Origin of the sequence: Halovivax limisalsi, from assembly GCF_023093535.1 — an archaeon.
GTDB lineage: Archaea > Halobacteriota > Halobacteria > Halobacteriales > Natrialbaceae > Halovivax > Halovivax limisalsi.
This window is the reverse complement of sequence record NZ_CP095757.1, coordinates 400,217-457,074: the sequence shown is the minus strand read 5'-3', so window position 1 is coordinate 457,074 and position 56,858 is coordinate 400,217. Positions and strand designations below refer to the sequence as shown.

55 protein-coding genes (2 of these 55 running past the window's edge) are annotated in these 56,858 nt (G+C 65.5%); 19 read left to right on the top strand and 36 right to left on the bottom strand.

The genetic code is table 11. The features are described 5' to 3' along the window. The 4 genes in view from MXA07_RS02030 to MXA07_RS02015 are tightly spaced (at most 59 nt apart) and all read right to left on the bottom strand, a layout consistent with a single transcriptional unit that may run on beyond the window. On the bottom strand, window positions 1–178 hold the start of the coding sequence (locus tag MXA07_RS02030; RefSeq protein ID WP_247730389.1) for an ABC transporter substrate-binding protein. It extends 1,052 nt beyond the left edge of the window; the window shows 178 of its 1,230 coding nt (coding positions 1–178); the start codon lies at window positions 176–178; the stop codon falls past the left edge of the window. Between the two features lies 1 nt (window position 179). Then, window positions 180–1,421, bottom strand: a complete 1,242-nt coding sequence (locus tag MXA07_RS02025) for an ABC transporter substrate-binding protein (protein ID WP_247730388.1) — start codon at window positions 1,419–1,421, stop codon at window positions 180–182. Window position 1,422: 1 nt separating this feature from the next. Then, window positions 1,423–2,685, bottom strand: a complete 1,263-nt coding sequence (locus MXA07_RS02020; protein WP_247730387.1) for an ABC transporter substrate-binding protein — start codon at window positions 2,683–2,685, stop codon at window positions 1,423–1,425. A gap of 59 nt (window positions 2,686–2,744) precedes the next feature. Next, window positions 2,745–3,749 (bottom strand): HEAT repeat domain-containing protein, encoded by a 1,005-nt coding sequence (locus MXA07_RS02015; RefSeq protein WP_247730386.1) that lies wholly within the window; start codon window positions 3,747–3,749, stop codon window positions 2,745–2,747. A 678-nt stretch (window positions 3,750–4,427) separates the two neighbouring features. Here MXA07_RS02015 and MXA07_RS02010 point away from each other — a divergent pair. Next, window positions 4,428–5,042, top strand: a complete 615-nt coding sequence (locus tag MXA07_RS02010; protein ID WP_247730385.1) for a hypothetical protein — start codon at window positions 4,428–4,430, stop codon at window positions 5,040–5,042. 33 nt (window positions 5,043–5,075) lie between these two features. Here MXA07_RS02010 and MXA07_RS02005 read toward each other — a convergent pair whose 3' ends face one another. The 5 genes from MXA07_RS02005 to MXA07_RS01985 all read right to left on the bottom strand — a co-directional run bounded on the left by MXA07_RS02005 (window position 5,076) and on the right by MXA07_RS01985 (window position 8,520). Next, on the bottom strand, window positions 5,076–5,543 hold the full coding sequence (locus tag MXA07_RS02005; protein ID WP_247730384.1) for a type II toxin-antitoxin system VapC family toxin: 468 nt from the start codon (window positions 5,541–5,543) through the stop codon (window positions 5,076–5,078). After that, window positions 5,536–5,820, bottom strand: a complete 285-nt coding sequence (locus MXA07_RS02000; protein WP_247730383.1) for an AbrB/MazE/SpoVT family DNA-binding domain-containing protein — start codon at window positions 5,818–5,820, stop codon at window positions 5,536–5,538. Before MXA07_RS02000 ends, MXA07_RS02005 begins: the two co-directional genes overlap by 8 nt. A gap of 86 nt (window positions 5,821–5,906) precedes the next feature. Then, window positions 5,907–6,995, bottom strand: coding sequence for a DUF2891 domain-containing protein (locus MXA07_RS01995; protein WP_247730382.1), 1,089 nt, complete (start codon window positions 6,993–6,995; stop codon window positions 5,907–5,909). 115 nt (window positions 6,996–7,110) lie between these two features. Continuing rightward, window positions 7,111–7,782 (bottom strand): uracil-DNA glycosylase, encoded by a 672-nt coding sequence (locus tag MXA07_RS01990; protein ID WP_247730381.1) that lies wholly within the window; start codon window positions 7,780–7,782, stop codon window positions 7,111–7,113. A 111-nt stretch (window positions 7,783–7,893) separates the two neighbouring features. Next, complete coding sequence (locus MXA07_RS01985; RefSeq protein ID WP_247730380.1) at window positions 7,894–8,520, bottom strand: DUF7437 domain-containing protein; 627 nt, start codon at window positions 8,518–8,520, stop codon at window positions 7,894–7,896. A gap of 863 nt (window positions 8,521–9,383) precedes the next feature. Here MXA07_RS01985 and MXA07_RS01980 point away from each other — a divergent pair. From MXA07_RS01980 to MXA07_RS01955, 6 genes are all read left to right on the top strand, one after another. After that, on the top strand, window positions 9,384–9,629 hold the full coding sequence (locus tag MXA07_RS01980) for a DUF8151 family protein (RefSeq protein WP_247730379.1): 246 nt from the start codon (window positions 9,384–9,386) through the stop codon (window positions 9,627–9,629). Between the two features lie 119 nt (window positions 9,630–9,748). Further along, window positions 9,749–10,231, top strand: coding sequence for a DUF5518 domain-containing protein (locus tag MXA07_RS01975; protein ID WP_247730378.1), 483 nt, complete (start codon window positions 9,749–9,751; stop codon window positions 10,229–10,231). A gap of 377 nt (window positions 10,232–10,608) precedes the next feature. Then, window positions 10,609–10,857, top strand: coding sequence for an AbrB/MazE/SpoVT family DNA-binding domain-containing protein (locus tag MXA07_RS01970; RefSeq protein ID WP_247730377.1), 249 nt, complete (start codon window positions 10,609–10,611; stop codon window positions 10,855–10,857). Next, a complete protein-coding gene (locus MXA07_RS01965) occupies window positions 10,838–11,224 on the top strand; it encodes a PIN domain-containing protein (RefSeq protein WP_247730376.1) in 387 nt (128 codons plus the stop codon). Before MXA07_RS01970 ends, MXA07_RS01965 begins: the two co-directional genes overlap by 20 nt. 77 nt (window positions 11,225–11,301) lie before the next feature. Then, window positions 11,302–14,571: an isoleucine--tRNA ligase gene (gene ileS / locus MXA07_RS01960; RefSeq protein WP_247730375.1), complete on the top strand. Its 3,270-nt coding sequence runs from the start codon at window positions 11,302–11,304 to the stop codon at window positions 14,569–14,571. Window positions 14,572–14,938: 367 nt separating this feature from the next. Continuing rightward, complete coding sequence (locus MXA07_RS01955; protein WP_247730374.1) at window positions 14,939–15,430, top strand: helix-turn-helix domain-containing protein; 492 nt, start codon at window positions 14,939–14,941, stop codon at window positions 15,428–15,430. Window positions 15,431–15,688: 258 nt separating this feature from the next. Here the strand turns inward: MXA07_RS01955 and MXA07_RS01950 are convergent, their stop codons facing one another. Together MXA07_RS01950 and MXA07_RS01945 are read right to left on the bottom strand one after the other, a co-directional pair. Continuing rightward, window positions 15,689–16,132: an FAS1-like dehydratase domain-containing protein gene (locus tag MXA07_RS01950; protein WP_247730373.1), complete on the bottom strand. Its 444-nt coding sequence runs from the start codon at window positions 16,130–16,132 to the stop codon at window positions 15,689–15,691. Between the two features lie 63 nt (window positions 16,133–16,195). Beyond that, a complete protein-coding gene (locus MXA07_RS01945; protein ID WP_247730372.1) occupies window positions 16,196–17,194 on the bottom strand; it encodes an LLM class flavin-dependent oxidoreductase in 999 nt (332 codons plus the stop codon). A gap of 229 nt (window positions 17,195–17,423) precedes the next feature. On the opposite strand from MXA07_RS01945, the gene MXA07_RS01940 reads away from it, so the two are divergent. Continuing rightward, window positions 17,424–17,957, top strand: coding sequence for a VOC family protein (locus tag MXA07_RS01940; protein ID WP_247730371.1), 534 nt, complete (start codon window positions 17,424–17,426; stop codon window positions 17,955–17,957). 218 nt (window positions 17,958–18,175) lie between these two features. Here the strand turns inward: MXA07_RS01940 and MXA07_RS01935 are convergent, their stop codons facing one another. The 7 genes from MXA07_RS01935 to MXA07_RS01905 form a co-directional block, all read right to left on the bottom strand. Continuing rightward, on the bottom strand, window positions 18,176–18,628 hold the full coding sequence (locus MXA07_RS01935; RefSeq protein WP_247730370.1) for a Zn-ribbon domain-containing OB-fold protein: 453 nt from the start codon (window positions 18,626–18,628) through the stop codon (window positions 18,176–18,178). Further along, window positions 18,628–19,809, bottom strand: coding sequence for a thiolase domain-containing protein (locus tag MXA07_RS01930; protein ID WP_247730369.1), 1,182 nt, complete (start codon window positions 19,807–19,809; stop codon window positions 18,628–18,630). The genes MXA07_RS01935 and MXA07_RS01930 overlap by 1 nt, the downstream gene beginning before the upstream one ends. Before the next feature lie 9 nt (window positions 19,810–19,818). Then, window positions 19,819–20,292 (bottom strand): MaoC family dehydratase, encoded by a 474-nt coding sequence (locus MXA07_RS01925; RefSeq protein WP_247730368.1) that lies wholly within the window; start codon window positions 20,290–20,292, stop codon window positions 19,819–19,821. Between the two features lie 144 nt (window positions 20,293–20,436). Beyond that, a complete protein-coding gene (locus MXA07_RS01920; RefSeq protein WP_247730367.1) occupies window positions 20,437–22,266 on the bottom strand; it encodes an archaea-specific SMC-related protein in 1,830 nt (609 codons plus the stop codon). Beyond that, window positions 22,263–22,988 carry a rod-determining factor RdfA gene (rdfA, locus tag MXA07_RS01915; RefSeq protein WP_247730366.1) on the bottom strand — a complete coding sequence of 242 codons (726 nt, stop codon included), beginning with the start codon at window positions 22,986–22,988 and terminating at the stop codon, window positions 22,263–22,265. The genes MXA07_RS01920 and rdfA overlap by 4 nt, the downstream gene beginning before the upstream one ends. Window positions 22,989–23,433: 445 nt before the next feature. Beyond that, the gene (locus MXA07_RS01910) at window positions 23,434–24,867 is read right to left on the bottom strand and encodes an FAD-dependent oxidoreductase (RefSeq protein ID WP_247730365.1); all 1,434 of its coding nucleotides are present in this window, start codon (window positions 24,865–24,867) and stop codon (window positions 23,434–23,436) included. A gap of 226 nt (window positions 24,868–25,093) precedes the next feature. Then, a complete protein-coding gene (locus MXA07_RS01905) occupies window positions 25,094–26,635 on the bottom strand; it encodes a class I adenylate-forming enzyme family protein (protein WP_247730364.1) in 1,542 nt (513 codons plus the stop codon). A gap of 411 nt (window positions 26,636–27,046) precedes the next feature. Here MXA07_RS01905 and MXA07_RS01900 point away from each other — a divergent pair, with 411 nt between their 5' ends. Beyond that, a complete protein-coding gene (locus MXA07_RS01900) occupies window positions 27,047–27,838 on the top strand; it encodes an acetoacetate decarboxylase family protein (RefSeq protein ID WP_247730363.1) in 792 nt (263 codons plus the stop codon). After that, the gene (locus tag MXA07_RS01895; protein WP_247730362.1) at window positions 27,831–28,565 is read left to right on the top strand and encodes an acetoacetate decarboxylase family protein; all 735 of its coding nucleotides are present in this window, start codon (window positions 27,831–27,833) and stop codon (window positions 28,563–28,565) included. Before MXA07_RS01900 ends, MXA07_RS01895 begins: the two co-directional genes overlap by 8 nt. Before the next feature lie 255 nt (window positions 28,566–28,820). Here the strand turns inward: MXA07_RS01895 and MXA07_RS01890 are convergent, their stop codons facing one another. The 8 genes from MXA07_RS01890 to MXA07_RS01855 all read right to left on the bottom strand — a co-directional run bounded on the left by MXA07_RS01890 (window position 28,821) and on the right by MXA07_RS01855 (window position 36,450). Beyond that, a complete protein-coding gene (locus tag MXA07_RS01890) occupies window positions 28,821–29,096 on the bottom strand; it encodes an Lrp/AsnC ligand binding domain-containing protein (protein WP_247730361.1) in 276 nt (91 codons plus the stop codon). Window positions 29,097–29,221: 125 nt separating this feature from the next. Continuing rightward, on the bottom strand, window positions 29,222–29,731 hold the full coding sequence (locus MXA07_RS01885; RefSeq protein WP_247730360.1) for a 3-isopropylmalate dehydratase small subunit: 510 nt from the start codon (window positions 29,729–29,731) through the stop codon (window positions 29,222–29,224). Beyond that, complete coding sequence (locus MXA07_RS01880; protein WP_247730359.1) at window positions 29,728–31,047, bottom strand: 3-isopropylmalate dehydratase large subunit; 1,320 nt, start codon at window positions 31,045–31,047, stop codon at window positions 29,728–29,730. The genes MXA07_RS01885 and MXA07_RS01880 overlap by 4 nt, the downstream gene beginning before the upstream one ends. Window positions 31,048–31,087: 40 nt before the next feature. Continuing rightward, complete coding sequence (locus tag MXA07_RS01875; protein ID WP_247730358.1) at window positions 31,088–32,038, bottom strand: hydroxymethylglutaryl-CoA lyase; 951 nt, start codon at window positions 32,036–32,038, stop codon at window positions 31,088–31,090. Further along, window positions 32,038–33,243: a CaiB/BaiF CoA transferase family protein gene (locus MXA07_RS01870; protein ID WP_247730357.1), complete on the bottom strand. Its 1,206-nt coding sequence runs from the start codon at window positions 33,241–33,243 to the stop codon at window positions 32,038–32,040. The genes MXA07_RS01875 and MXA07_RS01870 overlap by 1 nt, the downstream gene beginning before the upstream one ends. Window positions 33,244–33,287: 44 nt before the next feature. Next, window positions 33,288–34,679, bottom strand: coding sequence for a dihydroorotase (locus MXA07_RS01865; protein WP_247730356.1), 1,392 nt, complete (start codon window positions 34,677–34,679; stop codon window positions 33,288–33,290). Further along, window positions 34,676–35,347, bottom strand: a complete 672-nt coding sequence (locus MXA07_RS01860) for an isochorismatase family protein (RefSeq protein WP_247730355.1) — start codon at window positions 35,345–35,347, stop codon at window positions 34,676–34,678. Before MXA07_RS01860 ends, MXA07_RS01865 begins: the two co-directional genes overlap by 4 nt. Window positions 35,348–35,619: 272 nt before the next feature. Beyond that, on the bottom strand, window positions 35,620–36,450 hold the full coding sequence (locus MXA07_RS01855; protein WP_247730354.1) for a DUF4437 domain-containing protein: 831 nt from the start codon (window positions 36,448–36,450) through the stop codon (window positions 35,620–35,622). A 371-nt stretch (window positions 36,451–36,821) separates the two neighbouring features. Here MXA07_RS01855 and MXA07_RS01850 point away from each other — a divergent pair, with 371 nt between their 5' ends. The 7 genes from MXA07_RS01850 (at window position 36,822) to MXA07_RS01820 (ending at window position 44,073) form a co-directional block, all read left to right on the top strand. After that, window positions 36,822–37,292, top strand: a complete 471-nt coding sequence (locus MXA07_RS01850) for a redoxin domain-containing protein (RefSeq protein ID WP_247730353.1) — start codon at window positions 36,822–36,824, stop codon at window positions 37,290–37,292. Between the two features lie 293 nt (window positions 37,293–37,585). Continuing rightward, the gene (locus MXA07_RS01845) at window positions 37,586–38,971 is read left to right on the top strand and encodes an ABC transporter substrate-binding protein (RefSeq protein WP_247730352.1); all 1,386 of its coding nucleotides are present in this window, start codon (window positions 37,586–37,588) and stop codon (window positions 38,969–38,971) included. 190 nt (window positions 38,972–39,161) lie between these two features. Beyond that, window positions 39,162–40,100 carry a carbohydrate ABC transporter permease gene (locus MXA07_RS01840; RefSeq protein ID WP_247730351.1) on the top strand — a complete coding sequence of 313 codons (939 nt, stop codon included), beginning with the start codon at window positions 39,162–39,164 and terminating at the stop codon, window positions 40,098–40,100. After that, window positions 40,097–40,957, top strand: coding sequence for a carbohydrate ABC transporter permease (locus MXA07_RS01835; protein ID WP_247730350.1), 861 nt, complete (start codon window positions 40,097–40,099; stop codon window positions 40,955–40,957). Before MXA07_RS01840 ends, MXA07_RS01835 begins: the two co-directional genes overlap by 4 nt. A 107-nt stretch (window positions 40,958–41,064) precedes the next feature. Beyond that, entirely contained in the window at window positions 41,065–42,153 is a 1,089-nt protein-coding gene (locus MXA07_RS01830; protein ID WP_247730349.1) for an ABC transporter ATP-binding protein, read from the top strand. Between the two features lie 190 nt (window positions 42,154–42,343). Continuing rightward, complete coding sequence (locus MXA07_RS01825) at window positions 42,344–43,156, top strand: alpha/beta fold hydrolase (protein ID WP_247730348.1); 813 nt, start codon at window positions 42,344–42,346, stop codon at window positions 43,154–43,156. 200 nt (window positions 43,157–43,356) lie between these two features. Continuing rightward, complete coding sequence (locus MXA07_RS01820; RefSeq protein WP_247730347.1) at window positions 43,357–44,073, top strand: DUF4437 domain-containing protein; 717 nt, start codon at window positions 43,357–43,359, stop codon at window positions 44,071–44,073. Window positions 44,074–44,157: 84 nt separating this feature from the next. On the opposite strand, the gene MXA07_RS01815 is transcribed toward MXA07_RS01820, so the two are convergent. The 9 genes from MXA07_RS01815 to MXA07_RS01775 form a co-directional block, all read right to left on the bottom strand. Continuing rightward, entirely contained in the window at window positions 44,158–44,643 is a 486-nt protein-coding gene (locus tag MXA07_RS01815) for an Lrp/AsnC family transcriptional regulator (RefSeq protein ID WP_247730346.1), read from the bottom strand. Window positions 44,644–45,073: 430 nt separating this feature from the next. Further along, entirely contained in the window at window positions 45,074–45,301 is a 228-nt protein-coding gene (locus MXA07_RS01810; protein ID WP_247730345.1) for a hypothetical protein, read from the bottom strand. Between the two features lie 2 nt (window positions 45,302–45,303). After that, window positions 45,304–45,981: a hypothetical protein gene (locus MXA07_RS01805; RefSeq protein WP_247730344.1), complete on the bottom strand. Its 678-nt coding sequence runs from the start codon at window positions 45,979–45,981 to the stop codon at window positions 45,304–45,306. Window positions 45,982–46,165: 184 nt separating this feature from the next. Continuing rightward, window positions 46,166–47,260 carry a nitrilase-related carbon-nitrogen hydrolase gene (locus MXA07_RS01800; RefSeq protein WP_247730343.1) on the bottom strand — a complete coding sequence of 365 codons (1,095 nt, stop codon included), beginning with the start codon at window positions 47,258–47,260 and terminating at the stop codon, window positions 46,166–46,168. 133 nt (window positions 47,261–47,393) lie between these two features. Further along, entirely contained in the window at window positions 47,394–48,113 is a 720-nt protein-coding gene (locus MXA07_RS01795; RefSeq protein WP_247730342.1) for a maleate cis-trans isomerase family protein, read from the bottom strand. Window positions 48,114–48,168: 55 nt separating this feature from the next. Continuing rightward, window positions 48,169–49,290: an ABC transporter ATP-binding protein gene (locus tag MXA07_RS01790; protein ID WP_247730341.1), complete on the bottom strand. Its 1,122-nt coding sequence runs from the start codon at window positions 49,288–49,290 to the stop codon at window positions 48,169–48,171. 243 nt (window positions 49,291–49,533) lie between these two features. After that, window positions 49,534–50,973, bottom strand: a complete 1,440-nt coding sequence (locus MXA07_RS01785) for an aldehyde dehydrogenase family protein (RefSeq protein WP_247730340.1) — start codon at window positions 50,971–50,973, stop codon at window positions 49,534–49,536. Beyond that, the gene (locus MXA07_RS01780) at window positions 50,970–52,010 is read right to left on the bottom strand and encodes a nitrilase-related carbon-nitrogen hydrolase (protein WP_247730339.1); all 1,041 of its coding nucleotides are present in this window, start codon (window positions 52,008–52,010) and stop codon (window positions 50,970–50,972) included. The genes MXA07_RS01785 and MXA07_RS01780 overlap by 4 nt, the downstream gene beginning before the upstream one ends. Window positions 52,011–52,290: 280 nt before the next feature. Then, window positions 52,291–52,758, bottom strand: coding sequence for a DUF3598 family protein (locus MXA07_RS01775; protein ID WP_247730338.1), 468 nt, complete (start codon window positions 52,756–52,758; stop codon window positions 52,291–52,293). 701 nt (window positions 52,759–53,459) lie between these two features. Here MXA07_RS01775 and MXA07_RS01770 point away from each other — a divergent pair. Both MXA07_RS01770 and MXA07_RS01765 read left to right on the top strand, forming a co-directional pair. Further along, window positions 53,460–54,404 (top strand): ABC transporter substrate-binding protein, encoded by a 945-nt coding sequence (locus MXA07_RS01770; RefSeq protein WP_247730337.1) that lies wholly within the window; start codon window positions 53,460–53,462, stop codon window positions 54,402–54,404. Between the two features lie 6 nt (window positions 54,405–54,410). Beyond that, a complete protein-coding gene (locus MXA07_RS01765) occupies window positions 54,411–56,135 on the top strand; it encodes an ABC transporter permease (RefSeq protein ID WP_247730336.1) in 1,725 nt (574 codons plus the stop codon). A 169-nt stretch (window positions 56,136–56,304) separates the two neighbouring features. Here MXA07_RS01765 and MXA07_RS01760 read toward each other — a convergent pair whose 3' ends face one another. Next, window positions 56,305–56,858, bottom strand: partial view of a thiamine pyrophosphate-dependent enzyme gene (locus MXA07_RS01760; protein ID WP_247730335.1) — the 3' portion only. Its footprint extends 1,213 nt past the window's final position; 554 of the gene's 1,767 nt are visible here — the last part of the coding sequence; its start codon lies off the right edge, out of view; its stop codon occupies window positions 56,305–56,307.

Below are 56,858 nucleotides of genomic sequence, written 5' to 3'. Positions count from 1 at the left end.
CCGGTTCGTCCGAACGCTCGGTGTCGGCGCCTTCCGATGTCGGTTCCGGCTCCGACCCCACGCTTTCGTCTCCGAGACAGCCGGCGAGGAGTCCGGTCACGGCGACCGTCCCGCCGTAGGCGATGGCGTCCCTGCGCGTCGGTGCGACGTATCGTCCTGCGTCGTTCCGTTCGCTCATTTCAGATGTCCCCGCGAATGCCGTCCGCGATCCGATTTCGGTCGACGAGTTGTTCGTCCGTGGGGATTTCCGGGTAGGCGTCTTCGCTCCCGTCGGCGGGCCACTCCCCGAAGGCGTCCGGGTAGAGCTGCTTCGCCGTCATTTCGAGCTGGAAGCAATTCATCAAGGGACCCTGGAACGGCGTCCCGGAACTGTACACGCGGTCGTTCTGGACGGCCGCGAGTTCGCCCCCGACCGGGTGATCCTCCAGCGTTTCCCGGATCGCCGCCACGTCGAAGAAGCCGCCGACCCCCTGACTGTGGAGGATCACGTCCGGATCGACCGACAGCATCCCCTCGTAGTCGAGGCGTCCGTCCTGATTTTCGTCGTAGGTCTGGTCGCTCGCCGCGAAGGCGTCTTTCGCCCCGAGCGGTCGGAGGTGCGCCTTGGCGAATCCCGGGTTGTTCAGCTCGTACGGCCGGAACGTCCCGTCCCTGATGGTCACGAGTCCGACGGTCGGGCGCTCGGCTTCGGGCGGGAGGTTCGTCCGGATCTCCGCTTCGAGGCGCTCGTACATCGTCCGGAACGCCTCGAACCGCTTCTCCTCGCGGAAGACGGCGGCGACTTTCTCCGAGAGTTCCCAGAGCGTGTAATATCGATACCCGTCCCGACACCCCGCCGGCGGGTCCGTGTGCTCGCGGCTGTACCGGTTGCCGAACCAGGGACCGATCTGCTGTCGCACCTCGTCGACGTCCTCGCGGGTCCAGTTGTCCGCGAACTGGCGCAACCAACACGGGTCCTGGAAGTGGACGTCCGCGCCGATGTCGTAGAAGACCTCTTTATCGACGCCGTCGTTCCACACCGCCGTGAGGTCCCCGGCGTCGACGGATGCGCCTTCGACGGTTTCGTAGTAGTAATTCATCGATGTCGTGTACGCGTCCGGCGCCCCGAGCGATGCGATCGCATCCCCGTGACCGAACGCGACGGCCATGTCGGCGTAGTGCGGACTGTACGCGTAGGCCGTCTTCGGGACCTCGTCGAAGGTGACGTCGCCCATCGGGGCCATCGATACCGAGTAGCTGGTATCTTCGGCCGGCTCGTCCGCCGTCGATGGTTCCGGCTCCGTCGAATTCGGCGCAGAGCCGTCGTCCGCAGCGTCGAGACAGCCCGCGAGCAGTCCGCCCACGGTGACCGCCCCGCCGTACGCGAGCGCGTCCCTGCGCGTGGGTGCCGCGTGCCGTCCAGCGTGGTTTTGTTCGCTCATTTCAGCCGTCTCCGTTGATGCTGTCCGCAACTCGCGTTCGATCGAAGACCGTGAGGTCGTCCTCGCGAAGCGTCTCGATCCCGTTCCACTCGCCGAACGCGTCGGGATAGAACTGTCGCGCCGCCGCCTCCGTCTGGAAGAGATTGACGATCGGTCCCTGGTAGGAGCCCCCGCCACGGTAGAGCCGATCGGTCTGGACCGCCTGCAACTGACTGCCGATCGGATCGTCGCGCATGGCATCGAGGCGGGCCTCGAACGCCTCGGCCGAGACGTGGGTGAAGCCGTACTGGAACACGATCGCGTCGGGGTCGACTTCGAGTAATTGCTCGTAGTCCCACTCCGCGTAGCTCCCCTCGATGTGGTCGTCGAAGGCGCCGCGCATCCCGAGGTCGCGGTACTGTTTGTGGTTGTTCCCCGCCTGGACGGGATAGGCGAAGAACGAGCCCGCCTCGAAGTCGGAGTTGACCGACAGCAGTCCGACCGTCGGCCGGTCCGCGGTCGGCGGCAGCGTCTCCTCGATCGTCGCCAGCATCTCGTCGTGGATCGCGGCGAACGCCTCGTAGCGCTCGGTCTCGTCGAACGCCGCCGCGACGATCTCGAAGGCCTCGTACAGCGTGTAGTAGCGGTAGTCGTGCCAGTCGTCGCCGCGTCGTCGAATGTAGTTGCCGAGGAACGGTCCGACTCCGGCGGCGATCTCCGCGGCGTCGTCCCCGCTCCAGTCGTCGGCCAGGACGCCGAGCCAGTTGGGATCGAGCAGGTGGACGTCGCAGTCGAGTTCGTAGAAGATCTCCTTGTCGAACTCGCCGCCGTTCGCGATCGGCGTGACGTCGTCGAACGAGACGTCAACGCCCGGCAGGGCGTCGTAGAACGCCGTCGGCATCGTCTCGGGATCCCAGAGTCCTCTGAGCCCGTCGGCCTTGCCCAGGGCGATCCCCATGTCGCCGTACGTGCTGAGAAACGCGAGCCAGGTGTCCGGCGGCTCCTCGAACGCGACGGTCCCCATCGGCTCCATCGAGACCGAGTACCCGGATCCTGCCCGATCGGTCGAGTCGTCTCCGGTTTCCGCATCCGTCCCGGTCGTCTCTTCATCCGCCCCGGCCGCCTCCTCGCCCGCCGCGGGGTCGTCGGCGTCCGCTGCGGGATCGTCGGCGTCTGCTCCGCCGCCGAGACAGCCGGCGCCTAGCCCCCCGACGGCAACGACCCCGCCGTATTTGATCGTCTCTCTTCGCGTCGGTGTCGCCCGCTCGTTGGCTTCGTTCGCCATACGGTTTAGGCTCGCCTAAACGGATAAAACACTTCCTACTTTTAGGCGGCCCGAAACCGTCAGCGAGGCACGCCACAGCGCGGGCACATCGGTGGGCCCCCGTGCTGTACGTTCAGCCCGCAGTTCGGACACTCCTCCCCGTCGGGTGCGGTCAGTTCCGCGACGACGTCGTCCGTTCCTGCTCGAACCGACGCTACCGTCCCGACGTCCGACGGAGCCGACCCGGACTGGCCTGCGCCCACCCGTCGCCGGTAGAACCGCACGCGGTCGGTGAGGAACGCCGGCGGGTCCTCGGCGGTGACATCGTCCGGACCCGAGTTCGTCTCCACCGCGTCCGTCGACTCGGCGAGCAGGCCGAGGGCCTCCGCGGCTCGTCCCCGAACGTACGGATTCTCGTCGTCCAGCCGCTCGCGGAGCGCCGCCGCTGCGTCGGCCAGTTCCGCCGGCTGTTCGCACCCGACGACGACCAGCGCCGTACAGAGGTGATACCGAACGTACGGGTTCTCGTCGTCCAGGTGTTCGGCCAGCGAGCCGACGTGATGGCGGAGTCGACTCGGATCACCGAGCGCGACGTGGGAAAGCGCCTTCGCCAGTTTTTCTCTGACCTCGGGTTCGTCGAACGCGAGCCCGACGCGAAGCTCCGCGAGCGTTTCCGGGTCGGCGACCGCCTCGGGCGCCTCGGCCGCGACGTACCCCAGCGCTTCGGCACACCGCGCCCTGACGTAGTAGAACGCTTCGTCGTCGGCCAACCGGTCCGCGAGGGCGTCGACGACGGGCCGGACGTGCTCCGGCTGCGACCGGGCCAGCGTGACGAATACCTTCGCGGTCGTCAGTCTGACGGCTCGATCGTCGTCGGAAAGGAACGCTTCGAGCGCGCCGACTCGCCCCTCGAAGACGGCCGGACGGTCCTCGGCCACGTTTCGAACTGCACGTAGCGTCCGCTTGCGCCGATCGGCGTCGGCGCTTCCGAGCCGTTCGAGACAGGCTATCACGGCCCCATCATCTCCGTCGACGAGGAGCTCGGGCAGGCGAGCGGGCGGTGGTGGCTGACCTGGGTCGCACATAGTGACACCTGATATGTGGCGACCGTCTACGACCACGCGCTTCAACCCGGCGGTTTTACGGATCGATCGCTCCGGTGGCGCCGCCCGGTCCGATCTCGCTACGTTGCTCCATCACGCTCACGTCGGACCACTCGCAGACGAAACACGGCCGGCACAGACGACGGCCACCGCTCCCGTGCGGCGCGTCGGGAAATCGGTGCCGGACCGGATCCGATTTCGAAGCGTCCCCGTCGGTGGTCGACCCTACAGCGCGGCCCACGAACCATCTAAACGACTGCGAGCAGATGGCTCGTCAGGTGTTCGTTCCACTTCTTCGCGGCGAATCACAACGATTGCTCGAGAACTGCGATAGTAGCGTCTTTTCCGGGGAATTTGGCCGATTGCTGACCCTCATGTTGGTTCTACAGTCGCGCCCATTGCCCGAATTTCGTATATCACTGCACCGTTTACGCCCCCTTTAGTGTATCCGCTATGACTGGAATGCCGGTGAGTCCCGTTCGGCGATGGGCGTCGGATCACGGCACTCGAGAGTGTGCGTGCCAGATCCGCGGGGTGCGACCGAGTTCGAACACCGCGATCGGCGGCTCGCGATCGACTTACCGAATAAAATAAATACTTCAAACAGAAATTCAATAGAATAGATATCTTTTTACGCCGGTGTTCGCCTGTCACAGACGCATGTCACAGCAGCGCACGACAGGGGACGGGACCGAGGCGGACGAATCGCCGGTCGGGAGCCGAGCGGACGAGCAGATCGCGGCGACGAGCGACTCGTTGCTCTCGAGCGATCGCGGGAAAGCCCACCTGAAGTCGGTCGTCGGCATCTACGCGGCCGCCGGGGTGGCGATCGGCCTGCTGGTGATCGTCGTCTCGGCGACCGGCAACCCGATCCAACCGCCCGAAAGTAGCGGCCCGGGGACGGGGACCAACGCGGTCTGGGAACCGATGACCGCGACGATCCTCTCGACCTGGACGATGCTCGCGACGCCGTTTCTCGCCAGCGTGATCGGCGTCGCCGTCGGGCTGAACCTCTCGCGAACCGTCGACGACGAGACGGGCGAGGTCGCCAAACTCGCCGGCGCGGGCACGGCCGTCGGGACGGTCGCGCTCGTCGTCCTCGGCGTCGTCCTGGCGGAGACGGAGTTCGGCGCCGACACCATGGGGGCGCTCATGACCGAACTCAGCCTCGACTTCGCCACCCTGCTGACCGGCGCCGTCGCGGCGGCCGTCGTCGTGGGACTCCTCTCGGCCGTCACCGTCTACGCCGACCGGGAGCTCACCCCCGCCACGTAGCCCGATCAAAGACACCACGATCCGACGGCCGATTCAGTTTTCGAGAAACTGATCCAACTGGCGAAACTCGTCGGGTGAGAGAACGACCTCGGTATCGAACGCGTCGAACCGCTCGAAGTCGTCGTCGATCGTCAGGACGGTCTCGACTCCTTCGTCGATCGCCACCTGCGCGTAGTATCCGTCCCAGCCGTCGACGTTCGCGTCACTCGATCGCGACAAGCCACCTCGAACGACGTCGTCGGGCATCCCGTCGTACCAGCGGACGCGTTTCGCCTCCATGAAATTCTCGAGTAGCCGGGATGCATCCGTAATCGATAGTCCGTAGTACGTTGTCAGGACGGAATGCGCGCCGAAAAGCGTCGGATACGGCACGACGGCATCGATATCACCGGCGATGGCATCTCGCACGTACGGGAGCGCAGCGCCGCGAACCGGCGTGTCCGCGTGTGCGAGTGCGATAACTCCAACGTCGAACAGGTACGGACCGCCCGCGTCACTCATCGTCGTCGTTCGCCGCCCCCCGTCGGATCGCGGCGCGGTGCTTCTGCGCGACCGGATCGGCGGTCTCGTCGATTTGGGCCGGTTCGGAGCGGTTAGCAGTCGCTTCCGAAACCAGCTGGTCCATGCGATCGATGATCGCTTCCGGGTCGTCTTCCGGTTCGACGACCGCTTTTCCGCCTTCCTCGTGGATAGCCACCTCCGTTCCGGGCGTCATCCCGAGGCGCTCTCGGACTTCCTGCGGGAGAACGACCCGTCCCTTCGAATCTACTTTCGCCACGTTCCCACTAACAGTGGGAACGCCCATAACCGTTTTGGAGAGCGTAAAGATACCATCCGGCGCTCTGACTGTGGGCCCACTTGTTCTTACGGCGGTGCGATGGCGCCGTCGCGCCTGGTCACGAGGTAGAGCGCGAACGACGCGAGCCAGTGCGAGCCGGCGTAGGTGTCGGTAAACGCCACCGAGAGGCCCGCGTCGGCGTGCTCGCGGGCGGATCGCTCCATCGCCGCCGCGGCGGGGCGGTCGCCCAGCGTCTCCGCGATCCCGGCCAGACACCACGCTCGCGAGAGGTCCAGCCCGGCCAGGTGCAGCGTCATGCCGTCGTCGACGTCGGGATCGACGGCGATGGGGTCCGGGAGGGCCTCGGCCGGCGACCGTGCCACGTCGGGCAGGAACTCGTCGAACCAGTCGGCGAACGACGCGAAGTCGAGGACCCGGCGCACCAGGTCGGCCTCGACGAGCGCCGGCGAGAGGAAGTCCCATCCCAGCGGCTCGTACTCGATGGGGTAGTCGCGGTCGTCGCCGTAGAGTCGGGCCGTCGCGTCGACGACCGCCCGCTCCAGGTCGCTCTCGCCTCGCACCCGGGCGTAGTCCAGCACGCACGAGAGCGCGAACGCGGTGTTGCCGTGCGTTCCCACCCGCTGGGGACGCTCCGAGGGCAGAAGCCGAGATTCGACGAGCTCGACGACGGTTTCCTCCAGCGGGCGCAGCGTTTCCAGCCAGGCGTCCGGGCGCTCGTCGGGGCCCGACTCCACCCACAGGTGAAGCTCCGCGGCGAGCCGGAGGAACCAGCCCCAGCCGTAGGGCTCCTCGAACGTCGGGTTGTCTTCCAGGTACGCACGCTCGCGCTCGACGTTCTCGGGCGTGAGACGCGCGTCCAGCGACTCAACGATCTCGGCGTCGCGGGGGTGGTCGTCGAACAGCCTGAGCCCGCGGACGAGCGCCCAGTGGCCGTGGACCGCCGAGTGCCAGTCGTAGCAGCCGTAGAAGACCGGGTGGTCCTCGGCGGGCCGCGGGACGTCGTCGGGCCCGTCGATCGCCCCGACGTGGTGTGGATACTCGCGCTCGACGCCGGAAAGCGGCGCCTCGGCGAAGCGGTCCGCCAGCTCCGATCTGACCCAGTCGCTCCGCCCCTCGACGACGATCGCGGTGTCGACCCCCTCGAACGGATGCATTGGGGGAACGATACGACGGTCGGACCGTGATTCTTCCGGCTCGAACCGTGTGCAATTCTGTCGGGTTCTGGGCGTCCCGGGACCGGTGGCGTACTTCGATGAGCAACGTCGCTACTCAGTCGACCAGTTCGTCCAGCCGCTTCCGGACCGTTTGCAGGTACTCGGCGCGCTCGTACCCCAGCCGGGCGATCCAGACGTCCTGGTAGGAGGGGTGCAGAACCGGCAGGAGCCACGTCCCGAGTGCGTCACAGCGCGCCGGGTCCAGCACGCTGTCGAGAAAGCCCGTCCCGTCCAGGTCCGCGAGCGAGCGCCCGTCCGCTTCGAGGATGCTGACGGTCGCGTGCTTGCCCGTCGCGAGGACGACGTCGGGGTCGACCGTTTCGAGTTCCGCCACGAGGTGGTCGCGACAGGCCGCCCGCTCCGCGTCGGTGGGTTCGCGATTCGTGGACGGGTCGTCGAAATCGGCAGGAAAGCACTTCACGGCGTTGGTGTAGAAGGTTTCGCCAGCGTACCCGACGTCGTCGATCAATCGGCGAATTCGTCGGCCGGAATGCTGGGCGGTGTATGCCATCCCCGTCCAGTTGCCGCCGCGCCAGCGATCGGCGTCGGGGTTGCCCGCGCCCGGCGCCTCGCCGACGACGAAGACCGCGGCGTCGAGCGGACCCGTCCCCCACGAAATCTCCTCGCGACAGTCGACGAGCTGGGGGCAGCGCTCGCAGTCGGCTTCGACGACGTGGCGTGACTCGGGGAAGGCGGGGTCGTCGGTCGGTGACGATGGCCGGGACACGAACGGAGGCAGGTGGTGGCGGTCGAAGGGTGTGTCGGTTTCGAATCAGGTGCGGCTGTCCGAAGCGTATATTCTGGTCTCGCAGACCGGGTGAACGGCGACGGATGCGGTTCACCCATCGGCTCGCTGGTAGGGGCCCTGCTCGATCGCACGCTCGTGCACCTCGACTTCGAATGCGGCGCTCTGCAGTGTCGGGTCGTCGTTCGCCAGGACCGCGAGTATTCGCTCGACCGCCTGCGTCACTGCGATCCCCTCGACGGCCGGGACGCCGAGGTCGTTCGCCACCCCGCGGCGCGTCGTTTCCCCTTCGAGATACCGGACCGTGGCCGTAATCGCGGGGGCGAGCGCGGCTTTTCCGTGCCGGTCCACGAACAGTTCGAGGTCGTCGACGCTCGTCGCCCCGTAGACGGCGATGATGGCCGGGCCGAATTCGAGCGTCGTTTCGTCCGTCCAGTCGCCGCTGACGGCGTCGCCTCGCCAGCGTGACGAGCCATTCTCGTACTCGTCGAGTTCGGTGGCGACGCCCAGCTCTGCCAGCCGATTGGCGTACTTGTACGCGGTACTTTTCGAGAACCCCTGGCGCTCCCGGACGGCGGTGACCGTCGTCGGCGAATTGATCAACAGATCCGTGTAGAATCGGGCGAGCTCGGGCGAACCCAGCAATTCCTGCACGACGAAGAACTGCCGGGCGGCCCGTCCAGCGTCCGGCGGGTCGGAGGCGGGCGGCGCCTTCGACATAGTCCATAGTACGCGAACTATGAACTTAATCGTTCGGGATCACCGTTAGCCGAGGCCACTCGAACATGACGAACACGAGTGCACGTACTCGATCAGCCTGGAAATTGGGTCGGGTTGCGACGGTCGGCAAAATGGGGATAGCCTCGCGGTCGGTTCCACCACGACGAAGTGCGAACGAGCGGAACCGAAGCTTCCTCCGCACACTCATTTCAGAATATTGTCTTTGTTCCGGCCGGTGCGTTCCCATTCGAGAGCGAACCCGGACGGCCTTCTCAAAACGTTAATTACGAGAATATCCAGTAGCTATATTACGGAACGTGTCGTATCGGTGACCGGAAGCCCACGTTTCCATTCGGTACGGGGGCACACGGAGAATGCCCCGGGTGCGAGCACACCCGAGACGTGGCTTCCGAAAACCAGCCGCGGTTTTCAGCAGCCATGTTACAGTACAAATCCACGAGACAAAAAGGTCTCGCACGCCTGTGGTACGATCAGCGACTGCTCCGGTCCGGAACGAGTTCGGATTCGAAACCGATCGAGAACGCGATTGCGACCGATCCGGAGGACCGGTGATGCCCCGGTACGCAACCGATGGGCCGACCGCCGAACCGGCCTGCGATCGGTGCGGCGCACAACTCTCGTCGGATCACTGGGCTCGGCTTTCGGCGAGGCACTGCGGATCACTGGCGAGTCGATACGAGAACGCCGACAGGCGCGTCTGTGCCGACTGCGTGGCCGCGCTCGGGCTGCTGAAATTCGCGTGAGCCCGAGCGGCGAGGGCTAGACGGCTATCGAAACGCCCTCTTCCTCCCTCGCCGCCCGAAGCGTCAACGATAAGCCGGGTGAGTTCCTGGGAGTCTCCAATGACGTCTGCCGTGCCCGAAGTACTGGTCGAACTGCTCTCGCTCGCCGTCTACACGATCCTGGCCGGCCTCCTCACCGTCGGCGGCATCCTCGCCGAAAACGCCAGCCTGCAACACCTCGGCGGTGGCGACCTCTTCCTGGCCGCCTGGTTCGGTGCGATCGGTGTCGTCATGCTCTACGCCGGCGTCTACGGCATCGGCTACGAGCGACTGCTGGTGAAAGCGAGCGAGACGCTCGCGTCGTAAGCGATCCGGCTCGGATCTCCCGCAGCTCTTCTACGAATTGCTGCTCCTCCCTCGAGTCGCTCCCACTCGAACGGCGGCGGACGGGAATCGTTATTTACTCGGCCACCGAAGGCGGATGCATGTCCGACGTGCTGGCGGTCCTCGGGCGGGCCGTCCGCGGTCTCGCCGACGGCGACCGACCCGTGGCGACGCTGCTCGGCCTCGCGACGGTGCCGATCACGATCGTGCTTTCGTGGAGTGCGGTGACCGATCCCGGGATGGTTGCCGGTGGGACGATTTCCGGTGCTCCGATGGTACTCGCCGCCGTGATCGCCGGCTACTACTACGGTGACCGGCCGACGTCGGCGCGGCTGGTCGGCGTCCAGGTCGGACTCGTCGGCTCGGTCGCGACGGTCGTCGTCTACCTCGCGAACGCCGCGACGACGATCGCCTCCGCCTCCGGGTGGATGACCATCGTTTCCGTCCTCCTGACGCCGGTCGCGATCGCCCTCGTTACCGCGATCGCCGTTTTGCTCTGCGTCCTGGGCGCGATGGGTGGCGACTGGCTGCACGCGAAGGTGGCGGGAGGCCGTGACGGCCGTCGAACCGGCGCAAGGGGCTGAGGCAGGCGGCGAACGGCGCGCACGCGGAGTGACCGATCACCGAATCAATCCGTCCTATTCTGTCTCGGGCGATTGCTGGTGAGTCAGCCAGGCGGCGACGATCACGCAGGAGACGACGGCCATCACGACCGGCGCCGGGACCGCGTCCGGGTGAGGACCGCGATGGCGTATGCACTCAATAGAACTGCCAGGACGGCCGAAACGACCCACGCCAGATTCGAGAGAAATCGGGAGAGAATATCGGTCATCGACTCGTTAATTCGAGGATACGGTGGTTAGTTCTTTGGAACGTGGCCGCCGAATATTCACTTGACCAGTCCGGCCGATGCCGTGGGAAAGGAATTTTATCTTCCCACGCCTACGGAGACAGTAGGAAGATGGGCACGACGACCGACGATCGCGGCCGGCTGTACCTCTCGAAGGATATCCGCGAACGCCACGGCGAGAAGTACCACGTCGTCGAGTACGAGGACCACATCGAGCTGATCCCCATCGACGACGATCCGCTGGAGGGATTGCGCGAGGCCGTCGGTGACGCGTTCGATGGACGATCGGTCGAGGAATTGCGAACCGAGGCACGAGAAGCGGCGAGCGAGGAGGCGATGGATGATCTACGTCGAGACTGATTTCCTCCTGGCGCTCGCGAAGCGATCTGACTGGCTGAAAGACGAAGCCGAGGCGGCGCTGGAAGAGCGAACGGTTCGAACCTCTATCCTCGCGTACGCCGAATTCATGCTCGTCTCGGAGCGATACGGAATCGATCGCGTCCGTGCCGTGTCGAACCTCGTGGAACTGGTTCCACCGCTCCCGGACGAACACGCAGATGTCGTACTGAAGGCGGTGCGGTATCAGGACGCACACGGGTTGACCAACTTCGACGCGCTCCACGCCGGGATGGCGGACACCTGGGGAACGCCGGTACTCGGTTCGGAGGGTGACTACGATCAACTCGCCATCGATCGCGTGGCGCTGGAGCCAACTGAATCCGAGTAAGTGCCGCCCCGCCCCGATCAGACAGGCGCGTCTGTCACACCGATTCCTCTTTACCCTCGGAGCCAATTCCCTCCGGTATGAGTCGATTCGGCGAGGTGGCCGACCAGTACGAGTCCCACGCGCTCGAAGCGGAGGTCTTCGAGTACTGGGACGCGGTCGACGCCTACGAGCAGACGAAAGCCCACCGGGAGGGCGGCGAGCGGTTCTTCTTCGTCGACGGGCCGCCGTACACCTCCGGCGCGGCCCACATGGGAACGACGTGGAACAAGACGCTGAAGGACGTCTACCTGCGCTTCCTGCGGATGCAGGGCTACGACGTCACCGACCGGCCGGGCTACGACATGCACGGCCTGCCGATCGAGACGAAAGTCGAGGAGGAACTCGGCTTCGAGAACAAGAAGGACATCGAGGCCTACGGCGAGGACGCCTTCATCGAGGCCTGCAAGGAGTTCGCCGACGAGCAACTCGAGGGCCTGCAGGCGGACTTCCAGGACTTCGGCGTCTGGATGGACTGGGAGGATCCCTACAAGACGGTCTCGCCGGAGTACATGGAGGCCGCCTGGTGGGGCTTCTCGCGGGCCGCGGAGCGCGACCTCGTCGAGAAGGGTCACCGCTCCATCTCGCAGTGTCCGCGCTGCGAGACGGCGATCGCGAACAACGAGGTCGAGTACGAGGACGTCGAGGATCCCTCGATCTACGTGAAATTCGATCTGGTGGATCGAGATGGCGACGCGCCGGCGGACGCAGGTGACGACGGCAAACTCGTCGTCTGGACGACGACGCCGTGGACCATCCCCGCGAACACGTTCGTCGCCGTCGACGAGGCGGGCGACTACGTCGGCGTACAGGCCGAACAGGGCGGGGAGGAAGAGTTGCTGTACGTGGCAGAAGCGAAGGTCGATGAGGTCCTCTCGGCCGGGCGCTACGACGACTACGAGGTCGTCGAGGAACTCTCCGGCGAGGACATGCTCGGCTGGGCCTACGAGCACCCGGTGGCCGACGAGGTCCCCGCACACCCCGACTTCGACGGCGCCTGCGAGGTCTACGCGGCCGACTACGTCGACACGCACGGCGACGGCACCGGCCTCGTCCACTCCGCGCCGGGCCACGGTGAGGAGGACTTCGAGCGCGGGCGCGAACTCGACTTCCCCATCTTTTGTCCAGTCGGCAGCGACGGCGTCTACACGGCGGAGGGCGGCGCGTACGAGGGCCAGTTCGTCCGCGACGCGAACGAGGACATCGTCGCCGACCTCGAAGAAAATGGGTCGCTGCTGGCCTCGGAGACGGTCTCGCACAGCTACGGTCACTGCTGGCGCTGCGACACGGGCATCATCCAGATCGTCACCGAGCAGTGGTTTATCACGATCACCGACGTCAAGGACGAGCTGCTCGCAAACATCGAGGACAGCGAGTGGCACCCCGAGTGGGCCCGCGACAACCGCTTTCGCGACTTCGTCGAGGAGGCGCCCGACTGGAACGTCTCCCGGCAGCGCTACTGGGGCATCCCGCTGCCCGTCTGGACGCCGGAAGATGGCGGCGATGGCGACGCGAACGGCGCCGACAACGGCGTCGACCCCGACGAGATGATCGTCATCGGGACGCGCGAGGAACTCGCCGAGCGCGTCGACCAGGACGTCGATCCCGAGACGGTCGACCTCCACAAGGACACCGTCGACGAGCTGACGATCACCGAGGACGGGACGACCTACACGCGCGTGCCGGACGTCTTCGACGTCTGGTTCGACTCCTCGGTCGCCTCGCTGGGCACGATCGGCTACCCGTCGAACGAGGACGAGTTCGAGGAACTGTGGCCCGCGGACCTCATCATGGAGGCCCACGACCAGACGCGGGGCTGGTTCTGGTCGCAGCTGGGGATGGGGACGACCGCGATGGGCGAGATTCCCTACGATGAAGTTCTCATGCACGGCTTCGCGCTGGACGAGGATGGCCGGAAGATGTCCAAGTCGGTCGGCAACGTCGTGGAGCCACAGGAGGCCATCGAGCGCCACGGCGCCGACGCCATGCGGCTGTTCCTGCTCTCGGCGAACCCGCAGGGCGAGGACATGCGCTTCTCCTGGGACGGCATGGAGACGATGGAGCGCCACCTCCGGACGCTCTGGAACGTGTTCCGCTTCCCGCTGCCGTACATGCGCCTCGACGGCTTCGACCCCGACGAAACTGACCTCGATGCGGTCGCGGACGACCTCGAACTCGTCGACGAGTGGGTGCTCGCCCGGCTGCAGTCGACGAAGGCCGAGATGGCCGCCCACTTCGAGGACTACCGGCAGGACCGGGCGCTTTCCGCCCTGATCGAGTTCGTCGTCGAGGACGTCTCCCGGTTCTACGTCCAGGCGGTCCGCGAGCGCATGTGGGACGAGGCCGAAAGCCCCTCGAAGTCCGCGGCCTACGCGACGATCTACCGCGTCCTCCGCGAGACCGTCGTCCTCCTCGCGCCCTACGCCCCGTTCGTCACCGAGAAGCTCTACGGCAAGCTCACCGGCGAGCACGGGTTCGACACGGTTCACATGGAAGACTGGCCCGAGCCCGACGACCGGTGGGAGGACGAGGAACTGGAAACCGACGTCTCGCTCCTGCGCGCGATCGAGGAAGCCGGCGCGAACGCCCGCCAGCAGGCCGGCCGCAAGCTGCGCTGGCCCGTCCCGCGCGTCGTCGTGGCGGCGAACGACGAGCGACTCGCCGAGGCCGTCTCTCGCCACGAGGCCCTGCTGGCCGACCGGCTCAACGCCCGCGAGATCCAGGTGCTCGACCCCGAGGAGCGATGGGAGGAACTCGAGTACAGCGCCGAGGCCGACATGAGCCTGCTCGGTCCAGAATTCGGCGACCGGGCCGGCGACGTGATGACCGCGCTCAACGAGGCCAGCGTCGAGGAACCGAGTCTCGACGCCATCGAAGACGCGGTCTCGGCGGCCCTTGACGAGGATATCGAGCTCGACGAGGAGATGGTCTCGTTCGTCACGCGGACGCCCGAGGGCGTCGCCGGCTCGGCGATCACCATCGAGGGCGACGAGCACGGCGTCGCTTACGTCGACGCCTCGCTCACCGAGGACATCGAGAGCGAGGGCTACGCCCGCGAGGTCATCCGGCGCGTCCAGGAGATGCGAAAGGACGCCGATCTCGACGTCGAGCAACGCATCGCGCTCGAACTCGACGTCGACGACGACCGCGTGGCCGACCTGATCGACGAACGCCTGGATCTAGTCCGCGAGGAGGTTCGCGCCGACGAACTCCGGTCGGTCTCGGACGGCCGCCGCGAGACCTGGGACGTCGAGGGCGTCTCGATGGAACTGGCGATCGAGCCGCTCGCGGCGGCCGAAGCGTCGGACTAGTACGCCGAGCGGAAGCGAGGATTGAGCGAACGCGAAGTCTCGGACGCGAGCGGGGCGGAACGACCCGTGAACAGCGAGGCCTTTTTGGTCTCCTGCCGAGCGGAGCGAGAGAACGGTCAGCGAGAGCTTCGCGCTCGCCAGACTGATTCTTGCGCGAGCGGTGAGCGATCGAACCCGAGTGGAAACGGTGGATCCGAACCGCTCGCGGCGACCGAAGCGTCGGACGAGGCGGCCCGGGACCGGGCGTGCCCGCTCCGATCCTGATCCGGGCCATCGTGCCAGCGCGTGCCGACCGCGGCAGTTCGAGAGTAAATTAGAGACACAAGTAACTACAATATTTATTTGACTGCAGACCAGTTAATCGCGCATGGCAAAAATCGAGGCTATTTCGGCCGACGAACTCCTGGCCGCGCTCGAATCGGCCGAGGGTAAACGGGAGACGATGCGGCTGATGGTCGCGATCCTGTACAAGCGCGGACCGTCGGTCCCGATGATCGCCGAGTGGTTCGACATGCGCGAGCGAACGATCTACGACTGGCTCGACCGGCTCGAAGCGCGCCCGATCGCGGAGGCGATCACGGACGACGAACGGCCCGGGCGACCACCCAAACTGGCGGCGGACGAGCGCGAGCGGTTCGAGCGGGCCGTCAGGCAGGCGCCGACGGAGTGTGGGTACGACGCGGACAGGTGGTCCACCGAACTCGCCGGTCGGTTCCTCCGGGAAGAACTCGACGTCGAGTACAGCCGGCGACACGTCCAGCGATTGTTGCGTGAGGCCGGCCTCGAACCGCGACGACCGCCGGCAAATAAAGAGACGGTCGATGCGCGGGCCCAGTTCTGGGATGCGGCGGCCGAGTAAGCGGTGTCGCTGCGACCACCACTACAGCCGGTCGACCGTCATCGCCGTGGCCGGGCACCGTTCCCGTGGGCGTTACATACCGATCGAGACACTCTATTGCTTATAATTTTGTCTCCGTTCGGCCCACTCGTGGGCGAGTACACTCGCCGGGCGGCACCCCGTACCACGAATCGATTCGGAACACTGACCACCAGGTCGTCGATCGGACGGCTCGCGCGTTCGGTTCGACCGATCACTGCGACGGTGTCCGATCGCAGTTCACTCCGCCGGCCGGCGGCGAATCATCACCGTCTCCGTCGTCGTGGCGACCGTTTCGTCGTCCTGGTTCCGAATGTCGTACTCGAACGTGACGATCCCGCTCTCGGGATCGCTCCGTTCCGTCGTGTCGCGGACGGTGATCTCGACGGATATCGTGTCTCCGGCGAAGACAGGTTTCTCGAACGTGGTGTGCAACTCGAGCATCGTCATCGCCTCTTCGATGAATCCGGACCGAATTACGTTTCCGAGCGCGAAGTCGGTTACCAACTCGCCGGGCGCGAAGCGTTCGTCGTAGGGGGTGTGCTCCCTGACGTGCTCGATGTCGGTGAACATCGGCTCGTACAGGCCGCAGAGTTCGACGAACGATTCGATCGCCGACTCGGTTATCGTCCGGCCGTTCGTTCGATACGTCATCCCGACGTCGTATTCTTCGAAATACGTCACGGGGCGGCGTACACGACACCCGAACATAAACACGAGCGACCGTCGCGGCGGTGACCCTGGTGGTCACAGCCAGTCGCCGACGTGATCGATCGTTTCCTCGACCTCGGCGAGCGAGGCGTCCTTCGACGGCAAGAGGACGGCGCCATCACACTCTGACCCGTATCGGTCGAGGGTTTCGCGCGCCTGCTCGGGCGTCCCGCTGATCGTAATCTCGTCGAGGACGTCGGCCGACACCGCGTCGATCGCCCCGTCTCGCTCGCCCCGCTGCCAGCGCTCGTCGACCGTCCGCGCGACCTCGCCGTACCCGCACTTCTCCAGCGCGTTTTTCGTGTACTCCCCCATCGCCCCGATGTAGTGGGCGATCTCGGCGGCCGCACACGCTCGCGCCCGGTCGCCGTCGTCGAGCACGCACGTGGTCACGAACGGGACCGTGTCGACGTCGGCGGGATCCCGACCCTGCTTCGACGCGCCGGTATCGACGTGCTCGCGGAGCGAATCGAGTGAGGAGAGCGGGATCCGATTGGGCCACCACTGATCGGCGAAGCCGCCCGTCAGCTCGCAGTTCTTCGGCCCCTGGGCGCCGACGCAGATCGGGATATCCGGGTCCGGCTCGAACCGCATGCGGAAGTGTTCGACGTCGAAGACGGTCCCGTCGTACTCGAGGGGCTCCCCCGACAGCGCCTGTCGCACGATTTCGATCGTCTCGCGCTGTCGACGGAGGGCGGGTTCGAACGCGACGCCGTGCCATTGCTCGACGACGTTGTCCGACGACAGTCCGAGCCCCAGCAGGGCTCCGTCCGCGAGTTCCGCGACGGTGGCGATCGACTGGGCGAGCAGCGCCGGCGATCGCGAGTGGACCGGGACGAGCCCGGTCCCGATCGCGATGTCGGTCCTGGCGGCGATGTACCCAGCTCGGGTGAAGGCGTCCCGACCCCACGTCTCCGGCACGAGGAGGAAATCGAACCCGGCGTCAGCCGCCCACCGGGCGATCTCGACCTGCTGGTCCGTGGTGTGCGTTTCCGTCCCTTGCTCGGCGATCCCGACCGTGCTCGGTAGTGTCACGATAGAGCGTACCGGCAATTTCTACATAACAGTTGTGCATACGGCCATCTGCTCTCGAACCGTCACCTCGCAGTGCCCCGTCGGCTGCTGGTCGAGGCTGATGCGTCGAGGCGCAAGCGTGCGTCGGATGCCCGCTGGTGCGATCCGATCCGGGTCCTATCGGTGCGAGCGGGACAGTGACGCCGGTGTCAGTAGGTATTTGTGCACACGCACCGACCGATCGTCTGTTATGGCACAAGTCGCCGGACTCGACCACGTCGGTATCGCCGTCGAAGATCTCGACGAAGCCGTGGAGACCTTCGAAGCCCTCCTCGGCGAGGACGCGGAAGTGCACCGGATCGACCCCGGCAAGGAGTACGACGACGACGGAAACGTCGTCGAGGAAATCCGCTTTGCGTATCTGGGTGCCGGCAACGACGTCATGCTCGAGCTGATGCAGCCGGGGACCGTCGGCGAGGGTGCGATCGGGTCGTATCTGGAGGCGAACGGCGAGGGGATCCACCACATCAGTTTCTGGGTCGAACCGAAGAGCGAGTTCGGCCAGTTCTTCGAAACGCTCTCGGACCTCGGCTTCGCCACCGTCGGCGACGAACCGTGGCGCTCGGATCCGTCGGCCGAACGGGACAACGTCTACACCTACCTCCACCCGAAATCCACCCACGGAACGCTCATCGAGCTGATCTCGCCGTACGAGGTCGAGGACGGCGTCATGCAAACGCGCGAGACGGCGGCCGACGCTGGACTCGACTGGGCGGACGAGTGATCGACGGCCAGTCCCAGCACCCGCTGATCGAGCGCACTCGTTTCTCCGGTTCCCTAACGGTTCTACTGGTCGGCGTCTAGAGGTTCGTGCATGATCGCGGCGTGGTGTGACGAACGCGGCGATCGATCGGTCGAACGTCAGAAGCGACTGTGTTCCGTACCGTGTCGTCCCCGCCGGGCTGGTCGGCAATCCGGACGGGATATCCTGCTATCGCCCCGTCAGGCCCCTTCGGCCAGCCGGAAGACCGGAACCGAGACGCCGTCCTCGTCCGTCGGGACGAACGCGACCGTCGCGTCGCGGCCGATGTCGACGTCAGCGGGCTCGCAGTCGACGACGTTCGTCACGATACGGGGCCCTTCGGTCAGTTCGACGTAGGCGACGATCAGAGGCAGCTGATCGTCCGGCCAGCCGTCGACGCGCTCGGTCACCGAGTACGAGTAGATGGTTCCCGTCCCGTCCGCGACGGTGGTCTCCGCCGGCGACAGGCAGTCGGGACACCGGGCACGCGGATAGAAGAACGTGAGCCCGCAGTCGGGACAGTGACCGAGTCGAAGCTCGTCGGTCGCGGCGCCCTCCCAGTACCGCGTCGTCTCCGGCGTGACGTCCGGGGTCGGGCGCGGTTCCCAGCGGTCGGTCGCGTCCGATTCGGCGTCGTCGGGTGGATCACTCATTAGCGGACCCCTCCATCTGGCGTACCGAGGAGGACGGTGACCGCGCTGTGGCGGGTGCCGATGACGCCGCCCGTGCCGTGGACCAGCGCCACGTCCGCGTCGACCTGGACCGGCGGCGCGGCGTCGCCCCGGAGCTGTCGCACGGCCTCGACGAGTTTCGGCATGCTGCCGCGGTTGCCCGGATGGTTCGAACAGAGGCTGCCGCCGGCCGTGTTGAACGGGAGGTCGCCGTCGGGCGCCTGCAGCGTTCCGCCCTCGACGAACTCGCCTCCGGCTCCCTTCTCGCAGAAGCCGAGGTCCTCGAGGGTCTCGAGGACGGTGATCGTGAACGAGTCGTAGATGCCCGCGTAGTCGACGTCGTCCGGGCCGAGCCCGGCCTCGTCAAATGCCGCCGGTCCAGACCGCGAAGCACCCGTCTCGGTCAGGTCGATCCGGCCGCCCTCGTGGTGACTGACCGTCTCGCCGTGGCCGAGCACCTGCACCGGCGGGACGTCGAGGTCGTGATCCTCGATCGCCGATTCTGCGGCCAGGACGACGGCACCGCCGCCGTCGGAGATGACGCAACAATCGAGCAGGGAGAGGGGATCCGCGACGGTGGGGGAGGAGGTGACGTCCTCGACCGTGACCGGGTCGCGATACATCGCGTGCTCGTTGTGCTGGGCGTGACTCGCGGCGGCGACGCGGATCGCCGCGAGCTGCTCCTTCGTCGTGCCGTACTCGTGCATGTGGCGGCGGGCGGCCATCGCGTAGGCCGTGACCGGGGTCAGGCCGTAGATCCGCTCGAAACTGTGTTGCATCGTTCGCAACGATCGGACGCCGGTCCCGGCGGCCTGTTCTCGCGAGCGGGGCCGTCCGGCCATCGTGATCAGGCAGACGTCGCAGTCCCCGGTCCGGATGGCGGTCGCCGCGTGCCCGACGTGCGAGAGGTACGAAGACCCGCCGACGTCGGTCGAGTTGGTCCAGCCGACGTCGAGCCCGAGATAATCCGCCATGACGTGGGGCTGGAGGGCGAACGTGTACTCCGGCACGCCGGCCGTACAGTAGCCGTCGACGTCCTCCGGCGAGAGGCCCGCGTCCGACAGCGCCCCGGCCGCGACGTCCGCGTGGAGCTCCATGGTCGACTTGTCGGGCGCTTCCCGCGTCGGGTGTTCGTAGACGCCCGCGATCGTGGCTGTCGACATCGAAACGGGTTACTCGTCCCCCTCGCGGGCCTTGACGAGCAGTTTCAGTTCCCCCTCCAGAACCAGTTCGTCGTCCTGATTGAAGACCTCCGATTCGAGGACGACGAGTCCCTTCTCGCCTTTGTCCTCCGTGTCGGCGACGGTCAGCGTCGGGTAGATCGTATCGCCCTCGAAGACGGGCGCCACGAACCGGTTCGTGTGCTCGAGGAACGCGATCGAGGACTCGTGTAAGTGCTCCGAGAGCGAGGAGGCGCCGGTCACGGTGAACATCGAGATCATCGTCCCGTGGGCCACCCGACTCTCGAAGTCGGTCTCCTCCGCCGCGTAGTGTTCGTCCATGTGGATCGGGTGGTGATCGCCCGTCAGTCCGGAAAACAGGACGAAGTGCGTATCCGTCATCGTCTTCGACGGGATGTCGAAACTCTCGCCGATCTCGATATCTTCGAAGTACCACTGCTCGGCAGTCGGTTCTCGCTCGCGCATGATATCCGGGAGCACTCGACGAGGGATGTTAAGTCTTCCCGAGTCCACGCTCGCCGCGCCGTACGGCGATCGCGACCGGCTCAGTCACGGTTCGAACACTCGGTCCGAGACGATCGGGGCAGGGCCCGCCGGTTCGAGCGCGGGCTACGGCTGCCCGGGTGCGGTCGCAGTCCGCTGATCGATGCTCTCGTGGTCCGTCTGCTCAGGGTGGACGGCGGCGACGAGGTAGTCGGTGTACTCGCCGAAGTAGTCGACCAGCTTGCCGGTCCGCTCGGCGTCGAACGCCCCGAGCGAGTCGAGCACCAGCACCGGCGCGATCTCGTCGACGTCGTAGGCGATGTAGCCCGCGAGGCCGAGGACGAGCCCGATCATGCTGCGCTCGCTCTCGGCGAGGTTCTCGATGGAATCCTCCCGGACGGCGCCGTCGATCTCCCTGGCGATGACGAGATCGAAGTTGCCGTCGAGCCACATGCGGTCGATATCGTCGAACCCGAGGGCGTCGATCAGCTCGTCCATGGCGTCTTTGAACCGGTCGCGGAGGTCGCTCTCTAAGTTCTCGATGCGGTCTCCGAGTTCGCGCGCCTCGGCCGTCACCGTCTCGAGTTCCGATTCGAGCCGGTCGCGCCGCTCGATCTCGTCCTCCAGGTCCGCGCGCTCGTCTTCGAGGCGGGTAATCTCCCGGCGTTTGGCCTCGAGGTCGATCCGGGTCTCCTCGATCCGTTCGCTGATCTCGGCGTGGTCGTCCACCCGCTCGTCCTTCGCCCGCTCGAGGTCTTCGTCGATCGACTCGAGTTCGGCCTCGATCGAGGACACCTCCTCGCGCTTGTCGGCGATCGACTCCCGGTGAGACTCGCGTTTCGCTTTCGCGGACTCGATGCGCTCGTCGAGTCGTGAGAGCCGTTGGGACGTCCGCTCGCGTTCCTCGATCGCCTCCGAGAGTTCGTCCAGTTCCGGGTCGAACTCTCGACGTTTCGCCTTCTCCGCCTCGATGAGCGACGTCAACTCCTCGACCGTCTCCTCGAACGCCGAGATCGGCGCCATCTGTCCGCAGGTCCAGCACTCGACGGCGTCCTCGTCGATCCCCGACTCGTACTCGACGACCGATCGGACGTCGAAATCGAGCATCTCCCGATTGGTCGTCAGCACCGACTGCAGGACGTCGATGCGCTCGTCGACGTCGGCGACCTGATCCCGGAGTTCGCGACGCTGCGCGCGTAGCGATTCGAGATCGGTCGACGCCGCCTCGTCTTCGAGGGTCGACCGCTCGTCCGTCAGCTCCTCGAGTTTCTCGTCCAGACGGTCGATCGCGTCCTCGATATCGCCGATCTGGGCGGTCAGGCGTTCCCGCCGGGACACGAGGTTCGTCCGCTCCTCGCGGACCGATTCGAGTTCGTCGTCACCCTCCGGGAGTTCGTCGTACAGCGAGTCGAGCGTCTCCGAGAGCTCGTCAGCCTCCGCCCGTCGGTCCTCGAGCGTCGACTCGACGGTCGAGAGCCTGGATTCGAGGTCAGCGCCGTCGTCGAGCTGGGCCTGCAGCTCCGATTTTCGCTCGAGTTTCGCGGCCCGTTCTCGTTCCAGCTCGTCGATGTCCATCGGCTCCTTCAGGAGGGTTTCGAAGTCCCCGTTCGTCTGCACGGCCGTGCGGAGCGCGTTCTCCTCGAGGAGGCCCGCGAAGCGGGCGAAGCGCGTCGAATCATCCTCGACGAGCGGCGTCCCCGAGACGGAGACGCCGGCCCCCGATCGGGACGCCGTCCGGCGGATAGTCCGGCCGTCGATCGTCAGCTCGACGGTCGCCGAATCCGCGCCGGTCCGGATCGGGACGTCGTCGGTCCCCAGCGCGAACAGTAGCGCCTGTAACAACGACGTCTTGTTCGAGGCGTTTCGACCCGAAATCAGCGTGACGCCGTCCGCGAACGTCATCTCCGTGCTGTCGATCCCGCCGACGTTCTCGACCGAGATGTGGAACTCGCTCATCGGAGATCACCTGCTGGTGCGCCCGCTTCGCCGGACGTCTCGATGTCGTCCGTTCGGTTGCCGTCCGATCGGTCGCTATCCGTCCGTTCCTCGTCCGTCCCAGCGTCGCCGGTGTCGTTCGACCCCTGTGTCTCCTCGTCGTCCCGCGGTTTACTCACGTACCCGCGTCGCAGGGCGCGATCGATCGGCACCGTCACGTGCGTCTCGTCGCACTCGAGTTCGACGGAGACGTCGACCGACACGTCGCCGACCGCCTCGAGCGTGCCCTTCGACGTCGCCGAGCTGACCGCTTCGGTGATCTTCGTCGTCGCGTGCTCGCGAGCGATCTCGATCGCCTCGGGCTCCCAGTCGGTCGACTCTTCGGTGTACTCTTCGCCCAGACAGTCGACGAGGTGGGTCCGCACGACGCCGTAGGAGACGAAGTCCGACTCGACGTCGTCGATCGGCACGCCGGCGGTCCGGAGGGCCGTTCGAACCTCCTCCGCGATCGTCGGATCCGACTGGAGCCGTTCGTACTTCGATTCCGCCTCGTTGCCGAGCGTCGACAGCCCGGCCCGGTCGATCTCGCGCCGGAGCATCGTCACGTTGAGCCACTCTGCGAGCTGGCGGTATCCCTTGCGCTGGCCTCGTTCGCCGTTCCAGTGGGCCACCAGCTGGGACTCGTAGTCCGCCATCCCTCGGGCATCGAGGACGCGACACACCTTGCAGCCGTATTCGGACATTGGTTGTACGGGCCCTCTCCCCACATATATGTAAATGTACGCATGACCGCTCGCCCGCGATCCGAAGCTGTATTATCGAGGCCACATTCTCTAGATATATATATAGTTTCGGAAATAGAACTCGTCCGAAGCCACGGCACTGACCGAACACCCCGGATCCTCTCGGAACTAAACCGGATATATACCGGTCTTAAGCCGATTTGACGACGATATTGCTGGCTGTCGAGCGCGCCCCAGCAACGTCGAGCCGGAAGGACTGCCCCGCTATCTATGACAAAATCTATATAATTCGGCGGAATACTCAACTGGGAAGCATAAGCCTGAATAAATTATGTCGGTACCAGTGCGGTAACGACGAGCACTGTGTACGGACCGAGATCGACCGCGGACGGGTCCTGTCAGGGACGAACGGGCGCGCCGAAACGAATTCCGAGTCGGCCCGGCGTCACTCGGTCGGGACCGTGCGCCCGAGGATCCGACCGAAGCTGAGCGAGGGGGTGAAGGACATGCCGCCAGCGAAGTTCTCGCCGCTCGTCGTTGCCGCGCCGATAATCTCGCCCGCGGCGTAGAGTCCGGGGATGGGATCGCTCGCCTCGTCCAGCACGTGCAAGTCGTCGTCGACCTCGATCCCGCCGAAGGTGACCAGCGTGGTGTCGTGGGTCTGAATGGCGTAGTACGGGGGCTCCTCGATCGCGCTCGGGAGGAAGGTGCGTCCGAGCGGGTCGTCGCCGGTGCGGACGGCCTCGTTGTATCGTTCGACCGCCGCGTCCAGTCCCTCCGGATCGATCCCGGCGGTCTCCGCGAGGGCGGGAATCGAGTCCGCACGCCAGGCGACGTCCCCCTCGCGGGCGAGTTCGCGAACGAAATCGGTGTCTTTGCCGGCGAGAATCGGTTCGTCCGGCGCTTCGAGGCCGGTCTCGTCGAAGACCACCCAGAAGGTGCCATCGGGGAGGTCCTGGACGGCCGCTTCCCGGGTCGAGATCTTCGGTTCGTCTTCGGCGAGGAATCGCTCCCCCTGCTCGTCCACGTAGATCTCGTAGGGCGGGTGGATGTGGACGTTCTCGACGTGGACCCAGCGATCCCGCCAGTTCACGCGGTTCGACCCGGGTTCGATCTCGACGCCGCCCATCGTCGGACGCCGGTACTCGGTCCCGCCGAAGGCGGCTCCGACCGATTTGGCCAGGTCGATTCCGTCGCCGGTCGACGTCTCCGCCGCGTTACTCACGATGGTCCGATCCTGGTCGTCGACGTCGCCGAATCGGGTCGGGTTCGCGCCGTACCCGCCCGTGGTCAGCACGGTGCTGGGCGCCCGAACGACGACGTCGCCGCCGGGGCCCGACGCGCGAACGCCCTCGACGGCGCCGTCCGCGACGACGAGGTCAGTCACCTCGGTGTTCAGCAGCGGGCGAATCCGCCCGGCGGTGACGTGGCGGTCCCAGAGCGGGCGAATCGTCCGGAGGACCGAGCGGCCGTCGTCCACGCCCCAGTACTCCCGGGCGGTCGAGTACGATTCGTGGGCGTCCTGTTTCGACGGCGTCTCCGGGTCGAAGGGAAAGCCGAGGTCGTCGAGCCAGTCGACCGTGTCCGGCGCTTCCTCGACGGCCAGCCGAACGATGTCGGCGTCGGCCGTGTGGTTGCTGATCGCCATCACCTCGCGGAAGTGCTCGGCGGGCGAATCGTCGATCCCCCGTTCTCGCTGGCGTTCGGTTCCCGCGGCGCTCATCACGCCGCCGGTGTAGGGGAGCGTGCCGCCGACGTGCTGGGCCTTCTCGATCGCGACCACGTCGAGGCCGCGATCGGCCGCCGTGATCGAAAACGCCAGCCCGGCCGTCCCCGCACCGACGACGACCGCGTCGGCTGCGTACTCGTCCACAGACATTCACGTGCACAACTGGTGAGGAGTTATATAATTCCGGCGACCGCCCCGATCGACCCGGATTCGAACGGGGTCGAGCCGTCGATACACGGTGAGCGAAATCGGCCGAGCCACGGATAGGCCGTCGGACGAAGTCGATCGGGCAGCCGATACCCGTTCGAACGAGGTCATCGAGCCGTCGATACCCATTCGACACCGCGTCGGGTCGCCCCGTTCGGTGCCGTCCTCGTCAATCCCTGAACTCGGCGCGCTTCTTCTTGTTCGCGCCGGTTCGGGGCAGTTCGTCGATGATGTTGTACGCCTTCGGGCGCTTGAAGTCGGCCAGGTGGTCGGACTCTTTGAGGAAGCGATCCAGGTCGTCCGTCTCGAGCGAGCCGTCGCCGCTGACGTACGCGGTGACGCGCTGGCCCCACTGGTCGTCCTCGTGGCCGACGACGATCGCCCCCGCGACCGCGTCGTGGCGTTCGATCGCCTCTTCGACTTCGATCGGCGAGATGAGCTCGCCGCCGCTGATGATCATGTCGTCGGCCCGGCCCGTCACCTCGATGTAGCCGTCGTCGTTGATGATCGCGAGGTCGTTGGTGAAGTACCAGCCGTCGCGCTTGACCGTCCGCGCCTCCGCTTCGTTCTCGAAGTAAGTGCTGAAGAGCTGGTCGGTTCGGACGATGAGTTCGCCCTGCTCGCCCCGCGGCACCTGGTTGTCTGGGTCGGGCAGTCCGGAACTCTCGGGCTCGACGATCCGTGCCTCGACGCCTTTCGCCGGCAATCCGACGGTCCCCGCCTGTTCGGGCAGCGCGTCCGGTTTGAGCACGGTGCTGATGCCGCTCTCGGAGGAGCCGTAGAGGTTGTAGATGTTCTCCGAGAGGACCTCGTGGAACGTTCGAGCGTGCTTCTCCGTGAGGACTTCCCCGGTGTGCATGAAGTTGTCCACGGAGGAGAGGTCGCGGTCGTCGATCGATTCGTGCTCGACGAACCGCTGGGAGAGCGACGGGACGCTCATGACGTGGCTGACGCCGTACTCCTCGATGACTTCGAGCGAGCGCTCGACGTCCGGGTGTTTCAACACGATGATCTCCGCGCCGGCCGACACCGTTGCGCGGATCGTGATGTCGATCCCCGCGCCGTGGTACCAGGGAAGCAACGCGAGCGAGATGCTCTCGGAGGAGATGCCGCACTCGATGATGGCCGAGTTCGAGCGCTCGCGGCCGCTCTTGACGGAGTGAACCACGCCCTTCGGTTTGCCGGTCGTCCCCGAGGTGTAGAACATGTAGGAGGGGTCCGACTCGGCCTTTCGGAATTCCGGCGGCCGCTCGTCGCTGCCCGAGGAGAGCACCGCCTCGAACGACTCGCCGTCGTCCGGCTCGAACCCGGCCCCGATCAGGTGGTGCTCCGAAACCGAGTCGGCCGCCGCCGTCTCGACCGTCTCGCGGATTTCGGTGTCGTAGACGAGCGCCTCGGCGTTCATATCGTCGAAGATGTAGGCAATGTCGTCGGCCGCCAGCTGCGTGTTCACCGCGACCGGCATCGCGCCCAGCTTGTGACAGCCGTAGAGCGCGATCGGGAACTCCCGTGTGTTGAACAGGACCATCCCGACCCGATCCCCGTATCGGACGCCCCGGTCGTGCATCGCGTTGGCGAACTGGTTGGCCAGGGTGCCGAACTCCGCGAACGTCAGCGATTCGTCGGTATCCGCGAATCGAATCGCCGTCTCGTCGGGTCGCCAGTCGACGTGGCTCTCCAGGTACGCACGCTGCGGTGGTATAGAACCCATACAGGTGTCGTGCGATTCTACCCTATAAAATCCTTGGGTATACCGAACACACCGCACGTCCCGGCGCCTCGCGACGGCTCGCCCGGGGGTCAACCGCCGCACGTCGTGTCAATGTAGTACAGCGGTGGCGGACTACTCGATAGCATTCGACACACCCGACAGCCACCGATCCGAGAAAATAACTCACTTAGTCCGTTATTAGAGATATTGCGATTTGCTGATCCCAAATGAGCGGTTCATATATTTGGTGACCGAAACGACCGCGATCGTTCCGCTCCGCCATCTCGCCCCCGCATTCAGGGTCGTGAACGGCGCCGAGGCGGCCGGCGTACGGTGACGCGGTGGGGATCGGTTGCGTCCAAATCGTTAAGCCCCCGGTGGCGCAAGTTCCACCACAGGTTGACCAATCACATGAGCGTCACATCCCAGCACGAGGAACTTACGACCAACGACGGGGTCACGGCCCAGAGCGCGCTGGTGATCCGCTTTCGCGGCGATCCGGAGCGACTGCAGTCGACGTTTCTCCCGCCCGCGCTGGAGCCGGTCGGCGACGGTGATACGGGGTGGGCGATCGTCTCCCGGACGATTCTGCCGACGATGTATCGGCCCCGCGAGGACCCCCGCCTGCCGACGAAACTCACCGAGGCCGCGGTCGCGATCCCCGCCCGATACGAGTCCGAGCAGTACACGTTCTCGCCGCTGACGTTCTTCGATCGGCACTCGCCCGGATTCAGACGCGGGATCGTCCGGGGCATCGGATCGATCGAGAAGACGAAGTGGCACGTCGCCTGCCCGACGCGATCGTCGATCGAGCCGGGCCAAGCGCTGGCCGGCACCGCCACGCACCGCGGCCAGTCGGTCCTCTCCGCGACGCTCGACATCGAGCGGGAGACGTCGGCCGACGAGGCGTTTCCGGACGGCTTCTTCGACTTCGCGCACTACCGCCACCTGCCCGACCCGCTCGCCGGCGAGGAGAGCGACGGGCTCGTCGCCGACGTCACGTCGATGCACTGTCCCGCGTTCTCTGTCGGCTCGGTCTGGGAGGGCCCCACGACGCTCGAGTTCGGGCAGTGGAACGACGGGGTGTTGGCCGACCTCGTCGAGGAGGTCCTCGGCGGCTACCACGCGACGTTCGGCTTCACGTACGAGGGCGAACGGACGCTCGCGCCGGCCAGCGGCACGTGGGGTGACCACCTTGAGTGATACGCTGCGCTACGGCGGGCAGACGATGGTGGGCTACCACGTCGAGGTGGACGAGGACGCCGCGATCGAGCGCATCCCCGACCCGCTCGACCCCATCCGCGTCGGTGAGGCGATGGTCTACTTCGGCGAGGCGATCATCGAGGATCCGACGATCGTCGACGCGAAGGGGACGTTACCGCCCCACGACTCGACGTTCCGCGAATCGTCGATCTCCTTGCCCTGCGAGCTCGACGGCCGGAAGGGAGCCTACGTCACGGAACACTTCGCGGAGCCCGACTGGGGGGCGAAGAAACTCCACTCGATGGGCCACGATTCGACGCTCGCTTCGATCGAGGTCCCGGAGTTCCCGCCGGAACTGGCCGAGTTCGTCACCCCCGAAGCCGGGATGGAACTCGAGACGGCAACCACCCTCCAGGGCCAGACGCGCCTCTCCGGTAGCGTCACGCTCGAAACGCCCGAGAGCGAGCACCCGTGGCCGTTCGCCCTCAACGTGATCGGCCGGCGCCACCACGTCGACGACGCGGCGCCGGAGACGCCGACGCTCGTCGACCAGGTGATCATGGAATCGTACGACGAGGTCGAGGCCGACCACGTCTGGGAGGGCCCCGCCTCGCTCGACCTCGACGAGACGCTGTTCGGCGATCTGGTGCCGATTACCGTCCACCGCGGCTACGTCATCGACATCGGGATGGCGTTCCAGGGAATCGATATCCTCTGGGAGGGCTAGGCGCTATCGACTGTCACGGCCTATCTGAGCGGGTGATTCGAGGACCAGCCCGTCGCTGACAGCTGGCCCGCCGCTGACGCCGGCAGCTGGGCGCGACGCGGGCCGCTGGTCGTTTCCCAACTCTCTCACTCGTTCTGCGGACCTGCTGGATGCTCGCTGGTCGAGCGGCACGTCCGAGCGTGCATCGTCACTCCCGTTTCGCGGATCGGTCGTCTACCGGGTCGAACAATGAGGTCGCGACGGGCAGCGAGACGGTCAGTTCGCCGGCGTCAACCGGATCGGCTCGGGCTCGTGAAGCTCGGCGAGCTCGGGCGTGACGACCGTCGTCGTGTCCTCGACGCCGTCGGTCTTCAGGATGAGTCCGGTGACGATCTCCTGGAGTCGCTCGGGTTCCTCGAGCGTCAGTTCGACCAGCACGTCGTACTCGCCGCGAACGTGGTGGGCCGCGGACACGGCGTCGATCTCCGAGAGGGTCGACGCGATTTCACCGGCATCTCCGTCGACGACGACAGTTACGAATGCGTCCGTCATGATACCAGAATCGTAATCTCACCACATATATTTACTGGTTCAGTCAGATATCGGGCCGGCCCGTCGGCGTCTCCGAACGACGACGGCGCTTCACAAACAGTTCTCGAGGTTCGTCGAAACGGGCGTTATCGATCCGAGTGGGTGCCCAGCTTTCGCTTCGTGTAGGGCTTCAGCCCGCCGGCGTCGACGAGCTCCTGGAGAAAGTCGGGGAGTGATTCCGCCCGATACTCCTCGTTCGTCTCGTGGTTGGTGACCGCGCCAGTGTCGACGTCGACGGAGATGCGATCGCCGTCGCCGATGCAGTCGGCGTCGGGGAAGATCAGGACCGGGAGGCCGATGTTGATCGCGTTCCGGAAGAAGATCCGGGCGAACGACTGCGCCACGACGGCCTCCACGCCCGCGCCACGCAGCGCGAGCGGGGCGTGTTCGCGGGAGGACCCGGAGCCGAAGTTCTCGCCGGCGACCACGAAGTCGCCCGGCCGGACCGCGCCCGCGAATTCGGGTCTGAGGTCGTTGAAGGCGTGGTCGGCGAGTTCGTCCGGGTCAGACGAGACGAGAAACCGTGAGGGCGTGATCTGGTCGGTGTCGACGTCGTCGCCGAAGACCCACGCGCGCCCGGGCTCGGCGTCCGTCATCGGACCACCCCGAGGTCCGTCGTGGCGTGATCGTCGTACCGATTCGTCCGAACCGTCCGGGGATCGGTGATCTCGCCGTACAGCGCGCTGGCGCCCGCCGTCGCCGGACTCGAGAGGTAGACGCGGCTGTCCATCGAACCCTCCCGTCCGGGGAAGTTGCGGTTCGCCGTCGCCAGGCAGACGTCGTCGTCGCCGAGCACGCCCTGGTGGTAGCCCGCACAGGCGCCGCAACCGGCGCTCTGGACCATCGCCCCGGCGTCGATCAGCGTCTCCAGCACGCCGGTCGAGAGGCACTGCTCGTAGACCGTCCGCGAGGCCGGGACGACGATCAGTCGGGTGTTGGGGGCCACGCACTCGCCCTCGAGGATGTCGGCGACGACGCGAATATCCTCGTAGCGGCCGTTCGTGCAGGTGCCGACGAATATCTGGTCGATCCCGGTCCCGGCGACGGCCCCGACGTCGACCGCGTTCTCGGGATTGGACGGCTTCGAGACCTGCGGCGCGAGGTCGCCCGCCTCGTAGGTGTAGGAGGCGACGTAGCTCACGTCATCGTCGCTCGAAAGCGAGGGATCGATCGAGACGTCGAGGTCGGCCTGGGCCGCGAGGAAGTCGGCGACGCGATCGTCGGGCTCGACGATCCCCGCCTTGCCGCCCATCTCGATCGCCATGTTCGCGAGGACGAGTCGCTGGTGGATGGGGAGCGATTCGATCGCGCTGCCGCCGTACTCGGCGGTCATGTACGTCGCCCCGTCGAACTCAACGTCGCCGATGAACGTGAGGATGAGGTCCTTCGCGTAGACGCCGTCGGGGAGGTCGCCCGCGACCTCGAATCGGATCGTCTCGGGGACGCGAAACCAGAGTTCGCCGGTCGCGAGCGCCGTTCCCAGGTCAGTCGAGCCGACGCCGGTTCCCAGCGCGCCGATCCCGCCGAACGTGGTCGTGTGCGAATCGGCGCCCACGACGAGGGAGCCCGGTTCGGCGAACCCCTCCTCGATCAGCACCTGGTGGCAGATGCCGTCGTCGATCTCGTACTGGTGGGCGCCCTGGGCCGCCGCGAAGTCCCGCACGATGTTGTGATTGTTCGCCGCTTCGACGCCGTCGGCCGGCGCGTGGTGATCGAGCGTGAAGACGGTCCGCTCTGGCGCGACCAGCGTTCCGTCCTCGTCCGTCACCGCCTCGAAGGCGTCGATCGCCAGCGGCCCGGTCACGTCGTGGGCGAACATCGCGTCGAGATCGGCCTCGACGAAGTCGCCGGCCGTGACGTCCGCCCCCGCTTTCCGCGAGAGGATCTTCTCGGTGATGGTCTTTGCTGTCATTGGGTGGTCTCTCGTCTCGGCCGTTCGTTCGCGATCGGTATCACTGCTGTGGCGTCGTATCGCCGCCGGTGGCAGCCAGCACCTGCGCTCTCGTGCCGCCCATCAGGGCGTGACTCGGCGCCCCGAGGTCGAGCCGCTTGGCGACGTCCCGCGCGACCGCCAGGAGGCGATCGGCGTCGACGCCGGTCTCGATCCCCATATCCTGGAACATGTTCACGAGATCCTCGGTCGGCGTGTTTCCGACGTCGGTGAGCTCGCCGGGCAGGATGGTGCCGCCGCCGAGCCCGCAGACCGACGCGTCGAACCGGTCGACGCCACACTGGAGCGCGGCGAGCGTGTTGGCCAGGCTCATCCCGTTCGTGTCGTGGAGGTGGAGGCCGACGTCCGCGTCCGGATGGGCGTCGAACACCGCCCGCAGAGTCTCAGTCACCTGCCGGGGATCGGCCATGCCCATCGTCGTCGCGAGCGTCACCTCGTCGACGCCGGCCTCGAGGACGCGATCGACGACCGACAGCGTCCGCTCGCGGTCGATCCGGCCCTCGTAGGGACAGAAGAAGCTCGTCCCGATCCCCGCCTCGACCTCGACGTCCGTGCCGTCTGCCAGCTCGACGATCGCCTCGACTTCCGCGAGGTTCTCCGCCAGGGTCATCCCCTGGTTCTTCTCGCGGTAGGCGTCGCTGACGACGACCAGCGCGTTGACCTTGTCCACGTCGGCCGCGATCGCACGCTCCATCCCGACGGCGTTCGGCACGAGCGCCCGGTAACAGACGTCCTCGCGGCGCTCGATGCGCGCTGCGACCTCGTCGGCGTCCCGGAGGCTCGGAACGGCCTTCGGGTGCGTGAACGAGGTGAACTCGATCTCGTCGACGCCGGTCGTCGAGAGCGCGTCGACGATCTCGACTTTCTCCTCGGTCGGGACGAAGTCGGGATAGCGCTGGAAGCCGTCCCGCGGGAGCATCTCGACGACGGTGGCGCGCTCGGGGAGGTCCATCAGATGACCTCCTCCGATTCGAGGGCCGCGACGAGGTCGTCGTCGTAGCCGAGGACGTCGCCGAACACTTCGTCGTTGTGCTCGCCCAGGTCGGGCCCGAGGTACTCGACGTGCCCGGGCGTCTCGCTGAACTTCGGGATCGCGTTCTGGACCTGCGCCTCGCCGAGGTCGTCGTCATCGACGGTCACGACTGCGTCTCGGGCCTGATAGTGTTCGTCCTCGAGGATGTCTTCGACGTTGTAGACCGGCGCGATGGTCGCGTCGTGTTCCTCGAACGCCTCGAGTACCTCCTCCCTGGTGTGGTCGGTCATCCACTCCTGAATGATCGCGTCGAGTTCTTCGACGTTCTCCAGGCGGCTCTCGTTGTCGGCGAAACGCGGATCGTCCTTGAGGTCGGGGCGACCGATGGCGTCGAACGTCCGCATCGCGAGCGGCTGGGCGCTCGCCGCGAGCGCGACCCACCGGTCGTCCTTTGTCCGGTAGACGTTTCGCGGGGCCGACGATGTCGAGCGGTTGCCCGACCGCCGGGCGATCTCGCCGGTCTGGTCGTACGTGAGCGGGAACGGCCCGATCAGGTTGAAGATCGGTTCGATGAGGCTCACGTCGACCACCTGGCCGGAGCCGCCGTTGACGTCGCGGTGGTAGAGGGCGAACATGACCGAGAAGGTCGCGTACAGCGCGGCGATGTTGTCGGCCAGCCCCGTCGGCGGGAGCAGCGGTTCGCGGTCCTCGAAGCCGTTGACGTAGGCGAAGCCGCTCATCGCCTCGGCGAGCGTGCCGAAGCCCGGCTTCTCGGCGTACGGCCCCGTCTGCCCGAAGCCGGACATGCGCAACATGACCAGGCCGGGGTTCTCGGCGGAGAGCGTCTCGTAGCCGAGGTTCCAGCGTTCGAGCGTGCCCGGCCGGAAGTTCTCGATCAGCACGTCGGCTTCCGAGACGAGGTCGCGGAAGACGGTCTGGCCGCGCTCGGCGGAGATATCGAGCGTGACCGACCGTTTGTTCCGACTCAGGTACTTGTGCCACGTGCCGGTGCCGTCCGCCTGGGTCCCGAAGTTCCGGATGTGATCGCCGTGTTCGGGGTGTTCGATCTTGATCACGTCCGCGCCGAAATCGGCGAGGAATCGACCGACGGTCGGCCCGGAGATCATCGATCCGACTTCCACGACGGTCAGGCCTGCGAGCGGGCCGGTTTCGTTGGATGACATTGTCGTCTGGGATGAGTGTGTGTTGGTTGGTGCCACGATAGGCGTTAGATCGGCCGGTCGACGTGCGTTCCGGAGCCGGGCTCGGCGAGCACGTCGCCGTCCTCGTAGGCGACCTCGCCGCCGGCGATGGTGTGGGTCGGCCACCCGGTGACGTCCCGGCCCTCGTAAATCGAGTAGTCGCCCGCGCTCTGGAGCAACTCCGGCGTGACCGTCTTCGTCTCGTCCAGGTCGACGACGGCCAGGTCCGCGTCGCTCCCGACCCGGATCGCCCCCTTCTTCGGGTAGAGGTTCCATGCCCTCGCCGTGTTCGTACTCGTCACCGCGACCGCCCGTTCGAGGTCGATCCTGCCCTCGTCGACCCCTTCCGAAAGGATCAGTGGCAGCATCGTCCCCGTCGACGGGAAGCCGAGCTGACTGTCGCGGATCGTCTCGCCGAGTTTGTCCTCGGTCTCGTTCGCGCAGTGGTCGGTGCCGATGCAGGAGATGGTGCCGTCGGCGACCCGTTCCCACAGCGTCTCGCGATCCTCCGGCCCTCGGACGGGCGGGTTGACCTTCATTCGGTCGTCGCACTCCTCGGCGGTGAGCGTCAGGTAGTGCGTGCAGGTCTCGCCGGTCACGCCGTAGCCGGCGTCCTGGAGCGCCGCCAGTTCGTCGGCCGTCCGGCCGGCGCTGACGTGGACCGCGTAGAAACTGTCGTCGTAGTCGTGCTGTTTCGCGAGGCTGGCCCCGGCGACCAGGCTCTGGGCCTCGGCGTAGTCGGGGAACTCCTCGACGAGCGTCCCGTAGTCCGCCGACGCGGCGTCCGCGTCGGACTCCGTCTCGACGTAGGGATTGCCGCCCGCGAGCGCGTTAGTGATCTCGACGTTCTCCGAGTGGTAGCCGAGCGTCGTCGGCGCCTCCTGCTCGGCGAGGGTCTCGATGAACGCGTTCCCGAAGTCGTCTCGCATCTCGCAGTCGACGCCGAACTTCTCGCTGGCGGCGTACTTGTAATTCATGTACCACTTGAACGTGGTGATGCCGAGCTCGTCGACGATCGTCGGGATCTCCTCGACGTGCTCGAACGAGAGCAGGCCCAGCGAGAAGAAGTAATCGTGGCGGTAGTTCGCCTCGGCCACCTCGAAGTAGTCGTCCATGATCTCCGGGTACGACCCCGGCCGGCGGAAGAAGTTCCCGATCGTCGTCACGCCGCCGACGAGGTCCGACCGGCTCTCGGTGTTCGCGTCGTCGGCCAGCGAGTTGTAGATCCCGTGGTGAGTGTGGGGGTCGATCGCGCCCGGCAGGACGTAGTTGCCGTCGGCGGGGACCACGGTGTCGGCCTCGAACGAGTCGTGATCGCCGATCGCGGCGATCGTCCCGTCGTCGACGGCGATATCCGCCTCGAACCGATCCGACGCCGTCACGACCGTCCCGCCGCTGACGACGAGGTCGTAGGTCACGACGGATCACCCGGGTTCTCGACGTACCGTTCGACCTCTTCGGTCTCCAGCACCTCGGCGTACTTCATCCACATGTCGAGCAGGCCGATCTTGTGGGACGCCTGGATGCGATCGAAGATGCACTCCTGCGGGAGGACGACGTCGAACCCGTGCTGCTGGGCGTCGACGGTGGTCGCCCGCACGCAGCCGCTCGTCGAATTGCCGACCACGATCAGCGTGTCGACGTCCGCTCGATTGAGGCGGGCGAGAAGGTCGGTCCCGTAGAAGGCGCTCGCGTAGCTCTTGTCGACGACGAGGTCGTCGGGTTCGGGCGCCACGGGATCGACGATCTGTAGGTCCTCGTGGTCCGGATCGTCGTACGATGACGGGACGACGCGGGTGTATCCGACCGGTACGTCGTGGTCGCGGGCGTGAGCGAGGAAGTCCCCGATCCGGTCGACGGCGTCCCAGGCGATTTCGCCCATCGCCGTCCGGTGTGTCTCGATGGCCTCGAGGATCGGGACGTCGTCGCCCACGATCAGTTTCTGGACGTCGATCACCAGGACCATCGGGTTCGAGCCGAGCCCGCGGGACTCCCAGGAGGAGGCGCCGCCCTCGTCGTACCCGGCCGCTTCGATAACCTGTTTGTCCTGCTCGGAGAGCAGGTCGTCCCAGATGTGCGTGGTCATGCGTGACGGTATCTCTCGATGCAGAGCGCACGCACATGAATCATTCGGGTACTCGCCCCTCGACGTGATGGGAGTCGACGCTCGGCACGGAGGACGTGGGTCGTCGGCACTCCCGATAGTCGGTCGTCGCCACTCCGGAGCGTCGGTCGTCGGGACGCGGGTGATTGATCGCCGAGCGGGGCTGGCGCTGGTCGTGACTCGGGACGGTGACGGTCGGTCGAAATTCGAGCGGCGACCGCGAGTGCGCGGCGCCGTCGATCGAGTCAGTGCGATCAGTAATTGAGCGGGACGCCCTCGGGCGAGGTGTAGTAGTTGACGAGGTTCGCGTCGACGCGCAGGAAGCCGTAGAAGCCGTTGTCGTGGGGCTTGATCGGCCCGTGGTGGATCCAGGCGGGTCGCCAGAAGTAGTCGCCCTCCTCCATCATGCCGCGGCCTTCCAGCTCGACGCCGCCCTCGAGGATGTAACAGCTCTCCGCGACGTCGTGGTGGACCTGGCGCTCCTCCATCCAGACCTCCGCCTTGCAGAGGAAGGTCGTGGCACCGGAGACCTCGTCGTGCCAGAGCCAGATGCTCTCGAGGCCGTCGCCGGGACCCTCCTTCGGCGTGATCTCCCACTCCATCTCCTTCGGATCGACGTGGGTGATCTCGTCTTCGGGGGCGTGCCAGTACCGGTGGCCGTCGTGATCGCCGTCGCCGTCGAGGGCGCTATCCGACGTCCAGAGGAGTCGCGTCTCGCTCTGGGCGGCCATCGAGACCGGCATCTCGTCCGGGACGCGAAGGTACGACGTTTCGTCGAGCTCGTACCCCTCGACGGTCAGGTTCCCCTCGATGACGAACAGCTCCTGCACCGTCGGGAACGTCACCGACTCCGTCGCCCACCCTTGGGGGAGGACGACTTCGCGAGTGAACGCGCCCGTTCGCTCGTCGATCGAGAGCACCTTGTTTCGAAACGCCGGGAGTTCGCCGGACAGGGACTCTTCCTGCCACGGATACTCCTCGTTGCGGGCGTATTCGATGTGTTCGCGGTCGATCGCCTCCTCGTAGGTCGGCTCCGGGAGCGAACCCTCACCTGTCGTATCGACCCATGCTGGGTTAACGCGCATTGCCAACGCTAAATTGAGCAAATACGTATATAGTTCTTTGGAGGATCGACCCCGTCCGCCGCGACCGCCGCCACCCCACGCCACCGAGGCCTGCCAGTCGACACGGTCCCGCCGCCACGCAATCACGCTGGACACCGTCCCGGCGCCCGCAGTCACACTGAACTGACACTGATTCGGTGCGGACACAGTCTCCCCGTCTCGTCCCGAACCCCGGCGCTGCTCACGGCACCGCTCCGGGGCCGCCGGTCCGGACGACGTGGCAGCCGCGGACGACAGGCCCGGATACCGCCGGGGGCGGCGGAACGGCGAACACACCCCCAATCGTTGACAGTGTCGAATGTTATTTATGGACCGACGAATCACGAAGTGACATGGTAACTGTCGGAGATCCGGCGCCAGACTTCACTGCACCGCTCGCGAACGGCGAAGTGGAGGAGAGCTTCACACTCAGCGAGAACCTCGACGACGCACCGATCGTCCTCGCGTTCTTCCCGGGCGCGTTCTCGACGGTCTGTATGAGCGAGATGAACGAGTTCAACGCTCGGCTGTCCGACTTCGAGGCGGAGGGCGCGTCGATCTACGGGATCAGCGCCGACCTGCCCTTCTCGCTGAACGAGTTCAAGGCCCAGCTCGATCTCGGGTTCGACCTGATCAGCGACTTCAACACGGACATCGCCTCGAAGTACGACGCCGACATCGAGTCCGAACTGCTCGGCTTCGACATCACGTCCCGGGCCGTCTTCGTCATCGACGGCGACGGCGAGATCGTCTTCTCCTGGGACGGCGATCCGAGCAACGAACCCGACTACGAGGCCGTGTACGACGCCGTCCAGAGCGCGTAACGTCCGCGTACCTGGTCACCACCCTACCGGGGTACGTAGCCACCATCCCACCGCTGTATCCGGTCACCATCCCACCCTTGTACCCGGTCGCCTTCCCGCGCGACCGTTCCACTTCTCGCTGCCGACAACCGATCGCCGTCGTCGGCGTCTCCCGAAGCGAACGGCTGGCCCACCCGCCGGGCCACCGATAGCGAACCCGAACGTGAATGATGTGAATAATTACCCTGGTTTAATTTACGAAACCGTAGCTGGTGGCGATAGATTTATAGGCGAAAGGCAGAGTGCTGGCGTGTATGGTAGCCAATCCCACGAGGCGACAGCTCACGATAGCCGCCGGCTCCGCGATCGGTGCGAGCCTGGCCGGGTGTCTCGGCGGCGACTCGGACGACGGCAGCTCCGAGGCCGTCCACCTCATGACCGACTACGGCAGCGACGCCTGGCAGACGAAGTGGAACGACGAGCTCATTCCGGCTTTCGAGGAGCAGTCGGATCACGAGATCAACCTGGAGGTCACCGGCGGCGGCTCCCAGGCGGAACAGCGGCTGTCGACGCTGGTGCAGTCCGGCGATCCACCGGACACGATCACGAACAACCACGCCGGCGTCGCCCAGAACGTCGCCGCGGGTCAGCTCCAGTCGGTCGACGAGATCAACGACGCGATGAGCGAGCTGGCCGGCGACCTCGTGGCGCCGCCCATCGAGTTCGGCGACGACGTCTACCAGGTGCCTCACGGCTACTACGAGGCCACGTTCCTCTACCGGGAGGACGTCTACGAAGCGCTCGACCTCTCGCCGCCGGAGACGTTCCAGGACCTGCTCGAGAACGCCCGAATCATCGACGAGTCCGACGAGTTCGATACGCGCGGGATCGGCGTCCCCGCCAGCAGCGGCCTGGTCATGGCGGACGCGTTCTTCCGGTCGCTGTACAACAACACGGCCAGCGCCCGGCTTCGCTGGGCGTCCGACTCCCAGGAAGAGGTCGAACTCTGGTTCCCGAAAGAGCCGGCCGTCGAAGTGCTCGAACTCGTCTCCGAGCTGGCCGCGTACTCGCCGGATCCGTCACAGATCGGCTTCGCCCAGGGGCTCGAGGACTGGGGCGCCGGCAGCTACGCCCAGCAGATCCACCTGAACATGTGGCCCGCCGGCGTCGCGGCCGCCATCGATCCCGAGATCGCGCGGAACACGGGCGTCAGTCACATCCCGCTCCAGGCGGGCGTCGCGAAGGAGGACACGCTCCTCGTCAACGAGGTCAACGGCTACTTCGTCTTCGACGGCGGTGGCAATACGGCCGGCGCGCGGGAGTTCATCGAGTGGCTGTACACCGACGACCTCGAGCGCCTCGCCGGCGTCTACGAACCCGCACCGATGCGCTTCCTCCCCACGCACGAGGGCGTCCTCGAGTCCGACGCCTACCAGAGCATCAGCCACTTCCAGGAGTTTCCCAGCCACCTCGAAAAACTCCAGCAGGTCCAGGAGATCAGCGACGAGTACGTCCACAACGACTGGGACGGCGTCACGCCGATCCGCACCGTCGAGGGAATCTACCTGCGACAGGGCTACCAGCTCGGCGAGATGCTCCACGAGGTCCTCGTCGCCGGCATGGATCCGGAGGAAGCCTACGAGACGTACCGCTCGGAGATGGAGTCGCGACTCTCCGACGCCAAAGAGCGCTTCGAGTAACTCGCCTCCCGCCTCGTCGACCGCACCTCGCCCCCAGTTCGGTCGCATCGTCTCCCCGCGAGATCGACCCCGCCGATCGTCCACCGTCCTCCCACCGTCGAATGCACCGCGACCCCGGTCGCCGCACCGATGTGCGCCCAGTTCCCAATGAACGAAGTGTTTTTATAGCGCGAATCGAAACACCGCTCCGATGGGAACAACGGAAGCAACTCGGTACCAGCGGTTCCGCTCGGTCCTCCGCCTGGACGGTGATCGAGAGGCCTTCTGGGGCGTCAGCAGCATCCTGCCGGTGTTAGTCATCTACAGCCTGATCTTCGGCTTGCCGATCCTCTTCGCCCTCTACGCCTCCGTCCACCGGATTCCGCTCCTGAATCCCGAGTGGGAGCTGGTCGGGTTCGAGAACTACGCCGAGGTGCTGGCCATGGACGACTTCTGGCACTCGCTCCGAACGGGGGTCGTGTTCACGGTCGGGAACACGATCTTCCAGATCGTCGTCGGCATCTGGATGGCCCTCGTCCTGAACCGCATCACCCGCGGGAAGCGCGTCCTCACGGCGATCATCTTCACGGCCTACCTGATTCCGACCGTCATCGTCGCCTTCTGGGCGCTGTACATGTTCGACCCGGACACGGGCGTCCTGCACATGGTCTTCGGGAACTGGCTCGGATTGTGGGAGGCCGACGCGTTCGCCCTCGGCAGTCCCGACTGGGCCATGCCGCTCGTCGTGCTGATCGGGTCCTGGAAGTTCTCGGTGTTCGTGACGATCCTGGCACTCGCGCAGTTGCGGGCGATTCCGGACCGGTACTACGAGGCCGCGAAGATCTGTCAGGCGAACCGGTGGCAGATGTTCCGCGACATCACCTGGCCGCGGATCAAGGGCATCGTCCTGGTCGCCGTCCTCCTGCGCGGGGTCTTCATGTTCAACAAGTATGATATCATCGCACAGTTAACCAACGGCGGGCCCGGATCGGTGACGGAAACGCTGCCGCTGTTGGCCTACGAGGTCACGTTCACCGACGGTAGTTACGGGCTCGGGAGTGCCATGTCGGTCGTTATGTTCCTCTTCCTGACGATCTCGGGCGTCATCTACTTCAAGCTCTTTAACCCCAGCGAGGAGGTGGAAACATGAAATCGCCGTTCTGGTACCTGAACAATCACTACGTGAGCGATCGAACGTACAATGTCGCGGTCTACGCGAGCGCGCTGGTCATGGCCTTCGTCGGCCTGTTCCCGATCTACTGGATGATCCAGTCGGCCTTCAAAACCAGGAGCGCGATCCTCGACGGCGTCTCGGCGTACCCCATGCCCGGTACGTTTACGCTCGAGAACTTCTCCGTGGTGCTGAGCGACGCGGTCATGGGTTACATTCTGAACACCGTGATCGTGACGTCCGGCACGATCGCGCTGACGAACGTCGTCGCCCTCGTCGCCGGTTACGGCCTCGCCAGGTTCCGCTTCCCGCTCAAGATGACGTTCGCCCGATTCCTGCTGCTGGGATACATGTTCAGCCCGATCGTGCTGGCGCTGCCGCTGTACATGATCTGGCGAAACCTGGGGCTGTTGAACACCCACTTCGGCCTCATCGTCGCGCTCACGGGGATCTCGCTCCCCTTTTCCGTGTGGCTGATGTGGAAGTACATCCAGACGATCCCGCGCTCGTACGAGGAGAGCGCCTGGATCGAGGGGGCCTCACGCTTCCGCGCGTTCCGCGACGTCGTCCTGCCCCAGACCAAGCCGGCGATCATCGCGACGACGCTGTTTTCCTTCGCGGTCGCCTGGAACGACTTCACCATCGCGCAGATCCTGCTCCCCCGCCAGGAGGCGACGACCTTCGCACCCGGCGTGCTGCGCCTCGTCAGGCAAGGCTTCGAGATCTCCTGGGCGGAGGTGATGGCCGTCTCGTTCGTGATGACGATTCCGCCGCTGCTGTTCGCCTACCTCCTGCAGAGCTACCTCCTGAAGGGCTTCCAGGTCCAGTCGCTCTGATCGCCCGTCGACGCGATCCCGCCGAACCGATTCTCGTCGGATCGAACACCGCCGATCGCTTCCGCCCATGCAAAAAATATATCGTCCAGTGCTCACGTGCATCTCCCATGGTCGACATTAGCGTCCGGAACATGTCCAAACATTTTACGACGGGTGACGGGACGATTGTCGCCGTGGACGAGATCGATCTCGACGTCGCGGACGGCGAGTTCGTCTCGCTCGTCGGACCCTCCGGCTGTGGCAAAACGACGACGATGCGCTGCATCGCCGGGCTCGAACTCCCGACAGCCGGGACGATCCGATTCGGCGATCGGGACGTGACTGATCTCGCGCCGCAGAAACGCGACGTCGCGCTGCTCTTTCAGGATATCGCGCTCTACCCGCACATGACGGTGGCCGAAAACATCGCGTACGGGCTCAAGATCTCCGGCGTGTCGGCGGACGAACGCCGAAAACGGGCTAAAGAGGCGGCCGAACGCCTGCACATCTCGGACCAGCTCGACAAGAGCCCGGCCGACCTCTCCGGCGGCCAGCAACAGCGCGCCGCGCTCGGCCGATCGCTCGTTCGCGACCCGGAAGTCTTCCTCTTCGACGAGCCGATGAGCGATCTCGACGCCAAACTCAAGCGGGAACTGCGCCCGGTGATCCAGCGGATCACCAAGAACATCGGCTGTCCCGTCATCTACGTCACGCACGACCAAGAGGAGGCGATGACGCTCTCGGACAGGGTCGCGGTGATGAACGAGGGCGAGATCGAACAGATCGACGAACCCAAGGCGCTCTACAACGACCCGGTGAGCGACTTCTCGGCCGGGTTCATCGGCCAGCCGACCACGCAGTTCTTCGCGGGAACCGCGGTCGACGGCGAGTCGGCGATCTCGGTCGAACTCGACGACGGATCCACGGTCGAGACGACCATCTCGTCGGCCACCCTGGACGGCTACGTCGACGAACCGGTCAAACTCGGTATTCGACCCCAGCACATCTCGGTGGGCAGCGACGGCGGCATTCCCGCCGAGCACTACCTCGACGAACCGCTCGGCGACGTCACCCACTCGTTCTTCGAGACGCCGGTCGGCGAGACGATCGCGGTCACCGACGCCGAGTTCGAGGGCAACGGCGGCACCTACGGCTTGCAGTTGGCGCCCGACCACGTGCAACTGTACGACCCCAGCTCCGGCGTCAGGATCGCCTGATCGCCGGCGGCTGGCGTAGTGGCGAACCGGCGCAGGGCCGTTCTGATCGGCGGACGTTGCGATTTCACTCTGTTCGTCGCAACGGCGCTGCACACTGTGCGGACCGGTGCACCGGAAAAATCGGCCGACGAGAACCAGTTCTACACAAGATATAAGGAACCGGGCCGACCTCGTTGGACCGTTCGAGACTATGAGCGTGAGAAAGGGGTACGTCGACACCGACGAGGGCCAGATTCACTACCGATACGGGGGCGAGTCACACGCCGGCGACCCGCCGGTGCTCTGTTTCCACCAGAATCCTTCGTCGTCACTGATGTTCGAGGACCTCATCCGCGGCCTCGAAGACGACTATCACGTCATCGCGTTCGACATACCCGGCTACGGCCAGTCCTACGAACCGGACGACGTCACGACGTTCAGTTACTACACCGACGTCCTGACGCAGGCGATCGACAACCTGGACGTCGACCGGTTCCACGTCCTCGGTCACCATACCGGGGCCGGGACCGGCGTCGAGATCGCGGTGAACGAGGCCGACCGGGTCGAGACGGTCTGTTTCATCGGCCCGCCGTACTTCAGCCGGGCGGAGCGCGAGGAGATCCTCGAAGATTCCTACGGCGAGTCGCCCGACGAGGCGGTTCCGCCGGTCGAACCGGACGGGCGCCACCTGCTGCACCACTGGGAGCTGTTCGACGGACAGCCCATCGACGCCGAAACCCAGCACCGGATGGCGCTCGACGCGCTGAACTCCCGAACCGGGGCCAAACAGGCTCACGGCGTCGGGCGAGATCAGAACTTCCCCGACCTGTTCGCCGAGATCGAGGTCCCGCGGCTCCTGATGGCCGCCGAGGGCGACCTGCTCTGGGAGGCGTTTTGCCGGGCGCGAGAGGACTATCCGGACGTGGACACCGTCGAGGTCGGCGGGGCGATGCTCGAACCGGTCGCCGACCCCGACTCGGTGACGTCGGAGGTACGCCGGTTCCTGCGCGAACACGGCTACTGAGACGCGGTTCACCGCCGTTGACGCCGCTTGCCCTGCTGCCACCGCGCCGCACCTGCCGACGCGTCCCGCCGCTGCCGTCGAGTCCGGTGCCGCCGCACACCACCGATGCCGTCACCCATCACACCATCTCGCTCACCACCGCTCCCGTCACGACCCATCCACATGCCACGCCACAACTCCCAGCCCACGAATCCAATCCCATGCCACGAGACCACGTAGAATTCCTGGATCCGACCACGCGCTCGTGGTCGGCGGACGAATCGGACGTCTTTCCCGCGGGAACGACGCAAAAAACGCTGTCTCGAGACCCCGAAACGGGTGAATCGACGCGACTGATATCGATCCCGGCCGGGGCGACGATGGCCCCAGCTGCGGCCACCTACGACGCCGAGCTGTTCGTCGTCGACGGCGGCCTTCGCGTCGATGGAACGAGACTGAATCGGTCGGGCCACGCGTTCGTGCCGGCCGACGTTCCCGTCTCCTACGAGACGACCGACGGGGCGCGGGTCCTGTACATGACCATCCAGCACGCCGACGATCACCCCGAACCCGAGCCCGTTCTCACCCGAACGGCCGAACTGTCGTGGGAACAGCCCCGGACGGAGGGGTTTCCCGCCGGCGCGGCTCGGAAGAGTCTCTATCAGGATCCGCGGACGGGCGCTTCGACGTGGCTGCTGGGCGTCCTGGCCCACTGGCGGGAGACGCGGCTCGAATCCCACCCGGTCGTCGAGGAGGCCTACCAGGTGCAGGGAACGATGGAATCGGACCAGGGCCACTTCTCCGCGGGGAAGTACTTCTGGCGGCCGCCCGACATCCCACACGGCCCGTTCTCGACCAGCACCGGCTGTCTCACGTTCTTCCGGACCGACGGCCCCCTGGAAACCGAATACGTGGCGGATACGGCCGACGACTGGTGAACCGGACCTCGATTCCGGCGACGAGGACCGGTGACCGAGTCCCCGCCGGGCGACGAAGTCTGGAACGAGGCCGCCCGAACCCGCTCAGATCGCCTCGCCGAGCGGGAAGTAGTTCCCCATGTCCGTCGTCCGGTGAGTCTCGAGGAAGAAGTCGAGCGACTCGACCCCCTCGATGCTTCGAACGTCGCCGATGTATTCGTCGACCTCGGCCAGGGTTTTGGCCAGCGCCACGGCGTAGATATCGAACGAACCGACGCCCGAACTGATGAACCAGAACGGCCGATCCTGGAGTTTTTCGGTGACGGTCGCCTTGGCGTCGACCGAGTCGTCGACGGACACGGAGACGCGAAGGACGTGCCAGTCGTGGCTCTCGGGGTTGAGCATGTAGAACGTCGACGTCGCGTCGAAGAGGTTCTGGACGCGGTAGCGCGTCCCCTCGCTACTCATGTTGTGGCCGCGACGCTCGAGCTCGGCCGCGATATCCGAGTACGGCGTCCGCGGATTGTCGGAGAGGATGCTCAGAATGATGCGGTCGATTTCGTCCAGGTCGTCCGAGGGGGAGTGGGTCATATCGGCCGTAGGACCGCTCGGGTCATATGTATTTGGCCGAGACCGACCGGATCGGGCCGTCGCCCGATCGTCGGACCATAGTGTGACGGCCGTACACCTGTAATCCATTCGAGTACGGTTGGTTAATTCGCGATATCAAGTAATACGGGAAACGAAATAACGAACTAAGTACGTTATAACACGCGAACGAGAATTGCGTGCCACAAAACGAGTTCGGAAATATACGCACGGCACCGCCCATCGTCGCGACGGAACTCGCAGCACGTTACGACCCGGTCGGCACCCGGTTCAACCAGGCTGCGTCCGGTCCCTACCGCTGGCATCGCAACGATCGCGGTACGGCCGACTGGTTTAACACAGGTGAGCGGTCGAGAAGCGAAATTCCCGGGGCGGAGCAGCAACGTGGAATCGGAAAATTAGGCAGCGAGCGTTATCCGTGCATCCTGCGCCAATCGTGGCGCCGTTCCTCCATCGACGAGTAGTACGTCATCACGCGAACGAGCTTCGACACGTCGATCTCGCAGCTGGTAACGTCGTCGTCCTCGTCGATGTCGAAGTCGAGGAGAAACGAGAGGCTCTCGAGGTGAACGGCGTTGATCTCCGAGGAGCCGGAGAGTTCGACGGACGTCTCTTCGTTCAGTTGAATCGTGTCGGACATGGTTAGAGGCTTTCCAGCACGGACACGGCCGCGTCGTACTTTCGTTCGGCGATCTCGTCGAGCGTGTCGAGTTCGTCCGGCGAGGCGAACCGTTTCATGATCAGCCGCCCCACGTGAATGTGGTCGCCCTCGTCGGCCGCGATGTCTCGCAGACTGGCGGTGATATCGGGGTAGTCGTCCTCGACGTACTCGCCGATCCGCTCGAGCGTTCGCGCGGCGATGATCTCCGTCGAACACTGCAAGCCGGCGGCGATGTGGTGGGGCTCGTCCCACTCGGTCGTCGTCCGGCACTTGCTCACGAACTTGTCGTAGTTCTCGCCCTCCCAGGTCGCCAGGTCGCAGGACGTACCCAGCTCCTCGGACAGGTTCGCCAGGATCCGGGCGTGTTTGACCTCGTCGCTGAGCTGTTTCCCGAGTCCGACGATGATGTCCCGGTCCCGGCCGTACGGTTCGCCCAGTTCGTACACCTGCGTCATCTGCCGGGCGGGCGGCAGCGTTCCGTTGTAGAACTCCCGCCAGGCCTGGGCGGGAAACTGCTTTTTCATCACCGCCTCGGGCCCGCCGAGACTATCGAAGTAGTCGTCGGTGAAGTTCTCGCGGACGGCCGTCGTCATCTTCTGGTTGTACGTCGAGGTCATATTCTCGACGAATGCTGATACCTCTTCATCCACGACAGACATGTCTGACTTCATCGCGCACGGTCGGATAGGCGTTTCGGTATCAGCAAGATATTGGGCCGCGGTGTGGACGGCGCGGCCGTAGGACACCCCGGATCCGTTCTAGCACATGGATACGTCGTCACCGCTCCGTTCGGCCGATCGCTCCACCGCGCCGTTCGCCGTGTCAGGGCGGTAGCCGGGACACCTAGCGCGGCTGCTCGTCGGTCGGTCCCGAATCCGATTCCGGCCGGGTAAAGACGCCCGTCTCGTAGGCGTTCTCCAGCGCTTCTTCCTGGACCTCCCGGATATCCGCGGGCGACCGAATCGGTTCGTCCGCGAAGGCGTCGGTCGGCCAGACCTCCTTCTCCTCCATGATCGACGTGTAGGTCCGGTACCGCGAGGTCGCCGGGACGTTCCACCCGATCCGTCCGGCGCGCTCCTCCCTCAGCGCTTCGAGTTCGACCGTTCCCGTCACCAGACTTTCGCCGGCGCCCTCGACCTGGGAAATGGTCTCGCCTTGCGGGCCGTAGATCGTCGAGTTACCCCGGAAGCGGAACTCGGGGCGCTCGCCGCCGAGCAGCTGCCCGGTATTCGACGCGATCAGGTACACCTGGTTCTCGAACGCCCGGACTTGCTTGCAGGCGTTGTAGCTCTCCTTGTAATCCTGCACCTCCCGGCCTTCGCCCGTCGGGTGACAGATAATTTCGGCGCCCTGGAGGGCCAGACAGCGCGTGACCTCGGCGTACCGGACGTCCGCGCAGGTCATACAGGCGAGTTTTCCGATCTCCGTATCGACGACCGGGTACAGCGCCTCGGGATCGCCGTCGTAGAAGTCCACGTACTCCTCGTAGAAGTCGCCCGGATTGGCGGAGATCGGGAGCCCGACCTGCGCGTCGTTGAGTTTGCGGTACTTCAGGATGAGGTCGCCGCTCGGCCCGACGATGAAGGCCGTGTTGAACACCTGTTCGGGCCAGTCCGGGTCCACCTCGTAGGTGGCCATGACGATGTGGGTGTCGTACTCTCGGGCTTTCTCCCCCACGATATCCGTGACGAACCCGGGGAGTTCGACGGCGACGTTCCGGTAGGCCTCGAGCGTTCGGTTCCGTGGAAAGTTCGTCAGGCAGGACTCGGGAAACACGATGAGTTTCGGCCCGTGGCCGCCGTTACACATGTAATCGACGTACCCCATGTACCGGTCGAGATTGCTCCGAATCGTCGCCTCGGCCGAGTCGGGATCGGTGACGTCGGCCGTCTCCATCTTGGGCTGTACGGCTGCGGCCCGGAAGCTCGTCTGTGTCATCTGTTCGCACTCTCCTTGCATTCGTCTTAAACCTATGGTCCGGGCGCCGTCGTTCGGGTCGCCGGGGCCGTTTCACCGCCGATCGAGTGCCATTTCGCGGAGCCGATCGGGCCAAAACCGCACCGATCGATTCTCAGTCCGCTCGTTCGAAGAGTTCGCCGCACGACACGGTCGCCGGGTCGACCCCGACCGTCGTGAGGACGTCCCACAGGGACGCGGTGTTGGCGGAGACCACCGGCTTTCCGAGGTCGGCTTCGAGATCCTCGATGACTTCCATCGTCCGGTAGTTCGTTCCGCTGATGACGACGGCGTCGGCCTCTGGCCGATCGGCGCGTTTCACGGCGCGGTAGATCGCCTCCGGGTGGACGGCGGCGATCTCGAACCCCTCCTCGATCGTGTGGCCGTCCATCGCCGCCACCGTGTAGCCGAACTCCCGAAGGTAGGATTCGAGCCGATCGTCGAACTTCGGGATGTACGGGGTCGCGACCGACACGCGCTCCGCGCCGAGGGTCTCCAGCGCGCGTCGAATCGACGACGACGCGGTGATCGCCGGGGCTCCGGCGATGTCCGTGATGGTCTCCGACATCTCCTCCTCGTACTCCCGGCCGTTGAGGAAACTGCCCGCCGTGACGCCGTAGAGGACGGCGTCCGGGTTCGCCGTCGCGAGCAACTCGGCGCAGCGGTTCACGTCCTCGTTCATCGAATTCGTGTTCTCCTCGCTCGTCTTCCCGCCGTGTCGGAGTCGCGAGGTCGCGATCGTCACTCCGTCGGGCGCGAGTTCGTGGAACTCCGGTTCCACCACCGTGTTGACGGAGGTCGTGATAACGCCGATCCGGGCCTTCCAGCCGTGCATATCGTCACCATCCGCCACGAAAAGCTTGTACTTTGTGGTCCGAGGAGCGAGCGACTCAGTGTTCGACGACCTGCGCCCGCATCTGTTCGGCGTCGCCGGTCGCGAAGACGCGCGTTTTCGACGTCGGAACGGACACCGTGACGTCGTCTCCCTCGGTTATCGAGAGGGGGTCGGCGGTCCGGACCAGGATCGACCGGCCCTCGATCTCGACCTCGTACTCGGTGAAGTCCTGCGTGAGGGATCTGGCGGTAATCGGTCCGGAGAAGACGTTCGCGTCGGCCGCCGACGACGAGGGGTCGTCGATCTGGCAGTGTTTGGGTCGGAAACAGACGGACACCTCGTCGCCGGGGGAGACGCCGGCCGAGTGATCGTCGGAGCGAATGTCGCCGATCGGCGTCGCTATCCGCATCTCGTCGACGGTCGACACCGTGCCGTCGATCGAGTTACACTGCCCCATGAACTGCATTGCAAAGTGGGTTTCCGGGCTGGCGTACAGGTCCTGTGGGGACCCGTGCTCGACGAATTCGCCGTCCCGGAGGATCGAGATCGTATCCGAGAGGTACATCGCTTCGTCCTGGGAGTGGGTGACGTACAGGACCGTGACCTCGAACTCCTTCTGAATGGCCTTGATCTCGCTTCGCATCTCCCGGCGGAGTTTCGCGTCGAGATTGGACAGCGGCTCGTCGAAGAGCAGTATCTCGGGCTCTGGGGCCAGCGCTCGCGCGATGGCGACGCGCTGCTGTTGACCGCCGCTGAGGTTCGTCGCGAGTTTGTCGCCCTCCGCTCCCAGGCCGACCACGTCGAGGAGGTAGCGAACCCGCTCCTGCTGTTCGTCTTTCGTCCCCCAGTTTTGCTTTTTCAGCGGATAGCGGACGTTCTGCTTGACGGTCATGTGCGGCCACACGGCGTACGACTGAAACACCATGCCGATGTTTCGCTTCCGGGTCGGAACCGTCATCCCGTTGTCGGCGTCACACACCAGTTCCCCGTCGAGCCAAATTTTCCCGGACGTGGGATCCTCGAGCCCCGCGATGCACTTCAGGAGCGTCGTCTTGCCGCACCCGCTCGGGCCGAGCAGCGTCTGTAACTTCCCCTCCTCGAGCGTGAAGTCGACGTCGCTCACGGCGACGAGGGCGCCGTACTTCTTCGTCAGGTTTTCGACTCGTAGCTTTGTCATTGTCCTCCTCCGTCGCGGCGGTACCCGGCACGCTCACTCGTGGGGTGACGTGCCGAGGGTTCGGGTTCCGCGAACACGGATAGGTCGTTCATCTGTGAGCAGTGTGAGCATATAGTAGTACTGGTCTTCACGGTCGCCGAGGGGTCTTGCTCGTCGACGAACGCCCCGTCGCGGCCACACGCTGGCCCGGGGCTGGCGGCCGATTCGGTCTCGCGTCCGCCCCGCGCTCACCGGCGAAATCGGTCACTCGGTCAGCCACGATTCGTCGACGTCGTACCACCAGGGATCCGGCACCGCGTCTGTCTTGACCATCTGCATCTTCCGGCGGAGGAAGCGATCGATACCCTTGGGGCCGAACCGACTCTGGCCCAGCCCGGACTGCTTGAACGCCTGTTTCTCGCCTTCCTGCAGGACGGCCGTGAGCGATGCGTCGTTGATGCTGATCGCGCCGGCCTCGATCCGTCGGCCGACGTCGATGGCGGCCGCTTCCGTTTCGCCGAAGACGGCCCCGCTGAGACCGTAGACGGTATCGTTCGCGAGCTCGACGGCGTCGTCGGCGGTTTCGAACGACGCGACGGGGATGACGGGGCCGAACGTCTCCTCGGTTGCCACGGCCATCGAGTGGTCGACGTCCGTCAGGACGGTCGGACGAAGCCACCGACCGCCGCCGTGGGTCTCGATCTTGCCGCCGTGGCGAATCGTCGCCCCCTTCTCCGCGGCGTCGTCGAGCTGGCGCTGGACGATGTCGGCCTGCTCGCGCGAGATGAACGGACCGAGTCGGCCGCTATCCTCGTCCGGATACGCCAGTCCGACGTCGGCGGCTTTCTCCAGCAGTTGGTCCACGAACCGGTCGTACTCCCCCTCGTGGACGTAGACGCGCTCGATGGATTGACAGCCCTGTCCGGTGTTCACCGTCGACGCCCACAGGATCGCCGAGGTCGCCGCGTCGACGTCGGCGCCCGCCAGGACGATCGCCGGGTCGTTCCCGCCGAGTTCGAGAAACGTGGGTTTGACCGAGCCGGCGGCCTGGCGGGCAATTTTCTTGCCGGTTTCGACGCTGCCGGTGAACGCGACGGCGTCGGCCCGGTCGACCACGGCGGCCCCGGTCTGACCGGCGCCCGGGACGTACTCGAGCACCGCGTCGAGTTCCGGGACGGCCGCAATGGTCTCGCGAAGCGGCTCGACGAACCGCGGCGTCACTTCGCTCGGCTTGACGATGACGCCGCAGCCGGCCGCCAGCGCCGGGACCGTATCGATGGCGGACAGTAAGAGGGGAAAGTTCCAGGGGCTGACGACGCCGACGAGCGGGTACGGCACCAGCTCTGGGTCGAGCCGAATCGAGGATATCGACGCTTCGCCCAGCGGATCGGGTGTCAGGACGGCCGGCGCCTGCTCGCAGACGCGATCGATCATGCTCACGAGCGCGTCGACCTCGGTCGCGGAGATGCCCCGCCTCCCGGTGTCGGCCGCGACGCGGTCCGTCAGTCGCTCTCGATTCGCCTCGATCTCGTCTTTCCACCGCTGGAGGACGTCGAGCCGGTGCTCGAGGCCCTCCTCGCGCCAGCCTTCCTGGGACGTTCGAATGGATTGCTCGACCCGGTCCAGCTCGTCGTCGGTGGGTGGCGTAACTCGATAATCGACGTCGCCGGTGCGCGGATCGCGCGCCTCGATCGGTTCGGTCACCGGAACACCCCCGTTTCGACGAGTCGATCGACGGTGTCCGCCCGCGCCGCCGCGAGTCGTTCTCTCGTGACCGGCCCGTCGGCGAGGGCGTTCGGTCGATAGAACTCGCGGTCGCGGTAACTCTCGGCGTAGAGGTCGAACCGCTGGTCCGGTAACGTGTTCTCGAGTCTTGGACGTCGTCGGTGGCGCCGAAGCGCCGATAGGTCTAGTTCGGTAAATGTTGACATAGTCTCTCCTTGGCCGGCCTCGGTCAGGACCGACCCTCGATAGTCGACGATCGTCGACCCGCCGTCGCCCGACGCGGACGGGAACGGCGATCCCACGATCTCGGCCGTGTTCGCCGAGACCACGTACATCCCGTTTTCGATCGCTCGGGCGCGCCTGGCTACATCGCGGGCCGTCGGCCTGGTTGCGTAGGGTTCGGACGTCGGGTGTACCAGCACCTCGGCCCCCCGCATCGCCAGACAGCGGACGAGTTCCGGATACAGGATCTCGGCGGACGCGACCGTGGCCAGCCGCCCGATTTCGGTGTCGACGACGGGGAACACGTCCTCGCGGTCGTGATGCTCCAGGTACTCGTCCCAGACGTCGAACGGCGTCGGCGTGTGCATCGAGTGGAGCCGGTGATACCGGAGGATCACGTCCCCGTCAGGATCGATCACGAAGTCGGTCTGGAAGAACAGGTCCGGAAAGTTCGGCGGTCGCTCGTAGACGTTGCCGGCGAGGAAGATGTCGTTATCCGCCGCGATCTCGCCGAGCAGTTCGTACTCCGGGCCGTCGGGGGAGACGGCGACCGTCTCGCCCCATTCCTCGAGCGAGGTCCCCATCGGAAACCCGGTCAGTACGTACTCGGGGAGTACGACGAGCCGACAGTCCGACCCGATAAAGGCCGTACTGGAACGGATCTGGCGGTCCAGTCGCTCGATCGACGCCGCCATATGGTCGGACGCAGCGTCGCAATCTCCGACGTCGTGAATCGATCGGCAGTTCGTCTGGAGCGCGAGCGCCCTGTAGGCCGGTGGTGCGGACTTACTCATGCTAGGGCCTCGGGCGATCGACTATCGGTCTGCTGCGGGTTCTCGGTGTGTGCGTTTCCATGGTCCGGCAGTCGCGTAGTGTAACAGCGGTCCAATGATCCGCGGTCGGTGCTACCCGCCGTCTCGTCGACGGACCGCCTTCGTTTCGCAGTAGACGCCGTCGTTCGTCGCGAGATTTGCGTCGTCTCGACGCGGGGTGCCGTCGTCTCGCGGCTTGGTCGTGGCATCCACGGCCGTGGACGGTGCGGTGTGATGCTCCCTCGCCTCTCGCGCGTGGACGTCACTCTTCGACGGGATACTCCTGGATGATCATGCGAGCCTCGAGCTCGTCGTCTTTGAACCAGTGCCAGATTCGCGCGCGTTCCGTCGCGCGCTCGTTGACCTGCGTCATCTCGAAGAAGTCGCTGTTGGGAAGGTCCGATCGCGTCCACCGGACCAGGGTCGTCCGCTCGGCGTGTTCGGCTTCCCACGCGTGCCCGGTCATCCGTTCGGTATCGAAGTCGAGCCGTCCGTCCTCGTAGGACCCCGGGAACTCGTATCGCTCGCTCGTCCCGTCGTCCCACTCGTACTCGTTGACCTGCCGGTAGGGGTACTCGCCGTCCTCGGGAAACTCGGTGGTGACCCGCGAATCCGCTCGCTTGATCTCCTCCTCGTCGGGATCGACCATGACGTACTTTCCCTCCCACGCCCCTTCGAGCAGCGCGAGAGTGGGCATCTCGCTCTTGAGATCGATGTCTGCTGCTGCCATGTGTGTACACCAAACAGGATCGATGGAGATCAGTTAAATCTATCGTCTAACACGTCGCCTGGCCTCCGGTCGTCGATGGAAGGCGGACGATGGCTATCGATTGTTGTGCGCCTGGTGCGAGAGCGCGGCGTGTCGATCCGGCGGCTCGTCTGACCGGCCCACCGCCGCCAGTGCGCGGATGAGCCTGCATTGACGTGATCGGTCGGTCGAGGTCGGTGCATCGTCGCGTGTCTGCGAGTATCAACCCTGAGTGCTGGCGGTATATCACACGGTTTCACGACTCGTGAAAACAGGTACCATTCCCCATTCTAAAAATCCAGGATAGAAATAATAACCCACTCAGTGTGTTATTTCCTGCGCCCTCGCAGCCGATCGACCGAACCCGGCAACTGCCGAGGCGGGATCGTGACAGCGAGAACCGATTTCGGAGGCGCCACCGGGTCGGAACGATTGGCGACGGCCAGCGGCCGCTCCGGGGCCGATCGCCGCGTCATCGCCGTCTGCAGCACCCGGCTAGTCGATACTATTATAAACTTTGACTCCAACCTTCGACTCAGACTTCCATAAGAACGATGTCAAACCCCAATAATAGGAGGGGAGCGTCCCGTCGAGCGTTCCTCACGGCGAGCGGAGTTACCGTTGCGAGTGTAAGTGCCGGCTGTATCGGTGGGTTAGGTGGCGGATCGGGCAGCTCGGAGGAGATGCTTATCTACCATCAGGGGTCGGACGTGGCCCTCATCGAAGCCTTCGAAGAGGAACACGACGTCACCGTCAACCGGGAGGCGTTGAACGGCTCGGAGTGGGCGACTCGGTATATCTCCGAGACCGACGCGGGCGAGACGTCGGCCGACGTCCTCAACTTCAACGGGGGGCTGGCGAATCTCTTGACGCCCGCGATTGACACGATCCAGTCCGTCGACACGCCCAACCAAGACAAAGTCTACACGGGAGCGCTCGGCTCCTCCATCGAAGAGTCGATCACGAATATCTTCGGGGACGACGCCAAACAACTCATTCACACGGCGTATCATAACCCCTTCTGCTTCCTGTACCACGAAGAAGCGGTGTCGGAGCCGCCGGCGACGTTCGAGGATATCCTCGACTCGCGCTTCGAGGGGCGAATCGGGGCCGCCCAGTACGCGATGTACAACGTCCTCGGGACGATGGACAAGTTCCTGGGCTACTCGACGGAGGAAGCCGAGAATTACCTCGCCGACTTCGGCGAGCAGGATATCCAATGGGGCGGGATCGTCGACATGCCCCAGACGATCCTCTCCGGCGAAGTCGACGTCGGCTTCTGGATGCTGTTGAACCGGGTCCCCGGTTTCCGGGAGGACGGCGCCCCGCTTGGCGTGACGCTTCCGCCGAAGACCGGAACGTCGACCGGCCACTACGCGGCGACGGACGCCGGCGACAATCCCGAACTCGCCAGGGAGTTCGTCAAATTTGCGATGACCGAGGAGGGACAGGAACTGGTCACGGAAGGCGAAGGCGGATCGGAACCGATTAATCCCGACATGAGCGGCCGGAGCGAGTACATCCAGAACCAGATCGACGAGTACGTCGACGAGATGTACGCCGTCATCTTCACCGAGGAAGAAAGTGCGACCTACAACCAACGCGCGTCCGAGATCCTGGGTTTCTAACTCCACATGTCATCTTCTGGCCGTCACTATCTGCACACGCTGAAAGCCGTCGCTTCGGAACACGTCGGTCGGAACAGGGCGACGCTCGTCGGCGCCGTCGTCCTGCTTAGCCTGATCTACTTCAATATCCTCCCGATTCTGGTCCTCCTGGGCGGGTCGTTCTTCGGCTCCAACGTGACGGTCTTCGAGGCCTTCACGCTCGAGAACTGGACGACGTTGTTCGTGACGCTCAGGCCCGTCATCTTCAACACCGTCGTCTACGCGGTTGGGGCGACTGTTCTCACTACAATCCTGTCGACGATCATCGCTCTCGTCCTCACGCGGACGGATCTGCCGCTGTCGGGTCCCTATTACTACCTCCTCCTGGCGCTGCTCTTTGCGCCGCCGATCACGTGGGAGCAGGTCTGGGTCTTCCTGCTCGGGAACAACGGGATCTATACCCAGTTGCTCGGCTTCGACTTCTCGATCTACTCGCTTCCGGGCATGATCGTCGTGTCGGGCGTGAGCTTCGTCCCGTTCGGGCTGATCTTGCTCTCGCCGATCTTCTCGAACATGGACAACTCGATGGAACAGGCGGCCAAAACGTCCGGCGCCTCGCTGCGCAGCATCCTCACGGATATCACGCTCCCGATCGCGAAACCGGGGATCCTGATGGTGTTCGTCCTCACGCTGATCATCAACCTGGGCGCGTTCCGGGTCCCGCTCGTCATCGGAGAGCCCAACAACATCAACGTGCTCGCGACCTACATCTACGACGCCACCAACACGCAACCGATCCAGTACGGCGTGGCCATGGCGGCGGGGATCCTCCTCGTCCTGATGTCGATCCCATTGCTCTACTCGTATTACAAGACGCTCGGCGCGACCGAGAAGTACATGACCGTCTCGGGGGAGGGTTACTCGCGGAACGCGATCGACATCGGGCGGTGGCGCTACGTCGTCTCGGCCGTCGTCGGCGTCTACGTCCTGATCACCGTCGTGATCCCGGTGATCGTGATGGTCTACGCCTCGCTGCTTCCCTACTACGTCTCTCCGCTCACCGAGAACGTCCCCGACTTCACGATCGAGGGCTACGCCGGGCTGTTCGACAATCCCGCGATCGTCGACGGCGTTCTCAACAGCGTGATGGTCGCCGGGCTGGCCACCGTCTTCCTGATGGCGATCGGCCTCTTCGTCGTGTGGCTCATCGAGAAGACGGACGTGCCCTTCCGGCGGTACATCGATTACCTCTCCTTCCTCCCGATGGGGATCCCGTCGGCGGCGCTCGGCGTCGGGATCATGTTCATCTACCTCTTCCTGTTCCCCATCGGGATTTACGGAACGATCTTCATCCTCGTCCTGGCCTACTGCATCCGCTATCTCCCGTCGACGATCCGCATCGTCTATCCGTCGGTCGTGCAGGTCCACGACGACCTGATCGACGCGAGCAAGGTCAGCGGCGCGAGTTCGATCGGGACGATCTACTCGATCATCCTCCCGCTCATCGTGCCGGTCGCGCGGGCGCTCTTCTCGGTCCGCTTCGCGATTATCTTCCTCGAACTGCCCATCGCGATGCTGCTCGGCAGCGCCGACACGAAGATGGTCGCCGCCGTGTTGAACGACCTGAACAGCCAGGGACAGTACCAGGTCGTCTCGGCGCTCGGCGTCGTGCTGATGGGCTCGCTCCTGCTCGTCGCCATCCTCGTCCACCAGGTGGGCGGCGAGCACCTGGACGACGACATCCAGCTCTGATAAACCGACCGGGCTGACCGATCCCTCTGACCGTCCGCCCGCGCCGATCGACCCATATCCGACCGTGCTGATCCGCCCGATCGCTCTGGCCGCCGATCACGCTGACCGTCCTCTCGTTTTGACCGTCAGATCGAACGGGTTCGCCCGCGGGCTGGTGACGACACTTTCCTCATTCCGGCGTCGGATCCGACGGGAATCCGTCCTCGAGAACGACGTCGACGACGGCGATCCGGCCCGTCGAGACGGCGTCGAGCCCGCGTTCGAGCGCCGGTCCGATCTCGTCCGGATCGGCCACCTTCTCCCCGTACCCGCCCCAGCTCGACACTATGTCGGCGTACTCGGGCGTCGGCTCGATCGACGCGCCCACGTAGGTGTCCGCGTCCTCGGCCCACCCGTCCGGGTAATTCAGTCGATGACTCGTCCGCATGGACTCGTAGGATTCGTTGTTGAAGACGACGACGAGGATCGGCAGGTCGTGCTCCTGGGCCGTCCCGAAGGCCGCGGCGACGGCGTTGTAGTTGAACGCCCCGTCGCCGACGAGCAACACGCCAGTCCGCTCGGGGCGAGCCAGCTTCGCGCCGAGGGCGACGCCCAGCCCGACGCCGAGCCCGCCCCGGTTGGCCTGTAGCGTCCCGATCCGGTCGGGCGCCGTCGTCCGGACGAGGTTCGCCACGATCGAGGTGTGGACGACGGTCTCGTCGTGGATCAGCGCGTCGTCGGGGA

Coding starts and splice junctions, on each gene's coding strand:
- MXA07_RS01885 (WP_247730360.1), bottom strand. CDS start 29,731: ATGACGGACGCCGAGCCCGGGCGCGCGTGGGTCTTCGGCGACGACGTC.
- MXA07_RS01875 (WP_247730358.1), bottom strand. CDS start 32,038: ATGGACCTCCCCGAGCGCGCCACCGTCGTCGAGATGCTCCCGCGGGAC.
- MXA07_RS02010 (WP_247730385.1), top strand. CDS start 4,428: ATGTCACAGCAGCGCACGACAGGGGACGGGACCGAGGCGGACGAATCG.
- ileS (WP_247730375.1), top strand. CDS start 11,302: ATGAGTCGATTCGGCGAGGTGGCCGACCAGTACGAGTCCCACGCGCTC.
- MXA07_RS01880 (WP_247730359.1), bottom strand. CDS start 31,047: ATGACAGCAAAGACCATCACCGAGAAGATCCTCTCGCGGAAAGCGGGG.
- MXA07_RS01850 (WP_247730353.1), top strand. CDS start 36,822: ATGGTAACTGTCGGAGATCCGGCGCCAGACTTCACTGCACCGCTCGCG.
- MXA07_RS01830 (WP_247730349.1), top strand. CDS start 41,065: ATGGTCGACATTAGCGTCCGGAACATGTCCAAACATTTTACGACGGGT.
- MXA07_RS01860 (WP_247730355.1), bottom strand. CDS start 35,347: ATGACCACGCACATCTGGGACGACCTGCTCTCCGAGCAGGACAAACAG.
- MXA07_RS01955 (WP_247730374.1), top strand. CDS start 14,939: ATGGCAAAAATCGAGGCTATTTCGGCCGACGAACTCCTGGCCGCGCTC.
- MXA07_RS02020 (WP_247730387.1), bottom strand. CDS start 2,685: ATGGCGAACGAAGCCAACGAGCGGGCGACACCGACGCGAAGAGAGACG.
- MXA07_RS02015 (WP_247730386.1), bottom strand. CDS start 3,749: ATGTGCGACCCAGGTCAGCCACCACCGCCCGCTCGCCTGCCCGAGCTC.
- MXA07_RS01965 (WP_247730376.1), top strand. CDS start 10,838: ATGATCTACGTCGAGACTGATTTCCTCCTGGCGCTCGCGAAGCGATCT.
- MXA07_RS01930 (WP_247730369.1), bottom strand. CDS start 19,809: ATGTCGACAGCCACGATCGCGGGCGTCTACGAACACCCGACGCGGGAA.
- MXA07_RS01925 (WP_247730368.1), bottom strand. CDS start 20,292: ATGCGCGAGCGAGAACCGACTGCCGAGCAGTGGTACTTCGAAGATATC.
- MXA07_RS01995 (WP_247730382.1), bottom strand. CDS start 6,995: ATGCATCCGTTCGAGGGGGTCGACACCGCGATCGTCGTCGAGGGGCGG.
- MXA07_RS01910 (WP_247730365.1), bottom strand. CDS start 24,867: ATGTCTGTGGACGAGTACGCAGCCGACGCGGTCGTCGTCGGTGCGGGG.
- MXA07_RS01905 (WP_247730364.1), bottom strand. CDS start 26,635: ATGGGTTCTATACCACCGCAGCGTGCGTACCTGGAGAGCCACGTCGAC.
- MXA07_RS01970 (WP_247730377.1), top strand. CDS start 10,609: ATGGGCACGACGACCGACGATCGCGGCCGGCTGTACCTCTCGAAGGAT.
- MXA07_RS01855 (WP_247730354.1), bottom strand. CDS start 36,450: ATGCGCGTTAACCCAGCATGGGTCGATACGACAGGTGAGGGTTCGCTC.
- MXA07_RS01940 (WP_247730371.1), top strand. CDS start 17,424: ATGGCACAAGTCGCCGGACTCGACCACGTCGGTATCGCCGTCGAAGAT.
- MXA07_RS02005 (WP_247730384.1), bottom strand. CDS start 5,543: ATGAGTGACGCGGGCGGTCCGTACCTGTTCGACGTTGGAGTTATCGCA.
- MXA07_RS01765 (WP_247730336.1), top strand. CDS start 54,411: ATGTCATCTTCTGGCCGTCACTATCTGCACACGCTGAAAGCCGTCGCT.
- MXA07_RS01835 (WP_247730350.1), top strand. CDS start 40,097: ATGAAATCGCCGTTCTGGTACCTGAACAATCACTACGTGAGCGATCGA.
- MXA07_RS01980 (WP_247730379.1), top strand. CDS start 9,384: ATGACGTCTGCCGTGCCCGAAGTACTGGTCGAACTGCTCTCGCTCGCC.
- MXA07_RS01780 (WP_247730339.1), bottom strand. CDS start 52,010: ATGAGTAAGTCCGCACCACCGGCCTACAGGGCGCTCGCGCTCCAGACG.
- MXA07_RS01890 (WP_247730361.1), bottom strand. CDS start 29,096: ATGACGGACGCATTCGTAACTGTCGTCGTCGACGGAGATGCCGGTGAA.
- MXA07_RS01900 (WP_247730363.1), top strand. CDS start 27,047: ATGAGCGTCACATCCCAGCACGAGGAACTTACGACCAACGACGGGGTC.
- MXA07_RS01790 (WP_247730341.1), bottom strand. CDS start 49,290: ATGACAAAGCTACGAGTCGAAAACCTGACGAAGAAGTACGGCGCCCTC.
- MXA07_RS01840 (WP_247730351.1), top strand. CDS start 39,162: ATGGGAACAACGGAAGCAACTCGGTACCAGCGGTTCCGCTCGGTCCTC.
- MXA07_RS01935 (WP_247730370.1), bottom strand. CDS start 18,628: ATGAGTGATCCACCCGACGACGCCGAATCGGACGCGACCGACCGCTGG.
- MXA07_RS01975 (WP_247730378.1), top strand. CDS start 9,749: ATGTCCGACGTGCTGGCGGTCCTCGGGCGGGCCGTCCGCGGTCTCGCC.
- rdfA (WP_247730366.1), bottom strand. CDS start 22,988: ATGTCCGAATACGGCTGCAAGGTGTGTCGCGTCCTCGATGCCCGAGGG.
- MXA07_RS01795 (WP_247730342.1), bottom strand. CDS start 48,113: ATGCACGGCTGGAAGGCCCGGATCGGCGTTATCACGACCTCCGTCAAC.
- MXA07_RS01805 (WP_247730344.1), bottom strand. CDS start 45,981: ATGTCTGTCGTGGATGAAGAGGTATCAGCATTCGTCGAGAATATGACC.
- MXA07_RS01825 (WP_247730348.1), top strand. CDS start 42,344: ATGAGCGTGAGAAAGGGGTACGTCGACACCGACGAGGGCCAGATTCAC.
- MXA07_RS01870 (WP_247730357.1), bottom strand. CDS start 33,243: ATGTCATCCAACGAAACCGGCCCGCTCGCAGGCCTGACCGTCGTGGAA.
- MXA07_RS01820 (WP_247730347.1), top strand. CDS start 43,357: ATGCCACGAGACCACGTAGAATTCCTGGATCCGACCACGCGCTCGTGG.
- MXA07_RS01810 (WP_247730345.1), bottom strand. CDS start 45,301: ATGTCCGACACGATTCAACTGAACGAAGAGACGTCCGTCGAACTCTCC.
- MXA07_RS02025 (WP_247730388.1), bottom strand. CDS start 1,421: ATGAGCGAACAAAACCACGCTGGACGGCACGCGGCACCCACGCGCAGG.
- MXA07_RS01775 (WP_247730338.1), bottom strand. CDS start 52,758: ATGGCAGCAGCAGACATCGATCTCAAGAGCGAGATGCCCACTCTCGCG.
- MXA07_RS01985 (WP_247730380.1), bottom strand. CDS start 8,520: ATGTCGAAGGCGCCGCCCGCCTCCGACCCGCCGGACGCTGGACGGGCC.
- MXA07_RS01800 (WP_247730343.1), bottom strand. CDS start 47,260: ATGACACAGACGAGCTTCCGGGCCGCAGCCGTACAGCCCAAGATGGAG.
- MXA07_RS01815 (WP_247730346.1), bottom strand. CDS start 44,643: ATGACCCACTCCCCCTCGGACGACCTGGACGAAATCGACCGCATCATT.
- MXA07_RS01920 (WP_247730367.1), bottom strand. CDS start 22,266: ATGAGCGAGTTCCACATCTCGGTCGAGAACGTCGGCGGGATCGACAGC.
- MXA07_RS01770 (WP_247730337.1), top strand. CDS start 53,460: ATGCTTATCTACCATCAGGGGTCGGACGTGGCCCTCATCGAAGCCTTC.
- MXA07_RS01845 (WP_247730352.1), top strand. CDS start 37,586: ATGGTAGCCAATCCCACGAGGCGACAGCTCACGATAGCCGCCGGCTCC.